At 57.4% G+C, this 56,921-nt stretch carries 52 protein-coding genes and 1 tRNA gene (2 of these 53 only partly in view); 30 read left to right on the forward strand and 23 right to left on the reverse strand.

The features are described from left to right. Both nadA and ACQZ63_RS23645 read right to left on the reverse strand, forming a co-directional pair. Positions 1-156, reverse strand: the beginning of a protein-coding gene (gene nadA / locus ACQZ63_RS23640; RefSeq protein ID WP_004431880.1) for a quinolinate synthase NadA. Its footprint begins 816 nt before the window's first position; only the first 156 of its 972 coding nucleotides appear in the window; it begins with the start codon at positions 154-156; its stop codon lies beyond the left edge, outside the window. Between the two features lie 69 nt (positions 157-225). Next, positions 226-1,128 (reverse strand): NUDIX hydrolase, encoded by a 903-nt coding sequence (locus tag ACQZ63_RS23645; RefSeq protein WP_004431893.1) that lies wholly within the window; start codon positions 1,126-1,128, stop codon positions 226-228. A gap of 208 nt (positions 1,129-1,336) precedes the next feature. On the opposite strand from ACQZ63_RS23645, the gene ACQZ63_RS23650 reads away from it, so the two are divergent. The 3 genes from ACQZ63_RS23650 (at position 1,337) to ACQZ63_RS23660 (ending at position 3,859) form a co-directional block, all read left to right on the forward strand. Beyond that, positions 1,337-1,711, forward strand: a complete 375-nt coding sequence (locus ACQZ63_RS23650) for a PAS domain-containing protein (RefSeq protein WP_004431894.1) — start codon at positions 1,337-1,339, stop codon at positions 1,709-1,711. Positions 1,712-1,782: 71 nt separating this feature from the next. Further along, entirely contained in the window at positions 1,783-2,283 is a 501-nt protein-coding gene (locus ACQZ63_RS23655; protein ID WP_025595216.1) for a hypothetical protein, read from the forward strand. 262 nt (positions 2,284-2,545) lie between these two features. Next, on the forward strand, positions 2,546-3,859 hold the full coding sequence (locus ACQZ63_RS23660; RefSeq protein WP_448799415.1) for a tyrosine-type recombinase/integrase: 1,314 nt from the start codon (positions 2,546-2,548) through the stop codon (positions 3,857-3,859). Positions 3,860-3,897: 38 nt separating this feature from the next. Here ACQZ63_RS23660 and ACQZ63_RS23665 read toward each other — a convergent pair whose 3' ends face one another. From ACQZ63_RS23665 to ACQZ63_RS23675, 3 genes are all read right to left on the reverse strand, one after another. Continuing rightward, complete coding sequence (locus tag ACQZ63_RS23665) at positions 3,898-5,256, reverse strand: hypothetical protein (protein WP_448799416.1); 1,359 nt, start codon at positions 5,254-5,256, stop codon at positions 3,898-3,900. 154 nt (positions 5,257-5,410) lie between these two features. Continuing rightward, positions 5,411-6,355: a hypothetical protein gene (locus ACQZ63_RS23670; protein WP_448799417.1), complete on the reverse strand. Its 945-nt coding sequence runs from the start codon at positions 6,353-6,355 to the stop codon at positions 5,411-5,413. A 60-nt stretch (positions 6,356-6,415) separates the two neighbouring features. Beyond that, a complete protein-coding gene (locus ACQZ63_RS23675; protein WP_448799418.1) occupies positions 6,416-6,961 on the reverse strand; it encodes a recombinase family protein in 546 nt (181 codons plus the stop codon). 190 nt (positions 6,962-7,151) lie between these two features. On the opposite strand from ACQZ63_RS23675, the gene ACQZ63_RS23680 reads away from it, so the two are divergent. Together ACQZ63_RS23680 and ACQZ63_RS23685 are read left to right on the forward strand one after the other, a co-directional pair. Further along, positions 7,152-8,261, forward strand: coding sequence for a DUF3883 domain-containing protein (locus ACQZ63_RS23680; RefSeq protein WP_448799419.1), 1,110 nt, complete (start codon positions 7,152-7,154; stop codon positions 8,259-8,261). Between the two features lie 876 nt (positions 8,262-9,137). Beyond that, positions 9,138-9,332 carry a hypothetical protein gene (locus ACQZ63_RS23685; protein WP_448799420.1) on the forward strand — a complete coding sequence of 65 codons (195 nt, stop codon included), beginning with the start codon at positions 9,138-9,140 and terminating at the stop codon, positions 9,330-9,332. 426 nt (positions 9,333-9,758) lie between these two features. Here ACQZ63_RS23685 and ACQZ63_RS23690 read toward each other — a convergent pair whose 3' ends face one another. From ACQZ63_RS23690 to ACQZ63_RS23715, 6 genes are all read right to left on the reverse strand, one after another. Next, a complete protein-coding gene (locus tag ACQZ63_RS23690) occupies positions 9,759-10,286 on the reverse strand; it encodes a virion core protein, T7 gp14 family (RefSeq protein ID WP_448799421.1) in 528 nt (175 codons plus the stop codon). After that, positions 10,271-10,777 (reverse strand): hypothetical protein, encoded by a 507-nt coding sequence (locus ACQZ63_RS23695; protein WP_448799422.1) that lies wholly within the window; start codon positions 10,775-10,777, stop codon positions 10,271-10,273. Before ACQZ63_RS23695 ends, ACQZ63_RS23690 begins: the two co-directional genes overlap by 16 nt. 256 nt (positions 10,778-11,033) lie before the next feature. Beyond that, the gene (locus ACQZ63_RS23700; protein WP_448799423.1) at positions 11,034-11,633 is read right to left on the reverse strand and encodes a ribonuclease H family protein; all 600 of its coding nucleotides are present in this window, start codon (positions 11,631-11,633) and stop codon (positions 11,034-11,036) included. 112 nt (positions 11,634-11,745) lie between these two features. Next, entirely contained in the window at positions 11,746-15,525 is a 3,780-nt protein-coding gene (locus ACQZ63_RS23705; RefSeq protein WP_448799424.1) for a hypothetical protein, read from the reverse strand. 50 nt (positions 15,526-15,575) lie between these two features. Further along, on the reverse strand, positions 15,576-17,843 hold the full coding sequence (locus ACQZ63_RS23710) for a hypothetical protein (protein WP_448799425.1): 2,268 nt from the start codon (positions 17,841-17,843) through the stop codon (positions 15,576-15,578). Positions 17,844-18,010: 167 nt separating this feature from the next. Next, positions 18,011-18,289: a hypothetical protein gene (locus tag ACQZ63_RS23715; RefSeq protein ID WP_448799426.1), complete on the reverse strand. Its 279-nt coding sequence runs from the start codon at positions 18,287-18,289 to the stop codon at positions 18,011-18,013. A gap of 303 nt (positions 18,290-18,592) precedes the next feature. Here ACQZ63_RS23715 and ACQZ63_RS23720 point away from each other — a divergent pair, with 303 nt between their 5' ends. Beyond that, positions 18,593-19,897 carry a hypothetical protein gene (locus ACQZ63_RS23720; protein WP_448799427.1) on the forward strand — a complete coding sequence of 435 codons (1,305 nt, stop codon included), beginning with the start codon at positions 18,593-18,595 and terminating at the stop codon, positions 19,895-19,897. Positions 19,898-19,952: 55 nt separating this feature from the next. On the opposite strand, the gene ACQZ63_RS23725 is transcribed toward ACQZ63_RS23720, so the two are convergent. The 3 genes from ACQZ63_RS23725 to ACQZ63_RS23735 all read right to left on the reverse strand — a co-directional run bounded on the left by ACQZ63_RS23725 (position 19,953) and on the right by ACQZ63_RS23735 (position 21,149). Next, the gene (locus ACQZ63_RS23725) at positions 19,953-20,237 is read right to left on the reverse strand and encodes a hypothetical protein (protein ID WP_448799428.1); all 285 of its coding nucleotides are present in this window, start codon (positions 20,235-20,237) and stop codon (positions 19,953-19,955) included. A 294-nt stretch (positions 20,238-20,531) separates the two neighbouring features. Beyond that, positions 20,532-20,607, reverse strand: a tRNA-Ala gene (locus ACQZ63_RS23730). 152 nt (positions 20,608-20,759) lie between these two features. Continuing rightward, complete coding sequence (locus ACQZ63_RS23735) at positions 20,760-21,149, reverse strand: TIGR02300 family protein (RefSeq protein ID WP_004431900.1); 390 nt, start codon at positions 21,147-21,149, stop codon at positions 20,760-20,762. Positions 21,150-21,347: 198 nt separating this feature from the next. On the opposite strand from ACQZ63_RS23735, the gene cmk reads away from it, so the two are divergent. Together cmk and rpsA are read left to right on the forward strand one after the other, a co-directional pair. Next, positions 21,348-22,028, forward strand: coding sequence for a (d)CMP kinase (cmk, locus tag ACQZ63_RS23740; RefSeq protein WP_004431904.1), 681 nt, complete (start codon positions 21,348-21,350; stop codon positions 22,026-22,028). 149 nt (positions 22,029-22,177) lie between these two features. Beyond that, entirely contained in the window at positions 22,178-23,878 is a 1,701-nt protein-coding gene (gene rpsA, locus ACQZ63_RS23745) for a 30S ribosomal protein S1 (protein WP_004431908.1), read from the forward strand. Between the two features lie 100 nt (positions 23,879-23,978). Here the strand turns inward: rpsA and ACQZ63_RS23750 are convergent, their stop codons facing one another. The 4 genes from ACQZ63_RS23750 to ACQZ63_RS23765 form a co-directional block, all read right to left on the reverse strand. Then, entirely contained in the window at positions 23,979-25,535 is a 1,557-nt protein-coding gene (locus ACQZ63_RS23750) for a hypothetical protein (protein WP_035199937.1), read from the reverse strand. Positions 25,536-25,794: 259 nt separating this feature from the next. Further along, entirely contained in the window at positions 25,795-26,103 is a 309-nt protein-coding gene (locus tag ACQZ63_RS23755) for a hypothetical protein (RefSeq protein WP_004431913.1), read from the reverse strand. A gap of 50 nt (positions 26,104-26,153) precedes the next feature. Next, positions 26,154-27,386: a hypothetical protein gene (locus tag ACQZ63_RS23760; RefSeq protein ID WP_004431915.1), complete on the reverse strand. Its 1,233-nt coding sequence runs from the start codon at positions 27,384-27,386 to the stop codon at positions 26,154-26,156. Between the two features lie 82 nt (positions 27,387-27,468). Then, positions 27,469-28,095, reverse strand: coding sequence for a ribonuclease D (locus ACQZ63_RS23765; protein ID WP_004431923.1), 627 nt, complete (start codon positions 28,093-28,095; stop codon positions 27,469-27,471). A 182-nt stretch (positions 28,096-28,277) separates the two neighbouring features. Between ACQZ63_RS23765 and ACQZ63_RS23770 the strand changes: the two genes are divergently transcribed. From ACQZ63_RS23770 to ACQZ63_RS23805, 8 genes are all read left to right on the forward strand, one after another. Beyond that, the gene (locus tag ACQZ63_RS23770; RefSeq protein ID WP_025595211.1) at positions 28,278-28,892 is read left to right on the forward strand and encodes a nucleoside 2-deoxyribosyltransferase; all 615 of its coding nucleotides are present in this window, start codon (positions 28,278-28,280) and stop codon (positions 28,890-28,892) included. Further along, complete coding sequence (locus ACQZ63_RS23775) at positions 28,889-29,638, forward strand: SDR family oxidoreductase (RefSeq protein ID WP_004431929.1); 750 nt, start codon at positions 28,889-28,891, stop codon at positions 29,636-29,638. The genes ACQZ63_RS23770 and ACQZ63_RS23775 overlap by 4 nt, the downstream gene beginning before the upstream one ends. Before the next feature lie 555 nt (positions 29,639-30,193). Further along, complete coding sequence (locus ACQZ63_RS23780) at positions 30,194-31,381, forward strand: M24 family metallopeptidase (protein WP_038494675.1); 1,188 nt, start codon at positions 30,194-30,196, stop codon at positions 31,379-31,381. Positions 31,382-31,501: 120 nt separating this feature from the next. Beyond that, positions 31,502-33,106, forward strand: coding sequence for an ABC transporter substrate-binding protein (locus ACQZ63_RS23785; RefSeq protein ID WP_004431933.1), 1,605 nt, complete (start codon positions 31,502-31,504; stop codon positions 33,104-33,106). 63 nt (positions 33,107-33,169) lie between these two features. Then, positions 33,170-34,177, forward strand: coding sequence for an ABC transporter permease subunit (locus ACQZ63_RS23790; protein ID WP_004431937.1), 1,008 nt, complete (start codon positions 33,170-33,172; stop codon positions 34,175-34,177). Further along, a complete protein-coding gene (locus ACQZ63_RS23795; RefSeq protein WP_004431940.1) occupies positions 34,174-35,088 on the forward strand; it encodes an ABC transporter permease subunit in 915 nt (304 codons plus the stop codon). Before ACQZ63_RS23790 ends, ACQZ63_RS23795 begins: the two co-directional genes overlap by 4 nt. Positions 35,089-35,091: 3 nt before the next feature. Continuing rightward, positions 35,092-35,931, forward strand: coding sequence for an ABC transporter ATP-binding protein (locus tag ACQZ63_RS23800; protein WP_004431942.1), 840 nt, complete (start codon positions 35,092-35,094; stop codon positions 35,929-35,931). Then, positions 35,928-36,773 carry an ATP-binding cassette domain-containing protein gene (locus tag ACQZ63_RS23805; protein WP_004431943.1) on the forward strand — a complete coding sequence of 282 codons (846 nt, stop codon included), beginning with the start codon at positions 35,928-35,930 and terminating at the stop codon, positions 36,771-36,773. The genes ACQZ63_RS23800 and ACQZ63_RS23805 overlap by 4 nt, the downstream gene beginning before the upstream one ends. An 88-nt stretch (positions 36,774-36,861) precedes the next feature. Here ACQZ63_RS23805 and ACQZ63_RS23810 read toward each other — a convergent pair whose 3' ends face one another. Further along, complete coding sequence (locus ACQZ63_RS23810) at positions 36,862-37,536, reverse strand: GntR family transcriptional regulator (protein WP_004431944.1); 675 nt, start codon at positions 37,534-37,536, stop codon at positions 36,862-36,864. Between the two features lie 283 nt (positions 37,537-37,819). Between ACQZ63_RS23810 and ACQZ63_RS23815 the strand changes: the two genes are divergently transcribed. Further along, a complete protein-coding gene (locus tag ACQZ63_RS23815; RefSeq protein WP_004431946.1) occupies positions 37,820-38,938 on the forward strand; it encodes a mandelate racemase/muconate lactonizing enzyme family protein in 1,119 nt (372 codons plus the stop codon). A gap of 145 nt (positions 38,939-39,083) precedes the next feature. Here ACQZ63_RS23815 and ACQZ63_RS23820 read toward each other — a convergent pair whose 3' ends face one another. Continuing rightward, positions 39,084-40,106: an LLM class flavin-dependent oxidoreductase gene (locus ACQZ63_RS23820; protein WP_004431948.1), complete on the reverse strand. Its 1,023-nt coding sequence runs from the start codon at positions 40,104-40,106 to the stop codon at positions 39,084-39,086. Between the two features lie 134 nt (positions 40,107-40,240). Then, positions 40,241-41,170 carry a LysR family transcriptional regulator gene (locus ACQZ63_RS23825; RefSeq protein WP_004431950.1) on the reverse strand — a complete coding sequence of 310 codons (930 nt, stop codon included), beginning with the start codon at positions 41,168-41,170 and terminating at the stop codon, positions 40,241-40,243. A 220-nt stretch (positions 41,171-41,390) separates the two neighbouring features. Here ACQZ63_RS23825 and ACQZ63_RS23830 point away from each other — a divergent pair, with 220 nt between their 5' ends. The 13 genes from ACQZ63_RS23830 to ACQZ63_RS23890 all read left to right on the forward strand — a co-directional run bounded on the left by ACQZ63_RS23830 (position 41,391) and on the right by ACQZ63_RS23890 (position 55,654). Further along, positions 41,391-42,599, forward strand: a complete 1,209-nt coding sequence (locus tag ACQZ63_RS23830; RefSeq protein ID WP_013762102.1) for an ABC transporter substrate-binding protein — start codon at positions 41,391-41,393, stop codon at positions 42,597-42,599. A 14-nt stretch (positions 42,600-42,613) separates the two neighbouring features. Beyond that, positions 42,614-43,399 (forward strand): ABC transporter ATP-binding protein, encoded by a 786-nt coding sequence (locus tag ACQZ63_RS23835; protein ID WP_025595206.1) that lies wholly within the window; start codon positions 42,614-42,616, stop codon positions 43,397-43,399. Between the two features lies 1 nt (position 43,400). After that, entirely contained in the window at positions 43,401-44,102 is a 702-nt protein-coding gene (locus ACQZ63_RS23840; protein ID WP_448799429.1) for an ABC transporter ATP-binding protein, read from the forward strand. 2 nt (positions 44,103-44,104) lie between these two features. After that, entirely contained in the window at positions 44,105-44,992 is an 888-nt protein-coding gene (locus ACQZ63_RS23845; RefSeq protein ID WP_019566514.1) for a branched-chain amino acid ABC transporter permease, read from the forward strand. 1 nt (position 44,993) lies between these two features. Continuing rightward, positions 44,994-46,001 (forward strand): branched-chain amino acid ABC transporter permease, encoded by a 1,008-nt coding sequence (locus tag ACQZ63_RS23850; RefSeq protein WP_065658701.1) that lies wholly within the window; start codon positions 44,994-44,996, stop codon positions 45,999-46,001. Between the two features lie 73 nt (positions 46,002-46,074). Continuing rightward, positions 46,075-47,670 (forward strand): GMC family oxidoreductase, encoded by a 1,596-nt coding sequence (locus ACQZ63_RS23855; protein ID WP_174043342.1) that lies wholly within the window; start codon positions 46,075-46,077, stop codon positions 47,668-47,670. A 13-nt stretch (positions 47,671-47,683) separates the two neighbouring features. Continuing rightward, positions 47,684-48,568, forward strand: coding sequence for a 3-hydroxyisobutyrate dehydrogenase (gene mmsB, locus ACQZ63_RS23860; RefSeq protein WP_004431967.1), 885 nt, complete (start codon positions 47,684-47,686; stop codon positions 48,566-48,568). Next, positions 48,565-50,520 carry an acetoacetate--CoA ligase gene (locus tag ACQZ63_RS23865; protein ID WP_112391125.1) on the forward strand — a complete coding sequence of 652 codons (1,956 nt, stop codon included), beginning with the start codon at positions 48,565-48,567 and terminating at the stop codon, positions 50,518-50,520. Before mmsB ends, ACQZ63_RS23865 begins: the two co-directional genes overlap by 4 nt. A 4-nt stretch (positions 50,521-50,524) precedes the next feature. After that, the gene (locus ACQZ63_RS23870) at positions 50,525-51,310 is read left to right on the forward strand and encodes a 3-hydroxybutyrate dehydrogenase (protein WP_025595201.1); all 786 of its coding nucleotides are present in this window, start codon (positions 50,525-50,527) and stop codon (positions 51,308-51,310) included. Between the two features lie 117 nt (positions 51,311-51,427). Beyond that, a complete protein-coding gene (locus ACQZ63_RS23875) occupies positions 51,428-52,471 on the forward strand; it encodes a helix-turn-helix domain-containing protein (RefSeq protein ID WP_112496799.1) in 1,044 nt (347 codons plus the stop codon). Between the two features lie 152 nt (positions 52,472-52,623). Next, positions 52,624-52,911, forward strand: a complete 288-nt coding sequence (locus ACQZ63_RS23880) for a hypothetical protein (protein WP_233283685.1) — start codon at positions 52,624-52,626, stop codon at positions 52,909-52,911. Positions 52,912-52,982: 71 nt separating this feature from the next. After that, a complete protein-coding gene (locus ACQZ63_RS23885) occupies positions 52,983-53,213 on the forward strand; it encodes a hypothetical protein (protein WP_112391124.1) in 231 nt (76 codons plus the stop codon). Positions 53,214-53,317: 104 nt separating this feature from the next. Next, positions 53,318-55,654 (forward strand): glucose/quinate/shikimate family membrane-bound PQQ-dependent dehydrogenase, encoded by a 2,337-nt coding sequence (locus ACQZ63_RS23890; RefSeq protein WP_019566511.1) that lies wholly within the window; start codon positions 53,318-53,320, stop codon positions 55,652-55,654. 80 nt (positions 55,655-55,734) lie between these two features. Here the strand turns inward: ACQZ63_RS23890 and ACQZ63_RS23895 are convergent, their stop codons facing one another. Together ACQZ63_RS23895 and ACQZ63_RS23900 are read right to left on the reverse strand one after the other, a co-directional pair. Next, positions 55,735-56,235 (reverse strand): YciE/YciF ferroxidase family protein, encoded by a 501-nt coding sequence (locus tag ACQZ63_RS23895; RefSeq protein ID WP_004431986.1) that lies wholly within the window; start codon positions 56,233-56,235, stop codon positions 55,735-55,737. 149 nt (positions 56,236-56,384) lie between these two features. Continuing rightward, positions 56,385-56,921: the end of an NAD(P)/FAD-dependent oxidoreductase gene (locus tag ACQZ63_RS23900; protein WP_113473297.1), read on the reverse strand. It continues 690 nt past the right edge of the window; 537 of the gene's 1,227 nt are visible here — the last part of the coding sequence; the start codon falls outside the window, past its right edge — the gene reads right to left on this strand; its stop codon occupies positions 56,385-56,387.

The following is a 56,921-nucleotide window of genomic DNA, read 5'->3' on the forward strand; positions in this document are numbered from 1 at the left end:
CGGCGTCTGGTAATTATGGGCGAGGATGACGGCGTTGCGCCTGCGCTTCAGATCGAGGATCGCCTCCACATCATCCTGAAAACCCATCCATTCCGCCTTGGGAATGACGCGGCTGACGCGGTCGTAAAGGCTTGCGGCAGATATCTGTTCGTTCACGGCACTCTCCCATTTATACTCTATTTGAGTATATCTACGGCAAACAGATATTCTCATTGTGAGCATATGTCAATTGCGGGAGAGTGGCAGTTTGGTTCCGGAAAGGGCGCGTTCATCCACAACGGTCTGGCGGAATCGGAAGAGCTTTGCAGGGCGTCCGCCGGTTTCGGTCGCCATGTCGCCAGTTTCTTCCACCAGCTGTTGCTGTTCTATCAGCCGGCGGAAGTTCTGCTTGTGCAGCGTCAGACCGGCGAGCGCCTCCACCGCGCGCTGCAATTGCAGCAGGGTGAAAGCGTCGGCCATCAGTTCGAAAACTACAGGCCGGTATTTAATCTTAGCCCGGAGGCGCGCGATGCCGGTGGCAAGAATGCGACGGTGATCGGCAAACATCGGTCTGCCGAAATTGATCCGAGGCTCACTCTGGGCTTCTTCGACCAGTCCGGCCTCATAGAGCAATTCGTAGCGCTGAAGTGTCAGTTCCTCGTTCCAGCCGCCGCCATCAAGGCCGAAGGTGAAGTCGGCGCGTAAATGGCGCTGGCCTTTGCAGGCAGGGTCGGAATCCGCCCAGCAGCGCAGCTTCTCGATGATTGTGTCCAGAACCGCCGGCCGGCCCTGCCGATGGTCTTCCCAAGGAAAATACTCGTACCAGCCATGCCAGATAGGGCGGCCATTGCCGGGCGGCTCCTGTTCGCGAACCAGCCCGAGATAACCGATCGATATGGTTCTTCCGCCAAGAATGTCATTGTTGCGGTCCCGGTCGGCGAAGGTGTAGAGTTGTTCGAGATAGCCGACGGGATGATGTGTCTGTTCGTGTATCCACTCTCTCAACCCGCTCTGAAGCGTCCTGTGTCCGAATTCAAACGGCCCTGATGGAAGTGCCGCGCCCGCCCGCACGGTCATTACCCGCGGCTCGTCCGTGGTGATGGCGGTGACGACGGCGATGAGTTCGGCGTGGGCAAGCCCTATGGTCACGGCGGCTCCTCTGGTAGATGGCGTCGGTATCGACCTTCTTTGGCACAGGAATGCCTGTTCGCCAACAAGCGGGCGGGGAAACGCGGATGCCGCCGCGCATGTAAAACTTTACGTAGCGATCAGACAAAAGAATAAGTGCTTGTGGTTAGTCGCGTATCGTCCTTTATGTTAAGACCCGCGTCAAAAGCATCCATAATGTAGAAGGCCGATGTTAGAGGATATATATCTCGAAGAAACACTTGTGGGTTATTACACCTGGAACGTGGGACAGAATCTGGTTTATCTGGATGCTGTGGCGGCTCGCCTGCGCGAATTTTCCGAAGAGAAAGCCGCCCGCGGCATTCCCGTGGAGGATTTCATAGATCAGATCGAAAGCGGCTCGCGCGCGCGCGTGGCCAAGGCGGTTTACAACTCGCTGACGAACGGCGTGTTCTATGATCAGCAATACCGCATCGAACTCAAATCCGGCGATTTTCGCTGGCTGCGGACAACGGGCAGGGTTATCCTTGATGGTGACCGCATTCCAATCATGGCGATGGGCACGGTGCGAGACATCACCTCGCGCAAGATTTTATTGATGTAATATTTATCGCGTTCGGTCTGTCTTGAAAAACGCCGATCTATTTCTTGTCGATTGTTTTGATGTGCGGTGACATGGTTCGGCAGGTTTTCATTTTGCTGTTTCAGATCGTGCTGGTCACGGGGCTTGGTATAGCCGGCATCCGCATCGCCTCGCTCATGAATGGCGAGGCGGCATATCCAGCGACTGGCCTCTCCGCAAACACGGAAACGCTGTGGACGACCTCTCCGGTCAGGGTCGATCCCCGCCATCAGAATTATGAGCGTATTCCGACCCCGCCCGATCCATACCCCCTGAAAATATATGCGGATCAGCGCCTGCGCGTTGCGTCCAACAATCGCTTCACCTTCAAAGGACAGGAGTTCCGCCTCGCCGGCGTGGAAGACATCGACCGCAACCGGGTTTGCGCCGGACCTGACGGCCGCCGTTATGCCTGCGGCCTGAACGCCTTCAAGGCGCTGGAGAACCGCCTGCGCGGCAAATATCTGGAATGCCGGGTGCTGGAAGAAGGCGGCGGCGTTCCGTCGGTGGAATGTCGGATCAACGGGCAGGATGTGCGGGCGCTCTTGCAATAGTCAACGCGAAGAACAGACAATTTCGCACGAACGCCCGTGCTGGACGATAGAAATTTGTATTTTAGAAGGTTTGGTGGAGCTAAGCGGGTTAGAACGAGCCATCCAAATTATCCGTTGAAAATCAATTTTGTCGCTGTATAACAACGCCATAGTGGTACGTCAATGGGGTACGTGCTGGGGTACGTAGGGCACATTTATGGCGAGATCGGCAGCGAATGACCGGCAGTATCTAGAGCAGCACCGGGGAAAGTGGAGGGTCACTATGGCCGTCCCGAAAACTCTCCATGGACGGCTACCGACGCGGCTGAAACATCCACTCAATACTGACAGCTTGGCCATCGCCAATCAGCTCAAGTGGCCGGTGGTAAATGAAATGCGGGCAAGGATTGCTGATGCAGCCGGAAGAGATGGTCGTCCCGATTTACGCGCAATCGCAGAGGAATTTCGCCGCCAGCATGCCAAGGCTGAAACTGACCGAGAAGTTGATGAGATTGATGCGGGTATAGCTGTGACAATCGATGCTGTGCTCGGGAAGCCTGTAGGCGTTGAGTTAGACCCGGTAACGGGTGAAGAAGAGCCTGTTTTTGAGCCATCAAAGGTCAAGCAGGCGCAGCAATTCACGAAGATGGTATCAGGGAACGCAACACTCATCGACCATTTCCATTCACAATACGTTGCCCAATTGACCGTTAAGCCCCGCACTAAGGGAGATGATGAGCGGGCCATAAAGCTTTTGAAGCGCTGGTGTGCTGAAAAGAATGTCGAGCCGTTCCTACAGTCTTTCCCGTCAAAGAAACTCGCCGTTCGTTTTGTTGATGATTTGCGGTCGCTAGAGCCGAAGCTGTCTCCCGTGACGTTGAACAAGTACATCAACCGGTTGTCGAGGTACTGGCAATGGCTGGAGAAGAGAGAGGAAGTGCCTCTGGATGTCTGGAGAGGTCTGGCTTTGGCAACGCCCTCAGTCGCCCATGATGAAAGAGAGCGTCCCTTCACGAAGGACGAAATGGTGAAGCTTCTCTCTGGAGACACGTCTCAGGCGATGCATGATCTAATGCGTATAGCAGCTTTAACGGGTTGTCGCTTGGACCCAATTGTGTGTCTCCGGGTTAGAGACTGCCGCGACGATGGTGTATTTGTTTTCAAGCCTCAAAAGAAGGAGAAGGCAGAGCGTCTATGTCCCATCCATTCCGATCTTGCTGAAATCGTGGAGCGTCGAACGAAAGGTAAAGGGCCAGATGCCCCATTCTTTCCCGAGTGGCCGGGTCCAAGAAGCACAGAGAGCCAACGAGAACGATCATTCAAGACTTCGAACCAATTCACTGCCTATGCTCGGTCGATTGGTGTCCGTGAGGAACTGGAAGGCCGTAGACGCTCTCTGGTAAACTTCCATTCATTTCGCCGTTGGTTCATCACCCAGGCTGAGCGAGCCTCACAACCGGAAAGCCTGATCGCGGCTGTGGTGGGGCATAAGAGGCAGGGCATGACGCTGGGTGTGTATTCGGCAGGACCGCTGATTGAACAGGCGCGTATTTGTGTTGAAGCTGTTCGGTTGCCCATGATAACTCGGGCCAAGTAATTCCCTGCAAAAACTTTTAAACGCTAATATAGGCACCTTTACGCCCCGTACTTTTTTCGCTCGATAGCTGCTAGAAAATCATCTTTAGTTTTAAAAAAATTTGCGTTTGATACAGCAGAACTGATCGCTGCCCGAATGTTAGTAAACGCTTCGTCAAGCTCCCTTACATCAAGTTCAGTAAGGCGGTGATGTATATACTGCGACCTCATTCGGTACGCTTCGCGGAAGTTTTCCACGACACGCTGTCTCTTCGATGGGTCTGTCTGAGTTAGAAATGCTACCCGGTCTCCGACATTTTGTTGTATCGACTCACTCGCATTCCGCAACATGAGCCCCTCTATCGCAGAGAAAGCAAAAACTAGTCGATCTGCCATCTCCGGGAATGTTGTCGCACGGGAGAACGCCAAGAGACTTGATCTAACAGCCCTTTGAAAGTCGTTGAGTTCATCTGCGTCTAGAAGGGCCGCAACCTCATCAAGGCCGTATTGCTGTAAATCGTTTATATTAGCCCGACTTATGATCCAATTGTCCACCTCGCTCATTGCTATGCCGGTGGAGTACCTGAATTTTCCATTCGCAGAGTTGAGGATTATATGTTTTTGAGGGACTATTAGAGACGATAAAAGTGATGTCGGAGACATCCGTGTTGAAGTAATTGTCGCAAGGGAAAAAAATCGGAGCAGTCCTACAGCGTCCCCAGCCAAGCTCAGCGCGGCTTCTTGGGTGTATCCGGGTTCGGCCTTAATAACGATCTCAATTCCCGCGCACCGTTTCATAGTGCTCCGCATTTTTGAGATCAACGCGCTTGTTTCCTCAATTTGAGTGGGGCTGTACTCCGTGAGTGTCCGCGAAAGATCGTCAAAGAACTCATCATTTAGAGGAATGATGTTAGCTTTTCCGAATGCGAATCTTTCTTCAATTGCAAGATGCTGAATTGGAATGATCGCTTTCCACTCCATAATCTCTGTATCGCATTTCCGAATAAAGTATGAGCAAAAATTATCTGTATTACCTTCGCGAAGCCGAGAACATGCCCATTCCACAAACGCGTTGCAGATAAAATTCGAGCTGATGGATTTTTTTGCCCACTTAACCTTCAGTATCGCGCGCGCTAACTTTGATAAATATTCGTAGTCTTCTTCTTTGAGTCCGAAGGCATCCTGTTTGTCCCACATGAAAACGAATGCCATTTTCCCGTCGTCCTGTGGTAACCAGGCCGTAGGATCACCCACAATGTCTTCGTCTCTTATGGTGGTTATATCGCGCGATAGCAGCCAATCTGGCGTTGGTTGTTTTGTTTTCGCTAGACTTATTTTCCCAACTGCTAATAAGGCATCTTTCGCCAACGCCTCGATGGAGTTTTCCGCGCTAGGGTGGAATTGATAAACGTTCGTCATGTTTACCCAAGTTGAACCGCTAAGACGCGACAATCTTTAGATGATTCTTTGCGTCTGGACTACATCTTGAGGGACGAGCTATGGCGTGGTTGTTCCGAAATGTCGGCTGTCAGCGTAGGAACCATTCTGCGGAAAACGTAAAAAATTGACGAGGTTAATGCCTTTCATGCGGTAACTCAAAAACAGCGCGCCCTGACGTTTCCTCCACCAGAGAAAGAGTTGTGTAGTTGAGTGTCCACCCGAACGTTGCCCCCTCGAAAAAAGGGAAGGAGAATTCAGAGCAAACTTTCTGTCTCCCTTGCGCATTTCGAATGAGAGGCTCCCACTGCTCAATACAGTCAGCTATCTTATCGGCATGAATCCGATGGTCCATTGATGTCAAGGCTGATGAAAGAAAACTCGGCGCTGCGTAGTGCCCATTAGATTGAGTAAGCGAATTTATGGCTTGCCGTGCGAGGGCTTCGCCTTGCCGCGCATCAACTTCGCCAGATACGCCCGAAATTCCTCGGATGTATTTACCAGAGGCAACCTCTAGGTCAGAAACTGCTTGCCTGAGCGTCCCATCATCAAAACTTGCGTGGTTACCGCACATTACAAAAAGCACATGGTCGCGTCTCACCTTGACGAACAGGAGGTCTTTACTGTGGCCTTTTCGCTTTCCCTTCTCGTTACTAGAAACGAGATGCAAGTGATGGGTGCCATATGCGTTCAACGCCCTATCTTTCCCCGCAGTTACAAGGCCTGAGCGTGTTTTAGAATATGGTGAGTAGCCACTAATATTCACACGAGGAGACAGATAAGGCTTTAGGTCTCCACCTTGCGTGAACAGTTGTGCTATCGCGGAAATCTTATCAGCATGGGACGCGGCGCGCGATGAAAAGAAGCCATCCCACGCCCTCACTTCTCGGGGGCGCGGTTCGATGAAGCGATCAATCCATCCAATATATACCGCGAGCAAATCTGAGAAGGGCATACTGCGTAGCTCACGTCGAGCGGCATCTGGATCGCAGGGTATAGCGTTTATCAGGCTATTCCGAATTGACGTGAGATTGATCGAAGTAGCTACGAGACGATCTACACATTGATCTTCGTCCAGCATTATTACCCCTGCAAAACAAGTAGACGCCCCGACAAAGAGGCAGACGTGAGTAATCGCTCACTATCGAACGCCTTCCATCATGCGATAAACCGTGGAACGCGCAACATTAAAACGCTTAGCCACTGCCATGGGTTTATCCCCGGCAGCCAAGGCCGCCCTTATAGCATCCCCATCGACCGTCACAGGACGGCCCTTGTATCTGCCTTCCTCTTTCGCCTTGGCGATACCCTCAAGCTGCCGCTCCTTTCTGAGGTCGGTCTCGAACTCGGCAATCGCACCCAGCATGTTGAACATGAGGCGTCCCGTGGGAGTCGTGGTATCGATGTTCTGTTCCGTCGCAATCAGGTCCACACCTTTGACCTGTAGCTCCTGAGAGATTGCGTGCAGGTCGGGCACAGAGCGGGCTAGGCGATCAAGGCGGGTCACAACCAAGGCATCCCCCTTCCTAGCAAAGCGGATGGCCTCCGCGAGCTTTATGCGGCCCTCACGGGTGGTCCCGCTTGCCTTGTCGATGAAGACCTCCTCAACACCATGACGGGTAAGGATATCGACCTGAGCGGTTTCATTCTGGCCGGTGGAAGATACGCGGGCATAGCCGATTTTCATAAGACACCTTTTGTCCGATAAAGTCTAAGATGAAATCGGAATAACGTCCGATAAATTACATGTCAATCCATATCGGACATAATTCATTTCATTTAGATCGTCCGGCGTGGGTATACCTTATCGGACCACTCCTAGTTGACTCAGCGTGAGAAACTTGGCGAAGTACCAATAAGAAAATCGGGGGTGTGTGATGGTGAAATGGCGTGATGATGTTGTTGCCGCGTTGGAAGACATCGGAGGGAAGGGGACACTTTCAGAAATCTACGACGCTGTGCGCAAGCGCCGCCAAACGAAGCTGCCTAACACCTGGGAGGCAGTCGTCCGGCGAGAGCTTGAATACAACTCCAGTGACAGCGAGAGCTTTCAAGGGCGCTTTGATCTGTTCTCAAGTGATGGAATCGGCACTGGAATTTGGTCGCTGCGAGATGGCGTGACCGCAGAGCGCCCTTGGTCAGATGCAGAAGTTTCGGACTTGGTTTCCGATTATTTCAGCATGTTGTCCGAGGAACTTCGCGGGCACAAATACAACAAAACAGCTCACCGAGAGCAATTGATGGAAACCATTTCACGGACCAATGGCGCGATAGAGCGGAAGCACCAGAACGTCAGTGCAGTTCTGCGCAAGCTCGGCTATCCCTGGATTCAGGGGTATAAGCCTTTGAAAAATGTTCAAGAGGCGCTCACGCAAGAGGTACTGAGACAGCTTGAAGCGGACAACCCTCGCCCTTCGGACGCTTTAGCAAAACCGAAGGTGACACGGAAAACGCTCGATACGGTTTTCGTTGACCGACCGGAGGTCAAAGAACGTCAAACCCAGAAGCGAGATAACAAGTTTGTCGCGAGAAAAGTTGATTTCGCCGCTATTGATGCAAGGAACGAGGCACTTGGACATGCCGGGGAAAAATTCGTTGTCGCCGTTGAGAAGGCTCGCTTACGTGACCTGGGATTACACGAGCAAGCGAAACTTGTGCGATGGGTGGCTCGCGACGATGGAGATGGGCTGGGCTATGATGTCCTGTCGTATGATGACAACGGTGAACGGATTTTTATTGAAGTCAAATCGACACGCGGAGACAGCTACACGCCATTCTATTTGACAGAGACAGAGCGATTGTTCGCGATCATGAACGCTGAAAGGTATCGGTTATATCGAGTGTTCCGATTCGGAAAACATCCGATGATTTATGTTCTTCCTGGTCCGCTGGAAGGCGTAGTTAAACTCGAACCCACGGCTTATCGTGTGTCCATATCACCTCTGGAAACTCCGTCCGTGATAGCCGCTGCACCCGGCGCAAATTGACCAAACAAGCAACATCACAGCAACCGCTTTGCCAATTCTCGACCAGTCTTCGTCAGGTGTATCTCGGGTGATCTAGCTCCTGTGGGTCCACACCGCTGCTCCACGAGGCCCAGTCCCGGCTTGCCATGCCTATCATACTTACCGAGGGCGTAGACGTTTCGCGAGACGGATGACTGGCTAATGCCGACAAGTTCCGGGAGGTCGCACTGGAGAACGCCGGGACGCATTGCCACAGCCAAGAATACCGAGACCATGTGTATCGGCATATCAGCCCGAAACTCCCGCAGTACCTCAATGCGGTCACTCAGGGTACGCAGTGCACTCACCCGCTTGGGCGTCCTCCGCCTCTCAATCGCTAGTTCCATATGGTCTCCCTTTGCATGTTATGAAGATGCCGGAAGGAATGCCAAGGTCAAGACTTGATCTTCACCAAGAGGGAGCTTAGCCGCGCCTGCACATCCGCCCGAGCTATTCCGTGCGTCCGTGGGGGCACGGGGGAACGCGCGTGAGCATTTCCATCGATTGCCGCCTTGGATTTTTTCGGCAAAATAGCCACTGGTAATGTGGGCGCTGGAGGCTCTTCACCCTAAATGGTAACCTTGTTGGCGTCTTCGATGAGGTATCATTAACGCGAGACCAAGTGACCAAGATGCAGATATTACGAAAGGCTCAAGCGCGGTCCAGAACAACCAAGATTGCGGCCTATGGAGTATAACCTCACTCCGCGCTTTTTGGTGTTCATCACTGGCATATTGTAGATCGTTAGCCCACACGCGAAACACAAGGCTCTTAATTGAACTTAGACCGACATTTGGAGGTGTGAACTCACTTTGCGGGTCCCATTCTTGACTCCCATACAATTCGAGACGCGTGAACATGTCGCACATCGATTTGCGGTCCGTTTCTATTTCGATGAAGTTAGGGGGAGAATCCGGGCCGCTAATGAAGCTGAGTCCGCACACGGTATTTTTGGTAGCGGAGATCGCCCGTTTCACCTCAACCCCGGCTCTGTCCACCCGCTCCGAAGCTAATTTCATTTTGGCCGCGCTCATGGCACTCGACGCAGAATGAAAGCTGGTTAGCAAAGCTGCGCCGCCCATGAAGATTGCCGCGTAGGTAAGCAAGAATCTGACCTTCTCGCTTTTGAGAAAGTAGGAAATCAGATGGCTTATGATAAAGAAAACACAGGTAAAGTATGTTAGCGCCCAGCCATTACCCATCCATTCCGGAAACATTGCGAAACTCTCAACAGCTATAATGAAAACTGGCATTTTTCTAGAAATGTCACCACAGCGTGGCCTATCCCCAGCGTATTGAAGGATATACCCACTCGCGTCGGTGAGTGTCCATACAGTTTGGCCCGAGGGCTTGGCTTTAAAAGATAAGTTGCATAACTTAACTCCCGGTAGCGGTGGCTACCACCGGGCCTCATTACGCTAGAGGGGCTGAAACACGAGGGTCGCGGTGATCGAGACTGCGGCCCTCATCCCTCTACCGTCAGGGCTGCTTGGGTTTCCCATAACGATTATAGCTGTCCAGCCCGACACCGCCGATCTTGAGCGCTGCTGCGAAGGGGCTGGGTCCGGTTGCCCACGGCATGGAGTTGATGCGGTCCTGGGCTTTCGCCTTGAGGCCGTCCATCTCCCTTGTGAGGTTAGCGGTGGTGAAACCTGAGTTCTGGCTGATGCGGTCCTTGGCGGTCGCCTCCTTGCCGTAAACGTCCGCAAGGAGAGCATCGACCGAGAGGCCGGACACACCGGCTTCCCCGGCTGCGGCCGTGGTGGTGGCTCGGGCAGCACGGGCTTCACGGGAAATGTCCTGCTTCTGGACAGCCGCCGCATCCTCTTCCTGAATTTGCCGTGTCTGTACGTCAGCATATTCACGGACAAGGTTTGCGTTTGCGGCCTTCTGGTTTTCACGGACCATTGCGTTTTGCGCTGCTGCGGCCTGCCGTTCGCCTATGTATCCGGTAACTGTCTGTGCAGTTCCGAGCGCCGCAGCCACCATCGTTATTGGATCACACATGCGGCGCTCCTGATTTTGAATGCTTCTTGGAAATTATGTCCGCTGGGGCTTTTAGCGATCTTGCCGAAATCAAAACCACAACGTTGCAACATCCGTTTCCGAGGACGATCACGGCAATCCATGAAACTCGATAGGATTGGATATTTTCGGTGGAAAGTTTCAACATAATGACTGGCTGTCGTGGTCAAGCGTTCGGCGTCGATGCGCAAACCATCAACCGTCAGAAACCAGAGGTTCCCCACGGTGCCGTCTTGGGGATACGGAACGGTCCCGAACATGGCCACCGGCAAACCCCGGTCATCCAAGGCGGTCAGGCAGAGGTCGGAATACTGGAGGCCACGGGCGAGGCTGACTTCGGCGGATGGCGATGCACATGCCGCGAGACTTTTGAGGTCGGTCGTGCGGAGCCTTGGGGCAAGATAAGCAACGTCATCGGGAACGGATGGCCGGACCTCAAGGCGAGCCGGTAATCGCGGTGGTTTGCGTTTCATGGAAATATCCTTGCGGGTGTCGCATACAGAAAGCCGCTCCTCAAAATGAGGCGGCGCTGTTGGGTAGTGGTGACGATGGTGGAGAAAGAGTCAGGATGCCGAGCGATTGGGTGCCGATGGGTCAACATGAAGGCGCCCGAAGCTACCTATAGGTAATACATATGCTTATCTTTTTATATTATCCTATGGATAAATATCCTAGGTTTACTTATGGAATAACATGTATCTTCCTATGGTGGGCTATAACATCATCCTCCTATGGTGAGGTGTAATTGACGGTCGGTTTTTTCGGTCTGGAAATCATGGTCTCGGAAAGAACCAATCCGGGTACTTTTTCCTGATCGACAACCGCCCCTTTGGGAAGCCCCCCCCCTGCTGCCGTATTCGCCAGAGTGTCAGCCATCTCATTGGAACGATGACCAGAATGGGCAAGCACCTTCTCCCAGTGGACGGTCTTCTCGGCACACGCGGCATCAAGCCTTTCCCATAGCTCCCTGTTCTTCACCCAGCCGCTAGATGACTTCCAGCCCCTAGCTTTCCACCGGGGCAAATAGAGATTGAAATTGTTCAGTACATATTCGCTATCCGTTTGAATGATGGTCGGCGTTTCCGCCTCCCGGACGCTCTCCACGGCCATGATGACCGCTGCCATTTCCATGCGGTTATTGGTGCTTTCCAGCTCTTCCGAACGGGCCGCATTGGGTGCCTGCTGTAGAAGCTGCGCACCGTCCCAAAGTTGCTTGATGTAACCCCAGCCACCGGGGCCGGGATTTGGCATGGCAGCGCCATCGGTAGCGATGATGTAGTGCCTGCCGATCTTGATGGCGGCGAGGTCGATATCGGGGTTTGTGGTCATACTGTTTCCATCGGTTGTTGATTGCGCATGAGCGCTGGAAAAAGAAAACCCCCGGCCCGAGTGGACCGAGGGAAGATTGCCAAAGACAACAAAGGTCATAAGGCTGGCGATATTACCGCCCTGTACCGCGAGACCGTTCCGGTAACGGGCTGATTAAGGTTGATAGGAGCTGGGCAACCCCATTGAGGTTCTGGAACGGCAGCACACGCGCCACCGCTCTTGCGTCCTGCTGAGAGAACCGCTTGCCGTGCAATTGCTTACCGGCAACACCCAAGGCATCAAGACCGGACTGCGCGAGATCGGCAGAGGGGTTACCGAAGATCGCATCAGCGCCCATCGCTGTGGAGCGGGCGTCGAACAGCGGGTTTTCCTTCTCGCGGAACCGTGCTGCAACCGTGTCCACAGCTACCGGCATAAGGGTTGCCCAGGAACCGTTCTGAACGCCAGCAGCGGCAATGCTACCGAGAGACAAACGCTTCTCAAGGTACGCCTCCCGGTCACTGCGGCCCACCGAGTTGGCATAGGTCCGCATCATGTAACTCATGGAAGCAGCAAAGGTGGTTGTGATGAACGCCGTGGCTGTCGTGGCGTCTCGGAAGTTGAACCCCTGTAGCGTCTGCTTGGTGTAAGCCGCCAGCACGAAGGAACGGAACTGGAGGAACGTCCGGGCCAAGGGATGTGACATCCACATGGCCATCTGGCCGATGTCATTCTCCTGTATAATGGAGCGGCTAAGGCGGAACGCAGCGAACTCGAAGTTTGCCACGGCCTCCTGATCGGCCCACTTGGAGAAGTTCATTGACTTGAGCCGACCATCCTTGAACGTCGCATGGTTGCGGATGTTTTCATAGATCGCATCCACGCGGCGCTGATCGAGGTTAAGCGCAGCCAGTCGCCTTGGGTTCATCGTAGTTTTCCCTCGGGCCATCAAGGCGAACTTGTTCATGATCGCCCTGCCTGTCCAACGCTGGAGCGCGGTGTTCACCGGAGCCATGCCGGACATTGCGGAAACCGCACGTTTCCCGGCTTGAAGCCCATCGTCCAGCTTCTGGAGCATAGGGTTATTGAAGGCGTCCAGAGGATTATCGAAGAGGTCTTCCCTGCGGTGGGTCGCATGGCGCACCCAGTCCGCACCTATGCCGGTCATATCTTCCCATTCACGCGCCAAGGCATCGTCTAGCATCCCGGTCTTGGCATTGCGCCACATCGCCCGGAATGAAGGGACATTCGTGAACGACGCCTTAAGACCGAGTTGGGAAACCGTGTTCATGGTCTCCGACAACTGGGCAAAGCCCACCTGTCCCATTACGCGGATGAAGTTGTAGTCCCGCACCATCCGAAGGAACTGGCTCCACCTATCGCCTTCGTTCCGCGTTGGCTTCCCGACGATGGTGTTATAGACCCAGTTGAGGCGCTCAATGTCCTCCTTGGTGGTAGCCTGGATGCCCTTCTGGTCACCCACGTCACGCACCTTGTCCATCAGGGTTTGCCACTCGCCATCCGAGGTGATGCCCTTGGCGAAGTGTTCATCGGCCATGTCACCGGCCTGCCACTTCGGGTTCCTGATCTCCATGCGAGCCATGGCAATCCGGCCCGACATTTGGCGGGAATAGGACCGCATGAGCGTATCTGCATCATTGACGAACAGGTCCGAGATGCGGACGAACTGTGTCCCCGGCTGGCCATTGGAATACGGAAGCATGAGGCCGAAGTTCTCATCATAGAACATACGGCTTTTCCCGTGGCGGCTGGCACCATCCTTCTTCCCCGGCTTCATGTGACTGACAACCGCGTCGATGTCGGCCTCGGAGAGATCGGTGTCCCTCGTGAGGTTTGCCTTGAGGGCATCAAGGTCTTCCCCGGAGAACACACGGGACATTCCCTGTAGCTCACCAGCAGAAAGCGAGTGGAGCTTCCTGATGTAGTTCGTGGCGAACTTCCCTGCCAGCTCTTCGCTGATCTCGTCATTGACCTCACGCATCGCACGGGCAACCAAACCAGAGAGGGTTTTATGACCGAACTTGGTGAGGTGTTCTTGGATGGAGCCGAGGTCGAAGATGCGCGGGACATAGAAGTCGTTCCGGGTCATCCCCTCGAAACCCCGAACGGGGCGCAAGGTGCGACCATCAATGAGGCCGGGGTTTGCGGCAGTTTCGGCATAGGTTCCCAAGACATCCCGGAGGACTGCGCCCTGGGCTTTAACGGCAGGGTCATATTCCACCATCAGGTCGCGATCACGGACGAACGCGGTCACCTGCCGATGAAATTCATCACGACTGATTTCCGGGTTCCGTTCCTTGAACTGCTTCCAGTTGGCTTGATTGGTAGCCGCCCAGCGGGCCTCGGCGCGTTGATGAAGGAGCGCCTGAACTTCCGAAGCTCCAATGGGGGTTAGGCCGGTCTTGTTGCGGGCACCGTCCTCAACGATCACGTTGCCGATCATGGAGGTGAGATCGTTGTCGGAACTCTTGAGCGAGTAAGCGCTGTCATAGCGCGCCCCACCAGCGTGAAAGACATCGGGCCTCTCAGCATCACGGATGATATCCGCAGTGTCCATTCTGAGGGGTTCCCTTGGGTTAATCTGCATCGCACCCGTGGTGGACCCACCGGGCGGTGATAAGGCTGTCCCGTTCTGCATGTTTCTGCCGATCTGCTGGAGCTGCTGGGCTTCCTCACGGGTGGCCGGGTTTCTGGCAAGCGCACCGAAGGCACCCCCGAGGAGCATTCCGGTTCCCACGCCCCACCAGAGATCAGCGCTCTCGGCGGTGGGCTTGTTCGCGTACAGAATGCCTTCGGAGACGGCAGCACCAGCACCGCCTTCGGCAGCGGCCAAGGCAACCTGTCCGATCTTTCCGAACCGAGCAGCCATCGCAGCCGGTGCCCCTGCACCCATGGACGCAACAGAGATACCAGCCGCTGCGGCCCAAGCCAGAGGGTCCGTTACGCCTGCTGCTACCCGGAGGCCGACACCACCCCAGCCCATTGAGGACAAGCGCTGTTCGGCTTCGAGCTGCTTCATGAGAGAAGCCCGCATACCCTCGGCATGAGGGAGAGATTGAGCATCCGCGAAGCGGTCCCAGTATTGCTCCGGGATACCCTTCGTCAGTTCCTCGGTGAGCTTCTGGTCCAGCCGGAAGTTGGGGTCGGGCTTGGCCTCCGGTCGGTCCTGCCAGACCGCAGATAACGACCAGTCGGTGTTCACGGCGTCCTTCACACCCTGCCAAAGGGAGACACCCCGCATCGCATCCTCACGGGCCTGCGCAGCTTCCCGGTCATCTTGCATGGTGGTCGGAAGCATCGGCTGGGTCGCATCCATGACGGACACGGAGTTTTCGGGCTGGCCCATGGTGAACTTGGATTGCGGCTGGTCGGGACCGGGGTTTGAGAAGGTAAGCCTCGTCGGTTCCTTGCTTGCAGGAGGTGATGAGGAAGGGGCGCGATTGTAAGCTTCACGGAGCCATTGAGCGGCGTTGTCGCCATTCCCATCTGCTCCCCATACTCCGGGGTTACCATAGCCGATGTGCATGGAACCCGGCTGCATATAGCCCTGTCCTGCGCCGAAGCCGGTCACCCCCGCTCCACGGGCACGCTGGACGATCTCTTGGAAAACCGGAACGTCAGAGGGGTTTGACCAGTCGAGCTTTCTGCCGTTCTGGTAGAAGAAAACATCGGCGGCGCTGCCGTGGTCGTGACGAACGGAACCCGTGCGCTGGCCTTTGCCTGCCTTTGCTTCTTCCTTGGTTACCTGCCCGCCGCTGAACACTTCCATCTCGACGCCCATGTCCTCAAGGAACCCAAGGGCGCTGACGAGATCGCCGCTGATCGGAAGGTTACGCTTTGCGCCACGGTTGGCGTACCGCAGCCACGAGGGTGCGTTGTTACTGTCTGACATAGGTGGTCCTTAGAAATGGAAAGGGCCACCCGAAGGTGACCCAATGATGGTTATGGAACAAAGTGCTTCTCGATATCGAACCGCTCTTTTGAAATGGCGCGCTCTTTCTGTTTGCTATCCTGTGCATCCACCACGCCTTGCGCCTTCTCGGTCCGGCGCTTCTGGTCCAGCTCGTACAGAGACCTGAGGGTGAGGTTTGCTCTGGCTAAATTTTCCACAGGGTATTGACCGGATTGGTGGACAATCACCCATGATTGACCGTTGGTTGCGGGGCGGATTGTGAGGTCTTCCGCCTCAAGGTCTTCGGCGTCCCCGAAATCGGCCACATATTTTTCGATGGCATATCCCGCGAGGTCGGCGAAATTTTGAGGTACGTCGCGGCCAGCGGTGTAAACGAAGTTTCCCCGGACGGCTGTGTGCGTGGCCTCGAAACGCTTCTTGGCTTCGTCCAGCGCGTCCTCCGTATCCATGCCGTTTTGGACGTAGAACTTTCCAAGTCGGGTTATCTCGGAGGCAACATAACTCTTGTTGGATGGGGAATATTTACTGCCCCAGTAACCACCATACCGGACGGAATCCACGCGCTCTTCAATTTGCTCGGTGCGCATCGCTGCTGCGGGTGACCGGACTTTATCAGGGTCCGAGGTCTGCATCATGGCCACCTGCATGGCCTGCTCCGGGCCGAGCTTGCTGTATTGCGTGGCGATGCGATACGCCTCGTAGAAATCCCGGTCGGAGCTGTCTTTGACATGCGTATCCAAGAGCTTCGGGTTGGCGGCGTGGAGCTTCATGTAGAGGTCAACGCTATCCTGTAGAGTCGGTGGAACGGCTCCCCCTGAAAGAGTGAACGGGGTGGCTGCTTTCGGCCCCCCTTTAAGGATGTTTTCCCATTTCGGGTTTGTCAGATTTCCGACTGAGAAGCTTTCCACCTGCATGCCAAAAGCCTGCTCGGGGGTCGCCTTTCCCTTCCCTACAAGCCATTCCGTCTGATCGACCAAGCGCTTGGCAACGGCCTTCTTCTGGTCATCCACGGAGATCGTTCGGGTTTCCCCTGTCTTCGTTGGGACGGTGGCCTCTTCGATGTACGGCAGCATGCCCCTACCGGTAGCGTCAAGGTTTCGGGAAACGAGTTCCTCCTCGGCCTGATCAGCGGCTTTCTGCCATGCAATCTTCTGTTCCGCCTTGGCCAACTCCTTGGCCTGCTGCTCATTGAAGGTATCGTTCTGGTTGATCAGGGAGAGAACCTGAGCTTCCGAATAAGCGCCGGGGTTCGCTTTGTGCCACCCCACCAGCTTTTCCCGGTTGAGCTTGCCGGTACGTGCATCGTCCCAAAACTCCATCCGAATATCGCGGGTGGCCTCTTCATTCTGCTCGAAGTTCTGCCTCTTGGCACCATTCTGGATACGAACGGCATCCGTCTGAAATTCGCGGTTAGCTGACAGGGGACCGAGAACAGTGCCATCGGCCCCCTTGCGGTCGGAGTTGAGGATGGCATTGACCATCTCCATGTCGCCCTTGGCCGCGAACGCTTCGGCCAGCCGGACCATCTCCCTGTCCTGCTCCTTGAAGTCCACATGGAGCAGCGAGCGGTTCCCCTCGTATTTCCCCCGGAGAGCGGTAACGATTGCCTGCGGGGTTTTACCGGCTTCCCGGAGCGATGTGGCTTCACCATGGAAGGTGTCGTAGACCCCGCTAACAGTGTCCTGTTTCACCTGCTCGGTCTTGTATTGAGCTTGGGCGGTCTTTGCCCTAGCACCGAAGCCATCCATGACCTTGGTGTACGCCCCGGTGAAATGAGGGTCATTACCGTACTGGTCCAAGTCATCCGAGGTTCGGCCCCGGATAAGACCATCGACATCACCGGAGTTCTTGTCGAAGTTGGTCTCATATTCCGTGGAAAGCTCATTGACGCGCTCATAGGCCAGCCGCTCGCCATACTGCTTCATGAAAGCAGCCTTGAACCACGGGTTATCCATCTCGGTCATCTTGCCGCTATTCACAGCATCACGAGCCTCTTGGAAGCTCATGCCGCCAATCCGTCGCATAGCGCGGTCCTCGGCGTCCTTCTGTGCCTTAGCGGCTGAGTTGTCGAGAAAGTTGGTGAGCGCTGGGCTGATTTGAGCAAGCGCCCCGGCAAGCTGCTGGAGGCCGTTAGGTCCGGATGGTGCGGCCTGAGGGCGGCTATAGGTATCCACCGGGCGAGCCTGCGGCTGCAAGGCTACGTCCCCGAAGGGGTTACGAACCTGCACACGGCCACGGTTCGAACCACCCACGGAGGGGCGGTCATCTTGTCGGGTCAATCCCGGTAGTTTTGTCATGGGGGTTCCTTCTGGCAGCCGAAGGGGTGCCGAGCGTTTGATGGATGAGACCGGAGGTCGGTGATAGAAATGGAAAAGATCACTGCCAGCTTTCGTGAGGAAAACCGGGGGTCGCCATGGGTTTGCCGGTAGCGACCGAATTGAACAGAGGCCGCAGCAGGGGGGGATTATTCCGGCTTGGTTACGGAGGTGAGCAACGGCAGGAAGCCGCCACCGCTTTTCGCTATCGACATATAGCTGTCTGCCTGATGGTGGCCGAAATGGCAGAACGCCTCGACCCAAGCGTCAAACTTGCTGTCCGGCACCATCGTACTCACGGCAAGCAAGGCGTCCCCCGCACGTATGGCATGCAGTGTTCCCTCGGAAGAGCGTCTGGTGGTTTTTTCATGAGCATCGTTTGTTACAGCCGCGAGGACTGATAGGACGGATATCGTTTCGGAGGTCATTTCGTTTTTCCTGTTGCCCCTTCGCAAACGAGGTGGCCTTTGAGCGATGTCTATGGTGGGTTGTAATTGAACAATGCGAGGACCACCGGCACTGCAACCCGATCATCACGAGTGGTGCGGCGTGGGTGGTCTATGGTGAGGGGTAATCGCTGGAGGCGACGTCCTATCACGCTCTACCAATTCAAAAGACGGCGTCGCAGAGAGGAATAGTCATTGTGTAGAGGTCGTCGTCCCTGAATTACGAAGTGGTGGAAATGGAGGACATTTCAACCTAAGGTGAGTTTGAACACTTGGGGGAATTTGATGGCGATACGGAATCTTTTACTGGCTTCTCTTGAGGTCAATCGAGCGAATGACCGCCACGGGGAACTTGAGAATGAAACCTCCGCTATCGCTTGGCTTTTCAAGGAACGCGAGACGCATATGCGGAACCTTGCGAAAGACATCGTTGATCGAGGAGAGATTTACGAATTCCCGTTAGTATCGCCTGACGGCGACAAGTTCATCGTGTTCGATGGAAACCGAAGAGTTACTTGCCTCAAGTTGCTTGATGAGCCTCGTCGCGCTCCCACTGTTGAGTTGCAGGGATTTTTCCGTGAGCAGCGTGAGCGTTGGAAAGGGACGTTTCCTACGAGTTTCCAATGTCAAGTTGAGACAGATCGCGATCGGATAGACGAAATCCTGTATCGACGGCATACGGGGACACAAAGCGGGGTGGGGCAGACTACGTGGGACGACCGTATGAAGGCTACGTTCGTAGCTCGGACAGGCAAGAGCAATGGGCCAAGCATTGCAGATGAGATTGAGCAGAGGCTGGCCCGTGCACATTTGCTACCATCTCGCAGGAAAATACCGCGCTCCACATTGAATCGTCTGCTTTCTGCTGAGCCGTTACGTGCGCGAGTAGGTGTAACCATGAAGGGAGGACGGTTCGAATTTACAAGGGATGAGACAGCTTCCTTAGGAGCGTTGGCGCGCATTGCTAATGACCTAGCAACGCGGAATGTTGTGCTGAACGATGTGTGGGACTTGGATGGAAAAGACCGATATCTAAGTGCTCTCCAAGATGAGGGTGTTTTGCCAGCAGCCGCACCTATGCCAAAAATCAGCCAGCCGGTAGCGCCCGTGTCGAAGCCGGTTAGGTTAAAGCCAACCGCCAAGGCCGCTCCGACCGTTCGCGCCAATCTTATACCGCATAAAGATTTCGGCCTGATCTGGCCCGGACGGCTTCAACGCCATCACCAGATTTGGGAAGAACTCCAGTTCCATCTTGATCTCAAAAAACACCCTAATGCGGTGTCCGTGCTGCTGCGGGTTTTGATTGAGTTGGCGTTGGAAAACTACATCAAGGAAGCCGCTGTCACCGTTTACGACAACGACAAACTAGCGACCCGTTTTGAAAAGGCTGCCCTGCATCTGCTTGCGGCTGGCAAGATCGATGCAAAGCAAGCCGAAGTCGTGAAAAAGTTCAAACAGGGTGACAAGCTGATCTCTGCCGATACACTTAACCGCTACGTTCATTCCCCAAACTTTGCACCGTCTCCAGAGCATCTAATGTCCATGTGGGACAGCTTGGCAGACATTATCGTCCTGCTTTTGGCAGTATAGTCGATGCAAAGTGGTATCGAATCGTCCCCCACCTGTTAAAGCACAAAGGTGGTTGTCACCGCGCCTGCCTTGCGGCCTTCGTTTCAATCGAGACTACGCCACGGACTTTCCCCAAAAAAAACTCAACGTTTCCGCTGGTGCGCTCATAACTGAAACCGACATTCAAGTTTGACCGCTCAACGAACAGCTCAAGTCCTGTTCCCGGCATCTTGAGATAGACCGAATTCAGTGTGTTGGTCCCCGGCTCAACGAACATGTCAAAATGGGATCTAATCCAGTCACGAAAATCCGATGCTAGAACACGGGCCGTTTCAATGATGCTGATGATGATGTTGCGCATGAAAAATATCCCCTGATAAGCGCTGCGCCTTCCGCACTGTTCGGAAGGCCTGGAAGCGAAGCCCCCAGGAAGGACCACGGGGAAGAGCAGGAGGTGAGCGAAAGGAACATGCCAGCCGCGCCTATGGTTGCCCCATGATTCTTCCTGGAGGCTTCTAGGCGGTCTCTGTCCGTTGCGGGTCGGGCTGATTTCCATGCGGGGTACCCAAATGGGGTACGAGGCGGGGTACGCAACGAAATCTGCAGCAAGTGTATAGTATTGTTTTTAAAAAGAAAATATCACTATCAAAGTGATTGGTGGAGCTAAGCGGGATCGAACCGCTGACCTCTTGCATGCCATGCAAGCGCTCTCCCAGCTGAGCTATAGCCCCATAAGGGTTCCGGCATTTCGTCCGGTTCCGGGAACCGAAGCGGCTGTTGTTCCGTTCGGTGGCGGCTTACTACTTCGGCTAATCGAAGAGTGCAAGCACAAAAAACAGCCCGGCTTCATTTTTTTGTCGCCGGGCTGGTTTATCCAATAAGATCAAGCTTCTTCGTCGTCGCCCGGTACGCCGATGATGCCGGACATGTCGTCGTCATCGTCGTCTTCGTCGGCTTCAAGGAAGGTGTCGTCGTCGTCGCCGATTTCCACGTCGTCGTCATCGTCGCCCAGGTCCGGGATATCGTCGCCGCTGTTGTCGCCGTCGGCGTCTTCCAGCGATACGAGTTCGACTTCCGTGTTTTCGGCATCGACTTCCGCGACTTCTTCTTCTTCAGCCTGCTCGAGCTTTGCCTGAGCGGTGCTTTCTTCAAAGAAAGAGAGCGGCCAGGACTTGCCGCTATAGGGAGAAACGACCGGGTCGCGGTTCAGATCGTAGAACTTCTTGCCGGTATCGGGGTCTGTGCGCTTGGTACCAAGGTCCGCTTTTGCCACTGTCTAAGCCTCAAATTGTCGAATGAGTTTCGGTGTGTACGCCGTAAAACCGGCATAGACGGTAAAATTTCTAGCCGGTCCCCTTAATCGTTGCGGTCTTTCGTGTCAAAGACAAACTTTGGAGGCCGCCCTCCCATGATGCGACTTGTATGTCAGGCTGCTCATAAAGATTGGAGGCCGACGCACTCTACTGTATTAATGATGGACGCACAGGCAGAAAGCTTCATGACCTTTACGATTGCCATAGATGGGCCAGCTGCGGCGGGCAAAGGGACCTTGTCACGCAAGATTGCGGAGACCTATGGTTTCCATCATCTCGACACCGGGCTGACCTACAGAGCCACGGCCAAGGCACTTCTTGACGCCGGCCTGTCGCTCGATGACGAGAAAGTCGCTGAAAAGGTGGCGCTGCAACTCGACCTTGCCGGCCTCGACCGCGCGGTGCTTTCAAGGCACGATATCGGCGAGGCGGCGTCCAGGATTGCGGTGATGACGCCGGTGAGGCGCGCGCTCGTGACAGCGCAGCAGCGGTTTGCGGCAAAGGAACCGGGCACGGTTCTGGATGGCCGCGACATCGGCACGGTGGTGTGCCCTGATGCGCCGGTGAAACTCTACGTCACCGCTTCGCCGGACGTGCGGGCGCGCAGGCGTTATGATGAAATTGTCGCCAACGGCAGCGTTGCAGACTACGACGCCATTTTCGCCGAGGTGAAGAAACGCGACGAGCGCGACATGGGCCGAGCCGACAGCCCGTTGAAACCGGCTGAAGACGCGCACTTGCTAGATACGTCGGAAATGAGTATAGAGGCGGCGTTTCAGGCCGCGCGGATGATTATCGACGCCGCCCTGAAGAAACAGGTTTTTCGCGGAACCGCTTGAATCGGTCCGCGTTTAGTCCGGAATTGCCTGAAGACATGTCCTTGCGCCGGGAAGCCTTTTGAAAAGGCGGGCATGGGTTCGGGTATCAACAACGCTAGCCCACCGGCGCTTTTGTATTCGCTCTCGCGCGGATGCAATCAGGAGATTTCATGTCAGTATCTACCCCCACGCGCGAAGATTTCGCAGCGCTTCTCGAAGAATCCTTTGCCTCTAACGATCTTGCCGAAGGCTATGTTGCCAAGGGTATCGTGACGGCAATCGAGAAGGACGTTGCCATCGTCGACGTTGGCCTCAAGGTTGAAGGCCGCGTACCGTTGAAGGAATTCGGCGCGAAGTCCAAGGACGGCACGCTGAAGGTCGGCGACGAAGTCGAAGTTTACGTCGAGCGCATCGAAAACGCACTCGGCGAAGCCGTTCTGTCGCGCGAGAAGGCTCGCCGCGAAGAAAGCTGGGTCAAGCTCGAAGCCAAGTTCGAAGCTGGCGAGCGCGTCGAAGGCGTTATCTTCAACCAGGTCAAGGGTGGTTTCACCGTCGATCTGGACGGCGCCGTTGCCTTCCTTCCGCGTTCGCAGGTCGACATCCGTCCGATCCGCGACGTTACCCCGCTGATGCACAACCCGCAGCCCTTCGAAATCCTCAAGATGGACAAGCGTCGCGGCAACATCGTTGTCTCGCGCCGCACGGTTCTCGAAGAGTCCCGCGCCGAGCAGCGTTCTGAAATCGTTCAGAACCTCGAAGAAGGCCAGGTTGTTGACGGCGTCGTCAAGAACATCACCGATTACGGTGCGTTCGTTGACCTCGGCGGCATCGACGGCCTGCTGCACGTTACCGACATGGCATGGCGCCGCGTCAACCATCCTTCGGAAATCCTCAACATTGGCCAGCAGGTCAAGGTTCAGATCATCCGCATCAACCAGGAAACCCACCGTATCTCGCTCGGCATGAAGCAGCTCGAGTCCGATCCGTGGGATGGCATCTCCGCCAAGTACCCGGTTGGCAAGAAGATCTCCGGTACGGTCACGAACATCACCGACTACGGTGCATTCGTAGAGCTGGAGCCGGGCATCGAAGGCCTGATCCACATTTCCGAAATGTCCTGGACCAAGAAGAACGTACATCCCGGCAAGATCCTGTCCACGAGCCAGGAAGTTGACGTTGTCGTTCTCGAAGTCGATCCGTCCAAGCGCCGTATCTCGCTCGGCCTCAAGCAGACGCTGGAAAACCCGTGGCAGGCATTTGCCTTCAGCCATCCGGCCGGCACTGAAGTCGAAGGCGAAGTCAAGAACAAGACCGAATTCGGCCTGTTCATCGGCCTCGAAGGCGATGTCGACGGCATGGTTCACCTGTCGGATCTCGACTGGAACCGTCCGGGCGAACAGGTCATCGAAGAGTTCAACAAGGGTGACGTGGTCAAGGCCGTCGTTCTCGATGTTGACGTCGAGAAGGAACGCATCTCGCTCGGCATCAAGCAGCTCGGCAAGGATGCTGTCGGTGAAGCCGCAACGTCCGGCGACCTGCGCAAGAACGCAGTCGTTTCGTGCGAAGTCATCGCCGTTAACGACGGTGGCGTGGAAGTGAAGCTCGTCAACCACGAGGACATCACCTCCTTCATCCGCCGCAACGACCTCGCACGCGATCGTGACGATCAGCGTCCGGAGCGTTTCGCAGTTGGCCAGGTTTTCGACGCTCGCGTCGTCAACTTCTCGAAGAAGGACCGCAAGGTCATGCTTTCGATCAAGGCTCTGGAAATCGCTGAAGAGAAGGAAGCCGTCGCACAGTTCGGTTCGTCCGACTCTGGCGCTTCGCTCGGCGACATCCTCGGTGCGGCTCTGAAGAACCGCAGCGAATAATCGCTAGAGATCGTTTGATATAAAGAACCCGCCGGAATTTTCCGGCGGGTTTTTTGTTGGCTACAGTGTTCGTGGCACAGGCCAATGGGCGGCGCGGAATTCAGTGCATGCCACTCATCTTGAGGTAATAATTTTCCGCACTGTCGTCGAAAGCCGCTGTCCGCGGATTTTCCCCATCCCCAATCTCGTCATTGGCGGCCACCCGCTCTTCCATCTCGTCTTGACCGTCGGGATTTTCGCCCTCCGCCTCGCCATTCGCTTCATCCTCGGAAAATGGACCACGCCCGCGATGCGGCGTTTCCGATTCGTGGTCCTCTTCCGCCGGTGGGTATGCGACGAGCGGTAACGGCGTGCCGTCTTTTGCCAGAGCTGCAGCGATCAGCGATTGCGAGGCCGTTTGTTCCAGCATCGCCATTCTTGCTTCCGGGTCGAGAGCGGCGCGGGGCATGGGCTGGGCTTCTGGCCGGTTGGTAATCGTCTCCGTTTCCTCCCCGGTCGGGTGGATGGGCGCTGCGAGGGCAGTTTTTTCGGCAGGCTGCTCTTCGAGTGGTTGCGGTACGGCGCCCGGTGGCGTGGCGGAAAGCTGGGCAGCGGTGGTGGCCTTGGCGGGAAGTTTGCCGGCCACTGCAGCAAGGAGCAGGTTTTCCATATCCTTGGCGCCAGCCGTGGACTGGCCGGATGGCGGGTTCAAGGTAGTGCGGATTTCCCTCGGCTCCAGCTTCATCGTGTCCCGATGCTGAAGTGCAGGGCGCATCTCGGCGTTCTCAGCCCGTGGCGGATTTGCCGGGCGGGCATCTGTCGAAGCTTCTTTTGTTGTGCTGCCCGTTTGCGGCTGAGGCGAGCGTACGGTGCTTTCGGCGGCTTTCCCTTCCGGTTTTGCCGAATCGTGCGGAGAGTCGGACATGTCGGCAGGTGGGGCGGGAAGATTGGCCTGCGGGCCTTGCGGCGCTGCCTGCGCCGCAACCATGGCTTTTATTGCGGCGGCGCTTTGGGCAAGCGGGCCGATGAGCATAGGCAACAGCCGGCCGGGCGCGGCGGCGGTTGCCGGTTGTGCTGTTGTTGTGGTGGTCGTTGCCGGGTTTGGGCGGCCGTCAGCACTCTGGCTCGGGCCGTTCTGCTGTCTCGCTTGCACTGGCTGCGCGGTCACCGGATTGGCCGAATTGTTCTGCTGATAAGAGGACACCACCGCCTTCGCCGCAAGATCCGTTCCCTTGTAGCGGGAAAGTTCGATCAGCAGCGCAAGCCTTGCGGCATCCGGCCCGGTTGGCTGTTTCAGGATTTCTGCGAGCATCGAAAGGCTCAACCCCTGCAGGACTTTGCTGACCTGTTGTTCCAGCGCCAGGCGCTGCGGTGCGGGCAGGGCGCGCAGCGCATCCGTCAGACGCATCACATAGGTTTGAATGGCTTCGCCGTCGCGCCTTGGGAGGTTCATCAGCTTGCCAAGCGCCTCCGCCAGAACGGCGGTGCTGCGGGAAAGCTGATATTCGCTGGCGAGAGAGGTGACTGCGGCTTTGGCGAAAAGACTGCTGCCATTGTCGGGAGCAAGATTGCTTGCCTGCGGCTGCACGGCCTCCTTCGGCTCCCCGCGCTGCGTCTGCGAGGCTGCGGCTCCATAGGCGGCATCGGCTGCCGGAATTTTCGGTACAGGCGGTAACATGCTGCGCTCCGTTCCTATCGATTACCGCCGCTGGCTGCGAAAGGGCCAGTCCCTGGCTCTCTGATCCGCATTTGGCCTATGTTGAAAGATTGCCGCGCCGGTGATGTACAGGTGTCATCTCGCCCGCTCATGCGGGAGCGCCGTGTGCGTCGCTGGCAGGAATGCCAGCTCTTCGCGATGCACACAGAATCATCAACCCTGAGTCTGGGCCGTAGATATTAAGAATTCGCTAACCATAAAAATCGTGTCGATATGGCAATCAGGGAGAGACGCTGATGAACATGCGGTAAAGCCCGTTATCGTCGGAATTGACCGATGAAATATGGTCCGGTTCGCTATCCGCTGCCTCAAAGGCTTCCGGTGGCATCGCGTCGAGCCAGCTTGCCTTGGGAAAACCTCTCTCGGGGCGATTTTCCACGGGGGCGATGAGGTTGTCTTCCTCGCTTGCGGCAACGAAATTGTCGTCATTCGGCGCCAGCGGCGGAGCGGCGATGGAGAGCAGCGCTTGCGCCGCATTTGGTTCGGCATCGAGGCCGGCGCTGCCGGATATGCCGGAAATTTGAGACATGTTTGAACTCACATCATGTTTCGCTCAAGTGACTATCGGTAGCGGCGAGATCATGCCGCCTTCTTCTTCAGCAGTGCATAAATTCCATTGTCGTCTATCGAGATCGGCAAAATGGCGCTGCGGGCGTTATCGACGACTGCCTGAACATCAAGCAGTTTTTCGGCGTCGTCTTTCTGATCGGCTTCCGTCTTGGTTGCGGCGTCTGTCTCTGCGGGTTCGTTGTCATTTTCAGCCTGGGCCGTTTCGCTTGATGGCGTTGCCGCGAGCACGGAGATAAGGGCGATTTCCGATGAAATATCGACCGGGCCTTGCCCGTCAGTGCCTTGCGCTTTTTCTTCGGCGGCAGCGTCTATGTGTTCCTTCACGACGTCCTGAAGTTTTTGCACATCCTCCAGCTTGCCCTGTGCGTCTCGGGTCTGGATATCCTCTTCCCGCTCCGCCGCAACTTCGGCATCGTTGATTTCGCCCATGCGGTTTTTGCCGCGTTCGGCCTGCAATTCTTCCTTGGTTTTCGGATCGGCAACGTCTTCCAGGCGCTGGATGACCTTCATGGTTTCCCGTGTCATGAATTGGGTGCCCTGCGCCTGATCGTTCAGCGCATTCTTCACGGCGCGTGCCGCATCGCCAAATGGGTTTGCGATTGCGGCGATCATCTGCTGCGCGGAAATACCAAGTTCCTTGAGGCCAGTCGATTCTTCGAGATCATTGACATTTTTGGGTGCGGTGGCGCGCACTGCCATGATTGCTTTCGACATCTGCACGCCGAAATCTTCTTCCTTGCCGCTCAGGCCGGCATTTTGGGCAATGCGTGCGGCAAGTGCTGCCATGGGCGCGGTCTTGGCAGTTACGCCGTTATTCAGGACTTCCACGACCTGCGCTTCCGAAACGCCGAAGGATTTCAGCGAAATCGTCGTGGCTTTTCCTGCCGCATCGGTTTTTTCAAAGCCGTCGGTCAGGGTCAGCGCGTCCTGAAGCCTTTGTGCGAAAGCGGCGTTCGATTCATTGTTTTCCTGGGTGATGCCAAGCGCAGACGAGAAACGGGAGACAAGCGAGGCGAAGGCATCGCCATCAGGCTTCATGGCGCCGAACAGATAGGCGCTTATCTTTTCATTGGCAACGCGATGGCTTTGGTCCGGCTGCGGCTGGGTCTTTATCGTCTCGTCTTTTTTGGTACCGTTCGCTTTTTCCTGCTCTTCGCGATGGCGTTCCTCAATGGTTTCCACCATCGACCGCATGAGGTCGCTGACTGCAATGCTTGCCGTCTGCTGCAACGGTGTAATCATCTGGAAGTCCCCGGCCACCCAAAGTTGCGGCCGAGAATAGGCAGTTTCGGTAAATCAGTCCTTAAACGAAGCGTGAAACCGCTCAGCTATGGGCGAAGATATCCGTTTCGTCCCAGCCCAGAAGATCGAGCTTGGCACGGGTCGGCAGAAACGCGAAACAGGCATCGGCATGATCGAGGCGACCATCACGCACGAGGCGGTGTGTCAGCTTGTCGCGCAGCGCATGCAAATGCAGCACATCGGATGCAGCATATTCGAGCTGTGCGGGTGACAGTTTTTCTGCTGCCCAGTCGGACGATTGCTGCGCCTTGGAGATGTCGACCTCAAGCATTTCCTTCAGATTGTCCTTCAGCCCGTGCCGGTCGGTATAGGTGCGGGTCAGGCGGGAGGCGATCTTGGTGCAGAAAACCGGCGTCGTCGTCACACCGAACGTGTGGAACAGAACGGCGATATCGAAACGGCCATAGTGAAAAATCTTCTGCCGGGCAGGGTCTGCAAGCATATGGGTGAGGTTTGGAGCCTCCTTCTGGCCGGCGGCGATGCGGATGACATCCGCCGTACCGTCTCCAGGAGAAAGCTGAACGACACAGAGACGGTCGCGGCGTGGCACCAGCCCCAGTGTTTCCGTATCGATTGCGATGGCGCCAAGGTAGCGTGCGGCATCTGCGGCGGAAATATCGCCTTCGTGATAACGGATGGTTGCTGCCATTGTCTTGCTCCGGGAATGTCCAGTTCGTTGCTCCGGCTATAACGGAAAGACAGGTTTGACGATACCGTTTTGTAGGTCGCTCCGACGCGCCTTGGCGCATGTCCCCTTGGTACTTGCGTTTGCGAAAGTCTCCGGGTTAGGTTTGCGGAAATCCTGTTTCTCCAAATTGTATGAAATTTCCTATGACAAAGAAAATCTATCTCGCCGGGCCGGAGGTCTTCCTCCCGAATGCCCGTGAAATGCTCGACCTCAAGGCCTCGCTTGCACGCGAGGCCGGGTTTACGCCGCTTTCGCCGGGCGATTTGGAAATTCCGCCCGCGGACACGAAAATCGGCCACGGCTGCAACATCAATGCCATAGACGAGCGGATGATGCTGGAAGCGGATGCGGTCATCGCCAATCTCACGCCGTTTCGCGGCATCGCCGCCGATACGGGAACGAGCTACGAACTGGGGTTCATGTGCGCGCTGGGCAAGCCGGTTTTCGCCTACACCAATGTCGCGGCCAATCACTTCACCCGCATCAAGGCGCAATATAACGGTGTTGCCGCAATCGATGAAACAGGGCGCTATCGCGGCCCGGACGGTTTGTCGATCGAGAATTTCGACATGGTCGACAATCTCATGCTGCACGGCGGAATTTTGCGGCGTGGCGGCGTCGTCATCGTTGGCAACGCGACGGCAGAGGCCCTTTATACGGATCTCGAGGCGTATAAGCGCTGTCTGGCGGCCGCCGCTGAAAAATTACTGACACAGACTGATCCCGACAGAACGAATTTACTGGAGACATCATCATGAGCGGTACCATCCTCATCACCGGCGCCACGTCCGGCTTCGGACAGGCCACGGCGCGGCGCTTCGTCAAGGAAGGCTGGAAGGTCATTGGCACAGGTCGGCGGGCGGAACGGCTGGAGGCCCTGGCGCAAGAACTCGGCTCCGCCTTTCACGGCGCTGCCTTCGATGTTACCGACGAAGATGCCACTAAAAAGGCACTTGCGGCTTTGCCGGAAGGTTTCCGGGACATCGATATTCTCGTCAACAATGCGGGGCTTGCGCTCGGCACCGCACCTGCACCGCAGGTGCCGCTGAAAGACTGGCAGACCATGGTGAACACCAACATCACCGGTCTTTTGAACATCACCCACCATCTTTTGCCCACGTTGATCGACCGCAAGGGCATTGTCATCAACCTTTCCTCGGTAGCTGCGCACTGGCCCTATGCGGGCGGCAATGTCTATGCCGGAACGAAAGCCTTCCTGCGGCAATTCTCGCTAGGTCTGCGCTCCGACCTGCATGGCAAGGGCGTGCGCGTCACCTCGATCGAACCGGGCATGTGCGAAACGGAATTCACGCTTGTTCGCACCGGCGGCAATCAGGATGCCTCGGACAATCTTTACAAGGGCGTCAATCCGATCACGGCCGAGGATATCGCCAATACGATCCATTGGGTCGCCTCGCAGCCCAAACATATCAACATCAACAGCCTCGAACTCATGCCGGTCAACCAGTCCTTTGCCGGTTTTCAAGTGCATCGGGAAAGTTGATTTCCAACGTCTTCTGCGGGAGTGCTAAAAAACAAAGCAGGAATTTTCGAGCTATGCAAAAATGCAATGCTGCATTGCGAGACTTGCTCTGTTAAAAATCGCGGATACCGCTATATTCAAAACATCGAAGCGACGCACTCCTCCTCCCAGTGTCGCTCGATGCGGATCGGTGGTACTCCTCCTCCCAATCACCGATCAAGTTTGAAGCCTGCCGCACCTCCTCCCGCGGCAGGCTTTTTCCTTTTCTGGGCTTCTTTTTCCAATGCATCTTGCGGTGAGGTTTCTGCGCGCCGTCTGCGCCCGGATGACCGATACCCCGCTTTTCCCCTTAAGTTTTCGGGGGATTTCTGATTTTCCCGTCAAGGCGATGATTGTCGAAATCGGGCGCGTGTCGATCACGATTTCGTTATGTCTAGATGAATATGCACAGTTTTGTGGCGGTGCATCGTCCTGGCCCATTGCTTAGGCCCCGGCCTGTGTTTAAGCATTGGCAAAAGAACGCTTGGGAGTTGCCGACACGCTTGTGTCTGTGCGCCTGAAAGCGGCGGGGAGAGAATGGCAGACTTTCAAGAGGCGCTGAAGCGGTTTCAGCCGATCGCGGTTTCATCGATCGCTGAAGACGAGCTCGGGTTGCGGTTGCGCGGCCTGCAAGCGCAGCTAATCCAGCAAAATATCAAGGCGGTCTGGCTCGATGCATCATCGTCGCTGACCTATTATACTGGCCTGTCGCTTGGTCTTTCGGAGCGCATTCACGGCGCCCTGGTGCCGGCAGAAGGCAAGCCGGTCTATGTCAGTCCGGCATTTGAGGAGCCGAAACTACGGACGATGATCCGTATCGAGGGCGAAGTTGCCGTCTGGGAAGAGGATGAAAGTCCTTTTGACCTGATGGCAAAGCGCATCGAAGCGCTCGGCTGTCCCGGCCACCTTGTCGCGATCGATCCTGCCACTCCTTTCGTTTTCGCATCGGCCCTGATGCAGCGTCTGGAAGGCCGCATCATTTCCGCCCAGCCGATGATTGTCGCACAGCGGCAGGTCAAATCCGCAGCCGAGATTGCCATCATCCAGGCGGCGATGGATGCGAGCTACGGCGTGCAGAAGGCCGTGTTCGAGGGGCTGCGTCCCGGCATATCCACCACGGAAGTGGCTGACTTCGTTAACGCCGCACATGTTGCGCTTGGCATGAAGCCGCTTTTCGTGGCGGTTCAGTTCGGCGAGGCGACGGCTTATCCGCATGGCGTGCCCTATGCGCAGACGCTTGTTGACGGCGACATGGTGCTGGTCGATCTCGGCGGCATCCTTCATGGCTATCGTTCGGATATCACCCGCACCTATGTGTTCGGCCAGCCGACGGAACGGCAGCGTTTTCTCTGGAACGCCGAGCGGGACGCGCAGGCTGCTGCCTTTGACGCGGCCCGGGTCGGTGCTGCCTGCTCGGACGTGGACAAGGCCGCGCGCGACAGCCTGAAGGCGGCCGGTTTTGGGCCGGATTATCAGGTTCCGGGTCTACCGCATCGCACCGGCCATGGGCTTGGGCTGGATATTCACGAAGAACCCTATATCGTTGCAGGAAATGCCACGGCACTTCAGCCGGGAATGTGCTTTTCCATCGAGCCGATGCTGTGCGTTTATGGGGAATGCGGCGTCCGTCTCGAGGATATAGCTTATATGACGGAGGCGGGACCACGCTGGTTCTGCCCGCCGGAAAAGAACCTCGACCGGCTGTTCCAGCCGGTCGCCGGGTAATTGGTCGGGAGGCACAGGACCGAACGGCGACACGGGGCTCCGCGTCGTCGCTGACCAGGACAGGTAGGCCCCTTAAAACGGGGTCGCATAAACTCAGAAAAAGAGGGAAAGGACCACCAGATGAAAACGCTGACCCGCAGTTTGCTTATAGCCTCTGCGCTTGCGATGGCTTCCGCCGTGCCCGCCATGGCGAAGACCTTCGTTTATTGCTCCGAGGCATCTCCGGAAGGCTTCGATCCTTCGCCTTACACCGCCGGCGGCACCTTCGATGCCTCCGCGCATCCGGTCTACAACCGTCTGACCGAGTTCAAGAAGGGCACGACCGAAGTTGAGCCAGGCCTTGCCGAAAAGTGGGAAGTTTCGAGCGATGGCCTCGAATACACGTTCCACCTGCGCAAGGGCGTAAAGTGGCACTCCAACGAGAAGTTCACGCCAAGCCGCGATTTCAACGCCGATGATGTGATCTTCAGCTACAACCGCCAGGGTGACACAAAGAACCCGTGGAACCAGTATATCGCAGGCATCACCTACGAATATTACAACTCCATGGAAATGCCGTCGCTGATCAAGGAAATCGTCAAGGTTGACGATTACACCGTGAAGTTCGTGCTGACCCGTCCTGAAGCTCCGTTCCTTGCCAATATCGCGATGCCTTTCGCTTCGATCGTTTCGAAGGAATATGCTGATACGCTTGATAAGGCCGGCACCAAGGAAGACTTCAACAACCTGCCGATCGGCACCGGCCCGTTCAAGTTCGTCGCCTATCAGAAGGACGCGGTCATCCGCTACCAGAAGAACGCCGACTACTGGGGCGAAGCTCCGAAGATCGACGATCTGATCTTCGCGATCACGCCGGACGCTGCCGTTCGTCTGCAGAAGCTGAAGGCTGGCGAATGCCACCTTATGCCTTATCCGGCCCCGGCCGACCTCGCCACCATTCGTGCCGATTCCAACCTCAAGCTCGATGAACAGCCGGGCCTGAACGTTGCCTACTTCGCCTACAACACCACTGTTGCACCTTTCGACAAGCCGGAAGTCCGCAAGGCGCTGAACATGGCGATGAACAAGCAGGCCATCATCGACGCCGTATTCCAGGGTGCCGGCACGGTTGCCAAGAACCCGATCCCGCCGACGATGTGGTCCTACAACGACAGCATCAAGGACGATCCTTACGATCCGGAAGCTGCCAAGAAGGCTCTCGAAGCCGCTGGCGTCAAGGATCTGACGATGAAGATCTGGGCGATGCCGGTTCAGCGTCCATACATGCCGAATGCCCGCCGCACCGCCGAGCTGATCCAGTCGGATTTCGCGAAGGTTGGCGTCAAGGCCGAGATCGTCTCCTTCGAATGGGGTGAATACCTCAAGAAGTCGACTGAAGTGAACCGCGACGGTGCCGTCATCCTCGGCTGGACCGGCGACAACGGTGACCCTGATAACTTCATGGGCGTTCTGCTTTCCTGCGCTGCAACCGGCGAAGGCGGTGCAAACCGTGCTCAGTGGTGCAATAAGGAGTTCTCCGAACTGCTTTCCAAGGCAAAGCAGACCACTGACGTTGCCGAGCGCACAAAGCTTTATGAGCAGGCGCAGGTGATCTTCAAGGAACAGGCTCCGTGGGCGACGCTTGCGCACTCCACGCAGTTCGTTCCGATGTCCGCCAAGGTTTCCGGCTTCACCATGAGCCCGCTTGGCGACTTCACCTTCGAATCCGTCGATATCGCTGAGTAATCCCAAACAACAGGACGCGCGGAAGAACTCAGGTTCTTTCGCGCGTCTTTTCAGGAAAAAACCATGATCCGGTTCATTTTCGGCAAACTTCTCTATCTCGTTCCGACATTTCTCGGGATTACCATCGTTGCCTTTGCCTTCGTTCGCGTCCTGCCGGGCGATCCCGTGCTGTTGATGGCGGGTGAGCGCGGCATTTCGCCCGAGCGGCATGCACAACTTGCCGAACAGCTCGGCTTCAGCCAGCCTATCTGGCAGCAATATCTCCATTTTCTGGGGCGGCTGCTTCAGGGTGATCTCGGCAATTCGCTGGTCACCAAGAAACCCGTTCTGACCGAGTTCCTGGCGCTCTTTCCCGCGACAGTCGAGCTTGGCCTCGTCGCCATCATCCTCGCCACACTGATCGGTGTGCCGGTCGGCGTCATCGCCGCCATCCGCCGTGGCTCGTGGTTCGACCAGATCTCCATGACGACGGCGCTGGTTGGCTTCTCCATGCCTATCTTCTGGTGGGGCCTGCTGCTCATCATCATGTTCTCCGGCATCCTGCAATGGACACCGGTGTCGGGCCGTATCTCGTTGATGTATTTCTTCCCTTCCGTCACCGGTTTCATGCTGATCGACAGCCTGATTTCAGGGCAGAAGGGTGCTTTCGCTTCGGCTCTGTCACATCTCATCCTGCCTTCGGTGGTGCTTGCCACCATCCCGCTTGCAGTTATTGCCCGCCAGACACGGTCGGCAATGCTCGAAGTCCTCGGTGAGGATTATGTGCGGACAGCGCGTGCAAAGGGCATGTCGCCGTCCCGTGTCGTCGGCGTTCACGCATTGCGCAACGCCATGATCCCGGTCATCACCACCATCGGCCTGCAGATCGGTGTGCTGATGGCGGGTGCAATCCTGACCGAAACCATCTTCTCCTGGCCGGGCATCGGCAAGTGGATGATCGATTCCATCTCGCGCCGCGACTATCCGGTCGTGCAGAGCGGCCTGCTTCTGATCGCGGGTCTGGTGATGATCGTCAACCTGCTTGTCGATCTCACCTATGGCCTCATCAATCCAAGGATCCGTCACAAATGAGCGATGTGACCACAGCTCCCGGCGTCAGGCTTTCCGACGCCGCCATCCGCCGCCGGATGATCGCCGATTTCTGGTTCTACTTCCGCCAGAACCGTGGCGCCGTCGTCGGCCTTGCCGTCTTCCTTCTTCTGGTTCTGATCGCGGTTTTCGCAGCCGTGATTGCCCCGCATGACCCGACCCAGCAATATAGAGACGCGTTGCTCGTCCCGCCGGTCTGGCAGGATGGAGGCCGTACCGCATTCCTGCTCGGCACCGACGCTGTCGGCCGCGACATGCTGTCCCGACTGATCTATGGCGCGCAATATTCGCTGTTCATCGGCGTCGTCGTTGTTTCCATCGCCCTTGTCGGCGGCATTGTCATCGGTCTCGTCGCCGGCTTCTTCGGCGGCTGGGTGGACACTGTCATCATGCGCGTGATGGACGTCATCCTGGCGTTTCCATCGCTGCTTCTGGCACTGGTGCTGGTTGCGATCCTGGGTCCGGGGTTGACCAACGCCATGATCGCGATTGCCATCGTCTATCAGCCGCATTTCGCGCGTCTGACGCGTGCAGCTGTCATGAGCGAGCTTCGGCGTGAATATGTCACCGCCGCCCGTGTGGCGGGTGCCGGCAATTTCCGGCTGATGTTCAAGACGATTTTGCCGAACTGCCTTGCACCTTTGATCGTGCAGGCGACGCTCTCCTTCTCATCTGCCGTTCTCGATGCGGCGGCTCTCGGCTTCCTCGGCATGGGCGCGCAGCCGCCCGCATCCGAATGGGGCACGATGCTGGCCGAAGCCCGCGAGTTCATCCTGCGCGCCTGGTGGGTCGTTACCCTTCCCGGCCTGACGATTCTCGTATCGGTGCTCGCCATCAACCTGATGGGTGACGGGCTGCGCGATGCGCTCGATCCCAAACTGAAGCGGAGCTAAGCGATGAGCCTGCTGAAAATCAAGAACCTCACCGTCAAGTTCGCCACCGCCACCGGCGCGTTCACGGCCGTCAACGGCATCGACGTCTCCGTGGACAAGCATGAGGTGCTGGCCATCGTCGGCGAGTCCGGTTCCGGCAAGTCGGTATCCATGCTCGCCGTCATGGGGCTTTTGCCCGATACGGCGACGATCACCGCCGACGAGATGATCTTCGATGGTATAAACCTGCTGGCCATGTCGCCGCAGGAGCGCCGCAAGCTGATCGGCCGTGAGATCACCATGATCTTCCAGGAGCCAGTTGCGTCGCTCAACCCGTCCTTTACGGTCGGTTTCCAGATCGAGGAGGTGCTGCGCCTCAATCTCGGCATGGGCCGGTCTGCGGCGCGTGCACGCGCACTGGAGCTGTTCCGGTCCGTCGGTATTCCCGATCCGGAAACCAAGCTCAATGCCTATCCGCACCAGATGTCCGGCGGTCAATGCCAGCGTGTGATGATCGCCATCGCCATCGCTTCCAAACCGCGTCTCTTGATCGCCGACGAGCCGACCACCGCGCTCGACGTGACGATCCAGAAACAGATCCTCGATCTGTTGATGGATCTGCAGGAAGAATACGGCATGGCGCTGATCCTCATCACCCATGACATGGGTGTCGTGGCCGAAACAGCAGACCGCGTGGTCGTGCAATATAAGGGCCGCAAGATGGAGGAAGCGGATGTGCTGAGCCTGTTTGAGGCCCCGCAACATCCCTATACCAAGGCATTGCTTTCCGCGCTGCCGGAACATGCGACCGGCGACCGCCTGCCCACGGTTTCCGACTTCTTCGGCAAGGAGGGCGTTCAATGAGCATCGTTGTCGAAGGCAAGGGCATTACCCGCCATTATCACGTTCCGGGCGGCCTGTTCGGCGGAGCAAAGACCGTGCAGGCGCTGAAAGGCATCGATTTTGCCGTCGAGCGCGGCAAGACGCTCGCCATCGTCGGCGAGTCCGGTTCCGGCAAATCGACGCTTGCGCGCATCATCGCGCTGATCGACCCGGCATCCGGTGGCGAGCTGAAGATCGACGGCCAGCCGGTCGATATCGCAAAGCGCCGTCCCGGCACGGACATGCGCTCCAAGGTGCAGATGGTGTTCCAGAACCCCTATGGTAGCCTCAATCCGCGCCAGAAGGTTGGCGACGTGTTGATGGAGCCGCTTGTCATCAACACCAAAATGCCGGCGTCCGAGCGTCGTGAGCGGGCTGAAGCCATGCTCGTGAAGGTTGGACTGGGTCCCGAACACTTCAACCGATATCCGCACATGTTTTCTGGCGGCCAACGGCAGCGCATCGCGATTGCGCGGGCGCTGATGCTCAACCCCGCACTTCTGGTGCTGGACGAGCCTGTCTCGGCACTCGATCTTTCAGTGCAGGCGCAGGTGCTAAACCTGCTGAGAGATCTCCAGGAAGAGTTCGAGCTGACCTACGTCTTCGTCAGCCACGACCTTTCCGTCGTTCGCTATATCGCCGATGACGTCATGGTTATCTCGAAGGGTGTAGCCGTGGAGCAGGGCACGCGCGAGGAACTATTTGCCGATCCGAAGCACGCCTATACACGCCAGCTTTTTGCCGCCACTCCGGTAACGGATGTAGACGCCATCCGCGCCCGCGTGGAGCGCCGCAAGGCGGCACGGCAGGCTGCGACTGCTTGAGATCGACGATTGACCGATGAATAAGTGGAACAGGCCGGATTTCCGGCCTGTTGTTTTTTCAGGACTTCAAAAGATTGCGGGGGTACGCTCAGGCGCCGGCCTCTCTCAGCAGACGCACCTGCCGCAGCGTATTCTGCCGGCTACGCTCCAGATGGCGCCATAGGGCGTCGATAATCTGGGCCTTGCTGCGGGCGGCTATGGCGTCGGCAATGTTCTGGTGTTCCTCGACAGAGCGGGCGTAGTCGCCAAGGATCGATACGAAAACCGTGTGGGTCTGGTCGAGAATGCGCCCATGCGTGCCGGAAATGACCGGAATGCGCGCGGCCGAAACAAGGGCCGTGTGGAAGCTGCGATCGTGAAACAGCGCTTTGGAGAGATCGTCCAGCGTCGCGCTCGTGGCAAATTCACGGTGTTTCGCAAGGCTTTCCAGAAGCTGCGCATGCAAGGCTTCGTCCAGCTGCCCGGCATCGAAGGCCACTTCCACAGCGCCTTTTTCCAGCAGCATTCTGGCGGCGTAGAGTTCTTCCACATCCTCCACGGTAAAATCGCGCACCACCATGCCGCGCCTTGAGGAATTGACCACCAGCCCGTCTGCCTCGAGTTTCAGGCATGCTTCCTTGACCGGCGTGGGGCTGATGCCGAGATCGGCGGCAAGTTCGTTGGGCAACAGCCGTTCGCCGCCGCGCAATCTGCCGCTGACGATGCGCGCCCGCAGTTCCTGATGCGCTTGGTCGGCGAGCGTGACTTTGATCAGTGTGTTCATGGCAACACCATCACCTAACCGCGAGTGACAGGCAATGACAGAATATAAAAAATAAAAAATTTTTTATTTTACAATGGTCGATTTTGCTTTAGCTGTATCCGTCATCGGAAGCTGGCTGCTGGAGGAGGGTGGCCGGGCAATCCCCTGAGGCTTCATCTCCTGCGGTCATTGATCGCGGGGCCGTGGCGACATTCCACTGGTTGATCGGTAGAGCTTCGATCAGAACGGAACTTCCGTTTATTCCTCCCCAAAGGCTGCTCAAGCGTCGAGGAATTGACCGATCATGAAAATAACCGCTGTCGAACCTTTCATCCTGCATCTGCCGCTGACATCGGAATCCATTTCCGATTCCACCCACAGCATCACCCATTGGGGCGTCGTCGGCGCAAAAATTACGACGAGTGACGGCCTTGAGGGATACGGCTTCACCGGCACCCATGCGCATCTGCCGTCCGACCGGTTGATCACATCCTGCATCAGCGATTGCTATGCGCCTCTGCTGATCGGCGAGGATGCATCCGAACATTCGCGGCTGTGGACAAAACTTGCCCGTTATCCGTCCCTGCAATGGGTCGGCCGCGCGGGCATCACCCATCTGGCGCTGGCTGCGGTCGATGTGGCGCTCTGGGATCTGAAGGCGAAGAAGGCGGGCGTTCCACTCTGGCAATACCTCGGCGGCGCGCACACCACAGGGGTCGAAGCTTACAATACCGATATAGGCTGGCTTTCCTTCAATCTCGAAAATCTGCTGGCGGGCAGCGCCAGGGCAGTTGAAGAGGAAGGTTTTACCCGCCTGAAAATCAAGGTCGGGCACGATGATCCGAATATTGATATCGGACGCCTCGCGGCGGTGCGCAAGCGTCTCGGCTCCGCGATACGCATCGCTATCGATGGCAACGGCAAGTGGGATCTGCCGACATGCCAGCGCTTCTGCGCGGCGGCAAAGGATCTGGATATCTATTGGTTCGAAGAACCGCTCTGGTACGACGATGTGACCAGCCACGCGCGGCTGGCACGCAACACATCCATTCCCATCGCTCTCGGAGAGCAGCTTTATACGGTGGATGCGTTCCGGTCATTCATCGACGCGGGCGCTGTTGCCTATGTCCAGCCGGATGTAACCCGGCTTGGCGGCATCACCGAATATATCCAGGTCGCTGACCTCGCGCTCGCCAATCGCCTGCCTGTCGTTCCGCATGCCGGTGAGATGAGTCAGGTGCATGTGCATCTGAGTTACTGGCATCCGGCATCGACCATCCTCGAATATATTCCGTGGATCAAGGACCATTTCGAAGAGCCGATCCATGTTCGCGATGGTGTTTACAAGCGCCCGGAGCATCCCGGCGCCAGCACCACGCCTTTGGCCGAAAGCATCGCCCGCTATGGCAAAGCGGTGAAATGAAACAGAGGCGTTCAGCCCGGATTGCATCCGGCCACGGGGCTTCGGCGTCGTCAAAGGAATCGTGCGCTATCGAAGACTTGATCGCACCGTCACCCAGAATCTAATCCGGGGTGACGGTGTGGGCTTGATGCAGGTTTTGCCAGACTTAGCGCCAGCCGAGTGCAGGAGCCACCTGTTTGAGGATCGTCTCGATAACATGGGCGTTGTAGTCGACGCCCAGCTGGTTCGGCACGGTCAGCAACAGTGTGTCGGCCTCGGCGATAGCTTCGTCGGCTTTTAGCTGCTCGATCAATGCTTCCGGTTCGGCGGCGTAGCTGCGCCCGAAGATCGCGCGCGTCTTGTCGTCGATGTAACCGATCTTGTCGTCACCCTCGCTGCCGTAACCGAAATAGGATCGGTCGCGATCGCTGACGAGAGCGAAGATGCTGCGGCTGACAGACACGCGAGGCTCGCGGGCGTGTCCAGCCTCTTTCCATGCGGCGCGGTAAGCACGGATCTGTTCGGCCTGCTGCACATGGAAGGGTTCGCCGGTCTCATCCGTTTTCAGGGTGGAGCTTTGAAGGTTCATGCCAAGCTTTGCCGCCCAAACCGCCGTCGCATTGGAGCTGGAACCCCACCAGATGCGCTCGCGCAACCCTTCGGAGTGCGGCTCCAGCCGCAGCAGGCCGGGCGGGTTGGGAAACATCGGCCGAGGGTTCGGCTCGGCGAAACCTTCGCCCTTCAGAAGCTCGAGGAAGACTTCGGTGTGCTGGCGCGCCATGTCCTCCTCGGTCTGGCCCTCGGCAGGGCGGTAGCCGAAATAGCGCCAGCCGTCGATCACCTGTTCGGGAGAACCGCGACTGATGCCGAGTTGCAGGCGTCCGCCGGCGATGAGATCGGCTGAACTCGCATCCTCCACCATGTAAAAGGGGTTCTCATAACGCATGTCGATGACGCCGGTGCCGATCTCGATACTTTTCGTTCTTGCGCCAACGGCGGCAAGCAGCGGAAAAGGTGATCCCAACTGGCGGGCGAAGTGGTGGACACGGAAATAAGCGCCGTCGGCGCCGAGTTCTTCCGCAGCAACGGCCAGGTCTATCGATTGCAGCAGGGTGTCTGCAGCAGAGCGGGTCTGCGACTGGGGCGAGGGCGTCCAGTGTCCGAAGGATAGAAATCCGATCTTTTTCATGATGACCTTCCAAATGTTTAGGATGCAGCTGACTTGAGCCGGCATCGTTGTTGTCAGTCATATAGGCTGCAGTGCGGATTCTCCAATCCGCCACGCGTAGACACGGTGTCGCCGAAATGTGAACGACGGTTGTTTCAGGCGATCGTCTTGCGGTCGAGGATGAAGAGATTTTGGTGGGCGCGCGCCGTCGTGAGAATGAAATCCATCAGCGAGCGCACGCGCGGCACATTGGCAAGGTCCTGATGGCTTGTCAGCCAGTAACCCCGCCGCAGTTCCACTTCACCTGCCAGCACCATCTGCAGGTCCGGAAAGCGTGCGGCGATGAAGTTGGGCAATATGCAAAGGCCACGTCCGCTCAGCGTTGCAGTCAACTGCGCAAAAATGCTTGATGACTGGAAGTTGGGTCGGAGGCCGGGCATCACGTCGCGCATGTAATCGAGGCCCGGCGAGAAGATCAGATCCTGCACGTAACCGATAAAGAAATGATCGGGCAAATCTTCGCGCCGGGTGATTTTCGGGTGGCTGGCAAGATAGGAACGCGATGCGTAGATATGCAGCGTGTAATCGACGATCTGTTCGTTGATGTAGGGGCCTGCTTTCGGCGGATCGAGTGTGACCGCCACATCCGCTTCTTTCTTCGACAATGCCATGATCTGCTGGATCGTAACCATCTCCACCATGATGTGCGGATGGGTGACGGCGAAGTCTTTCAGCCTTTCCACGAAGAAAAAGTTGGAAAAACCTTCAGGCGCACTGAGCCTGACCACGCCGCGCAGCAGGCTGCCGCTTTCGGAAATATCCGATTGCAATCTTTCCGCTTCCGCCTCGATGCGCTCGACGGTATCGACCAGGCGCCGCCCGACCGTTGTCAGTTCGTAACCACGTGGATTTCGCTCGAACAGCTTGGTTTTAAGCGAGAATTCCAGCCGGTCGATGTGGCGGGAGACGGTGGCGTGGCTGGTGCGCAGGCTACGCGCTGCCGATGAAAGTTGTCCGGTGCGGGCCACCGCCAGAAAATATTGCAGGTCGTCCCAGGTAAAAGGCGTGGCCAATTCGGTCTCCATTGCCAGGTCTGTTCAAAAATGAACAGTTCCTGTTCGCAATTTGATGATGCCCCGCTCTTGTGTCAACGGCCGAATTCGAGAAGTCTACATAGGGAGGCGCTGCTTTGAGGAGGGTGGCGCGACCGTTCTGATGCAACACCGTGGGACGATCGCAATGCGCCTTCGTTCACCGTTGCACAGACCTATCTGAGGCTCGCAATCATCTCTGGGAGGAGAAGTCATGCGCAAGAGTATCGTTTTATCCACGGCCATGGCACTGGCGGCAGGCACCGCCGCTTACGCTGCCGAGATTTCGGACGGCAAGGTCAAGATCGGCATCTTGAACGACCAGTCGGGCGTCTACGCCAATTTCGGCGGTAAATACTCTTATGAGGCCGCGAAGATGGCGGTCGAGGATTTTGGCGGCAAGGTGCTGGGCGCGCCGGTGGAAGTGGTAACGGCTGACCACCAGAACAAGGCGGATGTCGCCTCCAACATCGCCCGGCAGTGGTACGACACCGAACAGGTCGATTCGATCATGGAACTGACCTCTTCCTCGGTCGGCCTTGCCGTGCAGGCTCTCTCGAAGGACAAAAAGAAGATCACCATCAACACGGGCGCTGCGACCACGGAACTGACGGGCAAGCAGTGCAGCCCCTATGGTTTCCACTGGGCCTACGACACCTATTCGCTGGCAGTCGGCACCGGCGGTGCGCTGGTGAAACAGGGCGGCGACAGCTGGTTCTTTCTGACTGCGGATTACGCCTTCGGTTATTCGCTGGAAGAAAACACGTCCAACTTCGTCAAGGCCAATGGCGGCAAGGTGCTGGGTTCCGTGCGCCATCCGCTGGCCTCTACGGATTATTCCTCCTTCCTGTTGCAGGCGCAGTCATCAGGCGCGAAGGTCATCGGCCTTGCCAATGCCGGTCTCGACACCTCCAACGCAATCAAGCAGGCCGCTGAATTCGGTATCGTTGCGGGCGGGCAGCGGCTGGCGGCCCTTCTCTTTACGCTTGCCGAAGTGCACGGCCTCGGTCTCGAAGCGGCTCAGGGCCTGACGCTGACGGAAGGGTTCTATTGGGACCGCGACGATGAATCGCGCAAATTCGGCGAACGGTTCAAGGAACGTACCGGCGCCATGCCGAACATGGTCCACGCTGGCACCTATTCCGCCGTTCTGCATTACCTGAAGGCCATCGATAAGGCCGGCACCGACGATGCCGACGCCGTGGCAAAGGCCATGAAGGAAATGCCTGTCAACGACGTCTTCTCGAAGGATGGCCATGTGGCCGCCAATGGCCGCATGATCCACGACATGTATCTGATGGAAGTGAAGAAGCCGGATGAGAGCAAGCAGCCGTGGGACTACTACAAGGTGCTTGCCACGATCCCCGGCAAGGAAGCCTTCATGGACCCCGCAAAAAGCGGTTGCCCGCTGGTAACGCAGTAAAAAGGGGGAACTTCATGATGATCGCTCCCGCCCCTGCCGGTCAGGCGGAACCCCGCGTCGTGCTTTCGGCGCGCGGTCTCTCCAAGACCTTCGGCGCATTCGCGGCCGTGAAAAACGTCGATCTCGACGTCCATCATGCCCGCGTGCATGCACTTATTGGTCCGAACGGCGCCGGCAAAACCACGGTCTTCAACCTGTTGACCAAGTTTCTCCAGCCGACAGGCGGGGCGATCACCTTCATGGGAACGGATATAACAAAGACGCCGCCGGACAAGGTGGCGCGGCTCGGTCTCGTCAGGTCTTTCCAGATATCGGCGGTGTTTCCGCATCTGACGGTTCTTGAGAACGTGCGGGTGGCGTTGCAGCGGCCGAATAACCTTTCAACGCAATTCTGGCTGCCGCTCTCTTCACTCGACAGGCTCAATGCACGTGCCGAGGAGTTGATCGCAACGGTTGGCCTGACACGGGAAAAAAATGCACTTGCGGCCGATCTTTCCTACGGTCGCAAGCGCGTTCTTGAAATCGCCACCACGCTTGCGCTCGACCCGAAGGTATTGCTTCTCGATGAGCCGATGGCGGGCATGGGGGGCGAGGATGTCGCGCATGTCGCCGATCTCATCCGCGAAGTGGCCAAAACGCGCGCGGTGCTGATGGTCGAACACAATCTGAAGGTCGTGGCAGATATCTGCCATCAGGTCACGGTGCTGCAGCGGGGCGAAATTCTGGCGGAAGGCGATTATGCCACCGTCTCCGCCGATCCGCGCGTGCGTACGGCCTATATGGGCACGGAGGAGGCGTGATATGGCGGCAATGCTCGAAGTCTCCAACCTGAAATCCTGGTACGGCGAAAGCCAGGCGCTGCACGGCGTCGATCTAACCGTCGGCGAAGGCGAAACCATCACCATTCTCGGGCGCAATGGGGTTGGCAAGACCACGACGCTGCGCACCGTCATGGGCATCATCCGCAACCGAAAGGGCGTGATCAAGCTCGGCGGCAAGGATATGATGCCGGTGCCGTTGCATCGCACGGCGAAATACGGCCTCGGTTTCGTGCCGGAAGAGCGCGGCATCTTCGCGACACTGAGCGTCGAGGAAAATCTGAAACTGCCGCCCGTCGTCGCATCCGGCGGCATGACGCTCGATGAAATCTACGAGCTGTTTCCCAATCTTTACGAACGTCGGGCTAGCCCCGGCACCAAGCTTTCCGGCGGCGAACAGCAGATGCTGGCCATGGCGCGCATTCTGCGCACAGGGGTCAAGGTTCTCCTGCTCGATGAGCCGACCGAAGGGCTTGCGCCTGTAATCGTGCAGCGCATCGGCGAGGTGCTGAAGACCTTGAAAAGTCGTGGCATGACAGTGGTTCTGGTCGAGCAGAATTTCCGCTTCGCCAGCCGCATCGCGGATCGTTTCTACCTGATGGATCATGGCCAGATGGTCAGCAATTTTCCGGTGGGCGAGCTTTCCGGCCGCATGGGCGAACTCAATAAAGTGCTGGGGGTTTAACGATGACGATGCTCTTCGGCGTTCCGCTTCAGGCCCTGCTCGGGCAATTGCTGATCGGCCTCATCAACGGGTCGTTTTATGCGCTCCTGTCGCTCGGCCTTGCCGTCATTTTCGGCCTGCTGCGCGTCATCAATTTCGCCCATGGTGCCCAATATATGCTTGGCGCTTTCGTCGCCTTTCTCGGCCTGCAATATTTCGGCATCAGCTTCTGGTGGGCACTGTTGGTGACGCCGCTTGTCGTTGCACTTTTCGGCGCGATCATCGAGCGCCTGCTACTGTCGCGGCTTTACGATCTCGATCCTCTGTATGGGCTGCTCTTCACCTTCGGCCTGGCGCTGGTGGTGGAAGGCACGTTCCGCTGGCTGTATGGTGCGGCGGGTCAACCTTATTCGGTTCCGCGCGAGCTTGCCGGCGGCACCAATCTCGGCTTCATGTTCCTGCCGAACTACCGCGCTTTCGTCGTCGTCATCTCGCTTGTCGCCTGCATCGCCACCTGGGCGTTGATCGAAAAGACGCGGCTCGGCTCCTATCTGCGGGCGGCGACGGAAAATCCGACACTGGTGCAGGCCTTCGGTATCAACGTGCCTGTGCTCCTGACGCTGACCTACGCGCTGGGTGCGGGCCTTGCCGGCTTCACCGGCGTGCTGGCCGCGCCGATCTATCAGGTCTCACCGCTGATGGGCACCAACCTCATCATCGTCGTCTTCGCCGTCGTCGTGGTCGGCGGCATGGGGTCGATCATGGGCGCCATCGTCACCGGCTACATGCTGGGTATCGCTGAAGGCCTGACCAAGGTGTTCTACCCGGAAGCGTCCAACATCGTCATCTTCGTCATCATGGCCTTTGTGCTGCTCATCCGCCCCGCCGGACTTTTCGGAAAGGACGCCTGATATGTCCAAAGCCACTCACAACCCGACAGCCGGCGCGATGCCGCAGGCCGAGGTTTCCGCAACCGCTGGAACCATCAAGACCGTGCTGATACTGGCAGGACTGGCCGTGCTGATCGCTGCACCGATGTTCGTTTATCCGATCTTTCTGATGAAGCTGCTTTGCTTCGCGCTGTTTGCCTGCGCCTTCAATCTGCTGATCGGTTACACCGGGCTGCTTTCCTTCGGCCATGCGGCATTTTTCGGCGGCGCTGCCTATTTCACCGCCTATTCGGTGAAGGAATGGGGCGTCACGCCCGAGATCGGCCTCCTCATCGGCATGGCGGGTGCCGCCCTTCTTGGCCTCGTCATCGGCTTTTTCGCCATTCGCCGGCAGGGCATCTATTTCGCCATGATCACGCTTGCCTTGTCGCAGATGTTTTATTTCTTCTGCCTTCAAGCACCCTTCACCCATGGTGAGGACGGGTTGCAGGGCGTGCCCCGTGGACACCTCTTCGGCCTTCTCGATCTCAACGCGCCGCTGAACATTTACTACACGGTGCTTGCCGCCTTCGTGCTGGCACTTCTCGTCATCTGGCGTTTCGTCAACTCGCCGTTCGGCATGATCCTGAAATCCATCCGCGAAAACGAGCAGCGCGCCATTTCTCTTGGATACAGCGTGCAGCGTTACAAGCTTGGTGCTTTCGTCATGTCGGCGGCGCTTGCCGGTCTTGCGGGCGGCCTGAAGGCGCTGGTGTTCCAGTTCGCAACCTTGACCGATGTGGCCTGGCAGATGTCGGGCGAGGTTATCCTGATGACCCTGCTCGGCGGTATTGGCACCATGATCGGCCCGATCTTCGGTGCGGGGCTTGTCGTCGCACTGCAGAACTATCTCGCGACATCCGATTTCCCGGTCACCATCATCACCGGCCTCGTTTTCATGGCCTGCGTTCTGGTGTTCCGGCGCGGCCTGATCGGTGAATTTTACGCTTCGCGGCTCGGGCGAAGACTGGGTTTTCAGCACCGAGGATAAGAATTTTTTGAAACAGGGGGAAGGCTCCTCCGCGTCCGGGGCGACGCGGCAAGGGCGCCCCATGGAGAATAGCATGGCGGAATTTGACTATATCGTCATCGGAGCGGGAAGTGCGGGATGCGTTCTCGCCAACCGCCTCTCGAAAGACCCGAACAATCGCGTCCTGCTGCTGGAAGCGGGTGGCAACGATAATTATCACTGGATCCATATTCCGGTCGGTTACCTCTATTGCATCAACAATCCGCGCACCGACTGGTGTTTCAAGACGGCGGAAGAACCTGGGCTTAACGGAAGGTCGTTGATCTATCCTCGCGGCAAGGTTCTCGGCGGCTGCTCCTCCATCAACGGCATGATCTATATGCGTGGTCAGGCCCGCGACTACGATGTCTGGCGTCAACTCGGCTGCGAGGGCTGGGGATGGGATGATATCCTGCCCTATTTCATGAAGTCGGAGGATTTTTATCGCGGCAAGGGCGACATGCATTCCACCGGCGGCGAATGGCGGGTGGAGAAGGCGCGCGTGCGCTGGGATGTGCTTGATGCCTTTCAGCAGGCGGCGGGTGAGGCCGGCATTCCTGCGACCGAAGATTTCAACCGGGGCGACAATGAAGGGGCCGGTTATTTCGATGTGAACCAGCGGTCGGGCTGGCGCTGGAACACGGCCAAGGCCTTTTTGAAACCGGCGCTTGGCCGCCGGAATTTGACAGTCATGACCAAGGCCCATGTCAAGCGTCTCATTGTCGAAGAGGGCTTGGTCACCGGCGTCGAGTTTCACCACGACGGCGTCTTGAAAAAGATGCGTGCACGGCGCGAAACGGTGCTTTCGGCAGGTGCAGTCGGTTCACCACACATTCTGGAGCTTTCCGGCGTTGGCCGCGGCGACGTGTTGCAGGCCGCCGGTATCGACACAGTGACGGAAGTTCAAGGTGTGGGCGAGAACCTGCAGGATCATCTGCAATTGCGCATGGTCTATAAGGTTTCAGGCGTCCTGACGCTGAATGAGAGGGCCTCGACCCTGTTCGGAAAGGCAAGGATCGGCCTCGAATATGCTTTGACCCGCTCCGGGCCGATGTCGATGGCGCCGAGCCAGCTTGGTGTCTTCACCCGTTCCTCTCCGGAAAAGGAGACGGCGGATCTGGAATATCATGTCCAGCCGGTGTCACTCGACAAGTTTGGTGATCCGGTTCACACTTTTCCGGCCATTACGGCAAGTGTCTGCAATCTGCGGCCCGAAAGCCGAGGCTCAGTGCATGTGAAAGGACCGGATTTCGCCATGCAGCCGGAAATCCGACCGAATTATCTATCGACGGAAGGCGACCGCCGGGTAGCCATCGATTCCATGCGGCTGACGCGCCGCATCGTCAACCAGCCCGCCTTTTCGCGGTTCAAACCGCAGGAATACCGGCCCGGCCCTTCTTTTGAGAATGACGACGATCTGGCCCGCGCTGCGGGCGATATCGGCACGACCATATTCCACCCCGTCGGCACCCTGCGCATGGGCTCCGATGCCGAAAGCGTTGTCGATACGCGGCTGAAATTCCGCAAGCTTGCACGGCTGCGTGTGGCGGACGCCTCCATCATGCCGAGGATCACGTCCGGAAATACCAATTCGCCAACGATCATGATTGCCGAAAAGGCTGCCGACATGATCCTTGCGGATAATCGCTAAGAGGAGCGTTCCCATGAAGACCGTCGCTTTTATCGGACTTGGCCATATGGGCCTGCCGATGGCCGCCAATCTCGTCAAGGCCGGTTATGCCGTCAGGGGTTTCGACCTTTCCGAGGCATGCCGCGCGGCGGCGAGGGAGGCCGGAATTCCCGTCGCTTTGGATTCTGCCGAAGCCATTGATGCGGCAGAAGTGATCGTAACCATGCTGCCGAAGGGGGAACATGTTGTTTCGGTATATGGCGATCTGGTGCAGAAAATAGCTGCCGGAACGCTTCTCATCGATTGCTCGACGGTGGATATGGACAGCGCCCTGAAGGCACACGAGCTTGCCGCTTCCGCCGGTTGCCCCTCCGTCGACGCGCCTGTATCTGGCGGTACGGGCGGTGCCAGTGCCGGCACCTTGACCTTCATGTGTGGCGGCGAGGCCGAGGCTTTCTCGGCGGCCAAGCCGGTGCTGGAAGCCATGGGCAAGAAGATCGTCCATTGCGGCAAGGGCGGCAACGGCCAGGCGGCCAAGATCTGTAACAACATGATCCTCGGCATTTCCATGATTGCGGTTTCCGAGGCCTTCGTGCTGGGCGAAAAACTCGGCCTTTCGCATCAGGCGCTGTTCGATGTCGCCTCCACCTCATCGGGTCAATGCTGGTCGCTCACCACCTATTGCCCGGTGCCGGGACCAGTGCCGACATCACCGGCGAACAATGATTATCAACCGGGTTTCGCTGCGGCGCTGATGCTGAAGGATTTGTTACTCTCGCAGGCGGCCGCGAGTGGAGCCGGCGTTGCCACTCCACTCGGCGCCGCAGCATCGACGCTTTATGAGAACTTCGTGGGTGAGGGCGGTGGCGCGCGTGATTTCTCCGCAATCGTCGAAATGCTACGCGGAGGCGAGGCATGATGGACGCCACGCCGTCGGATATTCTGTGGGTACCGCCAATGGAAAGGCTGGAGCACTCGGCGCTTTTTGCCTTTGCCACAAGGACCGCATCGCTGCATGGGCTTTCGGCTGACGATTATTCCGGCCTGCTGCGCTGGTCCATTGAGGCACCGGATGCCTTTTACAATGCCCTGTGGGACGAGCTGGGGATCATCGGCACGCGCGGCGAAAGGGCCTTCAAGCCTGGCGCGACCATGCGGGAAGCCGAGTTTTATCCCGGCGCGAGGCTCAATTATGCCGAAAACCTGCTGCGCGATGCCGATGAACGGTTGGCGATCATCGCCCATCGAGATGATGGCACGCGGCGTGAAATCAGCCGCAGGCAGCTTTATGCGGATGTCTCCCGCATGGTGCAGGCGCTTGTCCACGCAGGCGTGCAGGAAGGCGATCGTATCGGCGCTATCGTCACCCACGATATCGAGGCGATCGTCGGTTATCTGGCAACGAGCGCCATCGGAGCCATCTGGTCGTCCTGTTCACCGGATTTCGGCCCGGCGGGGGCGTCCGACCGGCTCTCGCAGATCGATCCGAAAATCCTCATCGCCGTGCCGGAATACGGTTATGCCGGCAAGCGGATTGATGTCGCACCGACCATCCGCGCGGTGGTGGAAAGCGCTGCCCCTAAAAAGATCGTGCTGATTGGTGACGTTGTTCCCGCCAGCCTTTCCGATCTCGGCTGCGTGACGTTGCATGATTTCGTTTCGCCCTTTGAGCCGGGTGAAATCGCGTTCAACCGGCTGCCGGTCAAGGCGCCGCTGGCGATCCTTTATTCCTCCGGCACCACCGGCAAGCCGAAATGCATCACCCATTCCGGCGGTGGCCTGCTTCTTCAGCATATGAAGGAGCAGAAGCTGCAATGCGATATCAGGCAAGGCGAACGTTTCTTCTATTTCACCACCTGCGGCTGGATGATGTGGAACTGGCAGGTGTCCGGCCTGGCGCTTGGCGCCACCCTCGTCACCTATGACGGCAACCCGGGTTATCCGTCGCCCGCACGGCTGATCGATCTCATTGACGCCGAACGGATCTCGACCTTCGGAACATCGGCCAAATTTATCGACGCATGCCTGAAGGCAGGGTTGAAACCGCGCGAAACCCATGACCTTTCATCCCTTCGGACAATCCTTTCCACCGGCTCGCCGCTCATCCCGCAATCCTTCGATTATATCTATCGCGACTGGAAGGCCGATCTGCATCTCGCCTCCATTTCCGGCGGCACGGATATATGCGCCTGTTTCCTTGGCGGCAATCCGCTGCAACCTGTTCACCGTGGGGAGCTGCAGGGCGCGATGCTCGGTATGGATGTCGACACCCTGGACGATGAAGGCCATCCCGTTCGCGGCGTGGCTGGTGAGCTCGTCTGCCGCAATGCCCATCTTTCCATGCCCGTCAAATTCTGGGGCGATGAGGACGGTTCTCGTTATCAGGCTGCCTATTTCGATCGCTTCCCAGGCATCTGGGCGCATGGCGATTTTGCCGAAATACGTGCCACCGGCGGATATGTCATCCACGGGCGCTCGGATACGACGCTCAATCCCGGTGGGGTTCGCATCGGTACGGCGGAAATATACCGTCAGGTGGAAGCAGTGCCGGAGGTCGAGGAAGCGATTGCCGTGGGTCAGGACATTGACGGTGACCAGCGGGTTATCCTCTTCGTGCGCCTTAAAGAGGGTGCAGCGCTGACGGAGGACCTCGAAAAGACCATCCGTACCCGCATCCGCTCGGGTGCTACGCCACGGCATGTTCCGGCAAGGATCATTGCCGTCACGGCCATTCCCCGTACCCGCTCGGGCAAGATTTCCGAAATCGCAGTTCGCGACACCATTCATGGCAGGCCGGTGAAAAACACCGACGCGCTCGCCAATCCCGAAGCGCTCGAGCTTTTCCGCAACCTGCCGCAACTGAAGGATTAGGATGATGGAGGATCAACCGAAAACCGTTCTGGTCACCGGCTCCACCAGCGGCATTGGCCTTGCTATCGCCAAACGTTTTGCCGAGGCGGGATTTCTCGTCGCCGTCCACGGCATAGAAACGGTGGAGGCGGCGACGCAGGCACTGGAGGCGGTTGCAAAGGTGGCGCGGCACCGGCCGGTCTATTTTTCTGCCAACCTCGCCAATTATGACGAGAGTGCACATCTGCCGGAAACCGTCATTGCCGAATTCGGTCACATCGACGTGCTCGTCAACAATGCCGGCATCCAGAAGGTCGCGCCGATCGACGAATTCGATTTCGCCGATTTCTCCCATATTGTCGCGATCTCCCTCGACAGTGCTTTTCATACGATCCGTGCAGCCCTGCCGGGCATGAAGGAAAGGGGTTGGGGGCGCATCGTCAATATTGCTTCCGCACATGGGTTGCGCGCCTCACCCTTCAAGGGTCCCTATGTGGCGACGAAACATGCCGTGGTGGGCCTGACGAAAAGCGTGGCGCTGGAAGTGGCCGAACTTGGCATTACCTGCAACGCCATCTGCCCCGGTTACGTCTGGACGCCGCTCGTCGCGGCGCAGGTTGCCGATCAGGCCCGCCTGCATGGCATGGGTGAGGATGAGGTGGTGAAGAAGGTGATGCTTGCGCCGCAGCCGACGCGACGTTTCGTGCAGCCGGAGGAAGTGGCGGAGATGGCGCTTTACCTCACGGGCGATATGGCGCGCTCCATCACCGGCACCACCATTTCCATCGACGGCGGCTGGACCGCTAAATAATTTTCGCGCATCCGGCTCAAGCGAACGATCTGCCATCCTTCCGGTATTGTGAGGCGATTTCAATACTGTATAGTTTTGCGTGCGGCGGGGTCAGCGCCGTGTTCACGGAACAGCGGTATTATGAACACAGGGTTTTCGGAAGCTCCGCTAGCGCGCTCGCGTTTCGATACACGCCATGTGCCGAAGCGCGACGCCATGGCGCTGTGGCGCGATTCGATCAACGTGCTTTTTGATGCCCGCCTGCGCAGATCGCAGGATGACGGTTTTTTTGCCAGTGTCGATGCCGCCTTCATCGGCAATGTCGCGCTTGGCCGCACCCAGTCCTCGGCGCAGGATTTCGACCGCTCGCGCTACAAGATTGCCCGGGACGGGATGGACGGCTTTCTCCTGCAATTTTACGCCAGCGGCCAAAGCATGTCGCGGCGCGGAGCGGGCGAGACTGCCGGCCCGGGCGATCTCTACATCATTGACATGGCGCAGCCGCTGGCCACAGCCACAACCGATCACGATCATCTGAGCCTTGTCGTGCCGCGCCGGCTGCTGGAAGGCAGGCTCATCGGTTCCGGCAATAATCACGAGCGCGTGCTGCCAGCCGGTTTGCCCCTGGTATCTCTGCTGCGGGAAACGATGACCAGCGTTTACCGCCACTTTGACGTCATGAACGCCAATGACGGCGCGGCCACGGTCTCGCCATTGCTGGAGCTTGCCGCGGCTGCCATCAATAATCATGTCCGGGAAGACAATGCGCAGGGTGTTCAGCGGGCGCTGCGAGCATCCATCAGGCGCTATATCGACAATCACCTGCTCGATCCGGCCTTGTCGGTGGAAAAGGTCATGGGCGAGTTCGGCGTATCGCGACGCACCGTCTACCGGCTTTTCGAACCGCTGGGCGGGTTTTCGGCCTGTATCACCCATAGGCGCCTCGAACGGGCAATGGATTTCCTGCGGGCGCCGCAGTCGGCCCATATGACGATAGCTGAGGTGGCGGCGTCCTATGGCTTCACCAACCCGGAAAATTTCAGCCGCGTTTTCAAGAAGACCTTCGGCCTGTCGCCGCGTCAGATGCGGCATTTCGCATCCGAAAACCGCGATACCATACCGGATATTATCAAACCGGATAGCGCAGAGTGGACACGCTGGATCGTGCAGCTCGGTCGCTGACGCGATTGTTTCGAAGCCGATCTGACACTGTATGACGGAATGTTGGCACAATCCGACCATTCGTTCCGCTTGTACCTCCGCAGGGATGCGCTTGCGCGGCGGGCGTGCCACAGTACGGACGTTGTTTTTAATAGATATTTCGCCTGACAATCATGATGATACGAATTCTCAATTTTCTGGAGATGCTGCCCGTATGGCGGGTGCGTCGCCGCGACACGACGAGATACCTCGAAGCCGCCGGCGACCAATGCGATTTTGAAACGGCGGGACCACCGCTGTGGCTGTCGATTTCTGAAAACCCGCCGGAAATCCAGTGCGAAACCGAAGACGTCAATCGCCGGCCACCATTCTCGTGGCTGGGGATTGGGCAAAGTTTCAGTGCGGTCGATGAGTTCGACGGTGCCGGTTGCGATAGACTTGCGGTCGCAGAGTACGGCTAAGCTGATTTTGCTGTCTGGAACAAACTGTGTCCCTGTGAATTAAATCACCAGGGTTACAGGGAGTGAGAGACATGGCCAGAGAAAATACCAGCTATCTTGGCGGTCGGCATGATCCGAAAAATGAAACCGCAACGCGGGCGCGGCAAGGGGTAAAAGGACGTCCGGTTCTTGTCATCCTGGTTGTCAGTCTGCTTCTCGCGCTGGTGGTCTGGACGGTCGTCGAATATGCGGTTTTCGAACCCGACGAGAACCGGCCGCAAAACGCTCAGACGGATACTGCGCCGGCGCCACAAAACCCATAACCATCATGCCGTGAAATTTTTCACGGTGAATGTTGAGTTTGTATGGAACCAGATTGCCCCCAATTCCATTTCACGCAAAGTGACAGGAATCGGGGGTTTCATTCATGGCAGTCACCGTTACTGCGGTTATTCTATCGCTGATCGGCCTTGCGCTGTTCGGTTTTGGCTCTCAGCTCGTCATGTTGGGCGGGAGCTTCTATTACGTCCTTTCCGGTATGGCCTTCCTGTTGACAGCCATTCTGCTGTTCAAGCGTAACCGGGCAGCTCTCCACGTCTATGCCGTCTTCATTGTCGCGACACTCGCCTGGGCCCTCTGGGAAGTGGGTTTCGACTGGTGGCAACTTGGGCCGCGGGGTGGCTTCGTCATTCTTATCGGCCTGTGGTTGTTGGTGCCCTGGGTCAGGAAGCCTCTCGGTTTTTCAAGCCCGACAGGGCTGAATTACGGCCCGAACGCCTGGCCACTCGCGCTCTCCGTTCTCGCCTCCATTGTGGTGGCGGGATATTCGATGGCGCAGGATCCGCATGACCAGGCAGGGTCCTTGTCTGAGGAGAAGGTGGCGTCCGCTCCGATCTATGGCGGCGACGTGCCGGATGGCGATTGGCATCAATACGGCCGCACGCCTTATGGCCAGCGCTATTCGCCGCTGACGCAGGTCAATGTCGATAATGTTTCGCAGCTGAAGGAAGCGTGGCGGTACCAGACCGGCGACGTGAAGCTACCGGATGATGTGGGTGAAACCACCTATCAGGTAACGCCGCTCAAGATCGGCAATACGCTTTATATCTGCACGCCGCACAATTGGGCGATCGCCATCGATGCCGCCACCGGCAAGGAAAAATGGAAATACGACCCCAATGTCGGTCTTAACCCGGACCGCCAGCACCAGACGTGCCGCGGTGTTTCCTATTATGCCGAACCCAATGCCGCACAGGGCACCGCCTGCGCCCAGCGCGTTTACCTGCCGACCTCGGATGCGCGGCTGATTGCGCTTGATGCAGCGACCGGTCAGATCTGCACATCCTTTGCGGATCAGGGCGTGCTGCATCTGGAACAGGGCATGAAATACAATCCTGCCGGTTATTATTATTCGACCTCGCCGCCCGTGATCGCGGCGGGCAAGATCATCATCGGCGGTGCGGTGAACGATAACTACTCCACGCAGGAACAGTCCGGCGTCATCCGTGCGTTCGATGTGAACAGCGGCGCACTCATCTGGAACTGGGATTCCGGCAATCCGGAAAAGACCGAGCCAATTGCCGCAGGCGAAACCTACACTACCAACTCGCCGAACAGCTGGTCCGTGTTGAGCTACGACGAGGGGCTTGGCCTCGTTTACGTACCCCTCGGCAATCAGGTGCCGGACCAGCTTGGTATGGGTCGCAGCGAGAATGTGGAGAAATATTCCTCCTCCATCGTGGCGCTCGATATCAATACCGGCAAGGATCGCTGGGTGCGCCAGACGGTTCATCACGACCTCTGGGATATGGATGTGCCGGCCCAGCCGGTGCTGCTCGACATCACCAAGAACGGTCAAAGCGTTCCCGCACTCGTCGGCCCTACAAAGCAGGGCGATATCTACGTTCTGGACCGGCGCACGGGTGAGCCGCTTCTGCCGATTACGGAAGAACCGGCACCGGGCGGTACAATCCCTGAGGACTTCAGCTCCCCGACTCAGCCAACGACGGCGCTGTCGTTCAAGCCGGAGCCGCTGAAGGAAAAGGACATGTGGGGCGTCTCCATGTTCGATCAGCTCGCCTGCCGCATCCGCTTCCATCAGCTGAACTATCAGGGCCGCTATACGCCGCCCTCGCTGAACGGCTCCATCATCTATCCCGGCAATTTTGGCACGTTCAACTGGGGCAGCGTCGCGGTCGATCCCGAACGTCAGGTCATGTTCGGCATGCCGACATACCTTGCCTTTACCTCGCAGCTCGTGCCGCGCGCCGACATCCCGCCGAAGGGCCAGGACGAGAAGGGCAGTGAGCAGGGGCTGAACCGCAATGACGGTGCGCCCTATGGCGTCTTCATGGGACCGTTCCTCGGTCCGCTGAAAATCCCCTGCCAGGCACCGCCGTGGGGTTATGTCGCGGGTGCCGACCTGCGCACCGGCGATATCGCCTACAAGCACAAGAACGGCACGGTCCATGACATGACGCCGCTGCCGTTGCCCTTCAAGGTGGGCGTACCGGGCATTGGCGGGCCGATGATTACCAAGGGTGGCGTGGCCTTCCTCGGTGCTGCCGTCGACAACTATCTGCGCGCCTACAACCTCACCACCGGCAAACAGCTTTGGGAAGCACGTCTGCCGGCTGGCGGGCAGGCAACGCCCATGACCTATGCGCTGGATGGCGGCAAGCAATATGTTGTGATGGTCGCGGGTGGTCACGGCTCTGTCGGAACCAAGCCGGGCGACTATGTGATCGCCTATACCCTGCCGTAAAACGAGGCGGATTCAATCAAACAAAAAAAACCGGAATGGATGACCATTCCGGTTTTTGCTTGTGCAGTTGGAAAAGGCGATCAGGCCGCCTTTTTCTGTGCTGCGGCATTGATCGATGTCTTGGCAAGCGCGCTCAGCGCATCGTCCGTCTTGGACTCTTCCTTCAGCGTCGCATCCAGCAGGGTAACGGCATTGGCATGACCAAGCTTTTCGGCCCATGCCTTCAGGGTGCCATAACGGGCGATTTCGTAATGTTCGACCGCCTGAGCCGAGGAAATGAGACCGGCATCGAGAGCTGCGGTGCCCTTGAAATCGTCCATAATCTCTTCGCCCTCGGCAATGATGCCCTGGATGGCCTCGCAGGTCTTACCCTGCGCCCGCTTGCCGATGATCTCGAACACTTCCTGCAGGCGTTCGATCTGGCCCTGCGTTTCTTCCTTGTGCTTTTCGAAGGCCTGTTTCAGCTTCGGGTCTGTCGCTGCCCGCGCCATTTTCGGCAGAGCTTTCAGGATCTGCCTTTCGGCGTAATAGATATCCTTCAGCGTATCGTAAAACAGGTCGTCGAGTTTTTTCTCGGCCATTGGTTCTTCTCCCATGGTGTGAAAGTACGTGATGTACGCCATTGCGCACGGGAGACAAACCTTTCGGAGCCCCTATGGTTCCGGCTCTGTTGCGCGCAACGTTTTATATTCCAGCAGACGCTCCGCCGCATATAGGATGACAAGCGGCATCAGTCGAAACGGAAGAGATCGGCGTCGGGGTCCTTGCCACCATTAACGGCAGCGGCGACTATCTCGGCGGCGATCTGGCTGAAGGTGATGCCGTTGCCGCCAAAGCCCATGACGGCATAAACGTTCTTCATGCCGGGAACCGCGCCGATCAGCGGCAGGCCCGTGGTGGTCGTGCCGAAGCCGGCCGCCCAGCGATATTCGGGTTCGCCGATGTCGACGCCAAGAAGCTTTTCGATCTTGCGTTTGATTGCATCCGCCTTGGAGGCAAGCTTGCTCTCAGACAGGTAGGATGTGGAGTTCTCTTCATCCTCACCACCGGCAATAAGGCGCCCGTCCCGGTCGGTGCGCAGGTAGAGATAGGGATCTGAAGCCTCCCAGAGGATGTGGCTATTCAGCCAGTCCGGCAGATCGATACCCTTCGCACTCGCCAGCGCCCAGGTGGAGATGATCTGGTGTTTCGGGCTTTCGAGCGATTTCAGGAATTCGTATCCGGTGCAGAAAACGATATTGCGCGCGGAAATGATTTTGCCCTGTGC

It is taken from the genome of Agrobacterium sp. CG160-95, from assembly GCF_053521725.1.

Excerpts from the sequence above, each read along its gene's own strand:
- ACQZ63_RS23650 (WP_004431894.1), top strand. The coding sequence starts at position 1,337 with ATGTTAGAGGATATATATCTCGAAGAAACACTTGTGGGTTATTACACC.
- ACQZ63_RS23655 (WP_025595216.1), top strand. The coding sequence starts at position 1,783 with ATGGTTCGGCAGGTTTTCATTTTGCTGTTTCAGATCGTGCTGGTCACG.
- ACQZ63_RS23660 (WP_448799415.1), top strand. The coding sequence starts at position 2,546 with ATGGCCGTCCCGAAAACTCTCCATGGACGGCTACCGACGCGGCTGAAA.
- ACQZ63_RS23665 (WP_448799416.1), bottom strand. The coding sequence starts at position 5,256 with ATGACGAACGTTTATCAATTCCACCCTAGCGCGGAAAACTCCATCGAG.
- ACQZ63_RS23670 (WP_448799417.1), bottom strand. The coding sequence starts at position 6,355 with ATGCTGGACGAAGATCAATGTGTAGATCGTCTCGTAGCTACTTCGATC.
- ACQZ63_RS23675 (WP_448799418.1), bottom strand. The coding sequence starts at position 6,961 with ATGAAAATCGGCTATGCCCGCGTATCTTCCACCGGCCAGAATGAAACC.
- ACQZ63_RS23680 (WP_448799419.1), top strand. The coding sequence starts at position 7,152 with ATGGTGAAATGGCGTGATGATGTTGTTGCCGCGTTGGAAGACATCGGA.
- ACQZ63_RS23685 (WP_448799420.1), top strand. The coding sequence starts at position 9,138 with ATGTCGCACATCGATTTGCGGTCCGTTTCTATTTCGATGAAGTTAGGG.
- ACQZ63_RS23690 (WP_448799421.1), bottom strand. The coding sequence starts at position 10,286 with ATGTGTGATCCAATAACGATGGTGGCTGCGGCGCTCGGAACTGCACAG.
- ACQZ63_RS23695 (WP_448799422.1), bottom strand. The coding sequence starts at position 10,777 with ATGAAACGCAAACCACCGCGATTACCGGCTCGCCTTGAGGTCCGGCCA.
- ACQZ63_RS23700 (WP_448799423.1), bottom strand. The coding sequence starts at position 11,633 with ATGACCACAAACCCCGATATCGACCTCGCCGCCATCAAGATCGGCAGG.
- ACQZ63_RS23705 (WP_448799424.1), bottom strand. The coding sequence starts at position 15,525 with ATGTCAGACAGTAACAACGCACCCTCGTGGCTGCGGTACGCCAACCGT.
- ACQZ63_RS23710 (WP_448799425.1), bottom strand. The coding sequence starts at position 17,843 with ATGACAAAACTACCGGGATTGACCCGACAAGATGACCGCCCCTCCGTG.
- ACQZ63_RS23715 (WP_448799426.1), bottom strand. The coding sequence starts at position 18,289 with ATGACCTCCGAAACGATATCCGTCCTATCAGTCCTCGCGGCTGTAACA.
- ACQZ63_RS23720 (WP_448799427.1), top strand. The coding sequence starts at position 18,593 with ATGGCGATACGGAATCTTTTACTGGCTTCTCTTGAGGTCAATCGAGCG.
- ACQZ63_RS23725 (WP_448799428.1), bottom strand. The coding sequence starts at position 20,237 with ATGCGCAACATCATCATCAGCATCATTGAAACGGCCCGTGTTCTAGCA.
- cmk (WP_004431904.1), top strand. The coding sequence starts at position 21,348 with ATGATGGACGCACAGGCAGAAAGCTTCATGACCTTTACGATTGCCATA.
- rpsA (WP_004431908.1), top strand. The coding sequence starts at position 22,178 with ATGTCAGTATCTACCCCCACGCGCGAAGATTTCGCAGCGCTTCTCGAA.
- ACQZ63_RS23750 (WP_035199937.1), bottom strand. The coding sequence starts at position 25,535 with ATGTTACCGCCTGTACCGAAAATTCCGGCAGCCGATGCCGCCTATGGA.
- ACQZ63_RS23755 (WP_004431913.1), bottom strand. The coding sequence starts at position 26,103 with ATGTCTCAAATTTCCGGCATATCCGGCAGCGCCGGCCTCGATGCCGAA.
- ACQZ63_RS23760 (WP_004431915.1), bottom strand. The coding sequence starts at position 27,386 with ATGATTACACCGTTGCAGCAGACGGCAAGCATTGCAGTCAGCGACCTC.
- ACQZ63_RS23765 (WP_004431923.1), bottom strand. The coding sequence starts at position 28,095 with ATGGCAGCAACCATCCGTTATCACGAAGGCGATATTTCCGCCGCAGAT.
- ACQZ63_RS23770 (WP_025595211.1), top strand. The coding sequence starts at position 28,278 with ATGACAAAGAAAATCTATCTCGCCGGGCCGGAGGTCTTCCTCCCGAAT.
- ACQZ63_RS23775 (WP_004431929.1), top strand. The coding sequence starts at position 28,889 with ATGAGCGGTACCATCCTCATCACCGGCGCCACGTCCGGCTTCGGACAG.
- ACQZ63_RS23780 (WP_038494675.1), top strand. The coding sequence starts at position 30,194 with ATGGCAGACTTTCAAGAGGCGCTGAAGCGGTTTCAGCCGATCGCGGTT.
- ACQZ63_RS23785 (WP_004431933.1), top strand. The coding sequence starts at position 31,502 with ATGAAAACGCTGACCCGCAGTTTGCTTATAGCCTCTGCGCTTGCGATG.
- ACQZ63_RS23790 (WP_004431937.1), top strand. The coding sequence starts at position 33,170 with ATGATCCGGTTCATTTTCGGCAAACTTCTCTATCTCGTTCCGACATTT.
- ACQZ63_RS23795 (WP_004431940.1), top strand. The coding sequence starts at position 34,174 with ATGAGCGATGTGACCACAGCTCCCGGCGTCAGGCTTTCCGACGCCGCC.
- ACQZ63_RS23800 (WP_004431942.1), top strand. The coding sequence starts at position 35,092 with ATGAGCCTGCTGAAAATCAAGAACCTCACCGTCAAGTTCGCCACCGCC.
- ACQZ63_RS23805 (WP_004431943.1), top strand. The coding sequence starts at position 35,928 with ATGAGCATCGTTGTCGAAGGCAAGGGCATTACCCGCCATTATCACGTT.
- ACQZ63_RS23810 (WP_004431944.1), bottom strand. The coding sequence starts at position 37,536 with ATGAACACACTGATCAAAGTCACGCTCGCCGACCAAGCGCATCAGGAA.
- ACQZ63_RS23815 (WP_004431946.1), top strand. The coding sequence starts at position 37,820 with ATGAAAATAACCGCTGTCGAACCTTTCATCCTGCATCTGCCGCTGACA.
- ACQZ63_RS23820 (WP_004431948.1), bottom strand. The coding sequence starts at position 40,106 with ATGAAAAAGATCGGATTTCTATCCTTCGGACACTGGACGCCCTCGCCC.
- ACQZ63_RS23825 (WP_004431950.1), bottom strand. The coding sequence starts at position 41,170 with ATGGAGACCGAATTGGCCACGCCTTTTACCTGGGACGACCTGCAATAT.
- ACQZ63_RS23830 (WP_013762102.1), top strand. The coding sequence starts at position 41,391 with ATGCGCAAGAGTATCGTTTTATCCACGGCCATGGCACTGGCGGCAGGC.
- ACQZ63_RS23835 (WP_025595206.1), top strand. The coding sequence starts at position 42,614 with ATGATGATCGCTCCCGCCCCTGCCGGTCAGGCGGAACCCCGCGTCGTG.
- ACQZ63_RS23840 (WP_448799429.1), top strand. The coding sequence starts at position 43,401 with ATGGCGGCAATGCTCGAAGTCTCCAACCTGAAATCCTGGTACGGCGAA.
- ACQZ63_RS23845 (WP_019566514.1), top strand. The coding sequence starts at position 44,105 with ATGACGATGCTCTTCGGCGTTCCGCTTCAGGCCCTGCTCGGGCAATTG.
- ACQZ63_RS23850 (WP_065658701.1), top strand. The coding sequence starts at position 44,994 with ATGTCCAAAGCCACTCACAACCCGACAGCCGGCGCGATGCCGCAGGCC.
- ACQZ63_RS23855 (WP_174043342.1), top strand. The coding sequence starts at position 46,075 with ATGGCGGAATTTGACTATATCGTCATCGGAGCGGGAAGTGCGGGATGC.
- mmsB (WP_004431967.1), top strand. The coding sequence starts at position 47,684 with ATGAAGACCGTCGCTTTTATCGGACTTGGCCATATGGGCCTGCCGATG.
- ACQZ63_RS23865 (WP_112391125.1), top strand. The coding sequence starts at position 48,565 with ATGATGGACGCCACGCCGTCGGATATTCTGTGGGTACCGCCAATGGAA.
- ACQZ63_RS23870 (WP_025595201.1), top strand. The coding sequence starts at position 50,525 with ATGGAGGATCAACCGAAAACCGTTCTGGTCACCGGCTCCACCAGCGGC.
- ACQZ63_RS23880 (WP_233283685.1), top strand. The coding sequence starts at position 52,624 with ATGATGATACGAATTCTCAATTTTCTGGAGATGCTGCCCGTATGGCGG.
- ACQZ63_RS23885 (WP_112391124.1), top strand. The coding sequence starts at position 52,983 with ATGGCCAGAGAAAATACCAGCTATCTTGGCGGTCGGCATGATCCGAAA.
- ACQZ63_RS23890 (WP_019566511.1), top strand. The coding sequence starts at position 53,318 with ATGGCAGTCACCGTTACTGCGGTTATTCTATCGCTGATCGGCCTTGCG.
- ACQZ63_RS23895 (WP_004431986.1), bottom strand. The coding sequence starts at position 56,235 with ATGGCCGAGAAAAAACTCGACGACCTGTTTTACGATACGCTGAAGGAT.